This is a genomic window from Oleiagrimonas citrea, from assembly GCF_012395255.1.
Lineage (GTDB): Bacteria > Pseudomonadota > Gammaproteobacteria > Xanthomonadales > Rhodanobacteraceae > Oleiagrimonas > Oleiagrimonas citrea.
In genome coordinates, this window is sequence record NZ_JAAZQD010000001.1 from 461372 (window position 1) to 516183 (window position 54812).

The following is a 54812-nucleotide window of genomic DNA, read 5'->3' on the forward strand; positions in this document are numbered from 1 at the left end:
CGGCTATGACAGCTTCGACGAAGTCGAGGGGCTGACGCTGCTGGACATGGTCGCCAGCGAGAACGCCGACGACTTCAAGGCTCTGCTGAAGCGCCTCTCACGCGGAGAGAAGCCACCCAAGCGCGTGGAACTGAAGGCTGTCAACGGCAAGGGTGAAACCTTCGACGCCTCGGCCGAGTTCGCCCAGGCCACCTTCGAAGGCGAGCCGTGCCTGCAGATCATCTTCCGCCGCAAGGCGGTCAGCCCGGAGTTGATCGAGCAGTTGCAGCGCGACAGTGTCACCGGTATGTACAACCGCTCGCGCATGCTGGAAATGATCGAGGACGCCGTGGGCGACGCCGCCAAGGGCACGGGAAATCAGGCGCTGCTGCTGATCGAGCCGGACAACTGGAAATCGATCGTCGAAGGCATCGGACTGGCCAATACCGACGCGCTGATCGCCGGCCTCGCCGAGCGCATCGAGAAGCGCCTTGCCGACAACCAGATCGCCGGACGCCTCGGCGACCACACCCTTGGCATTCTTCTCCGCGAGCACAGCGACAGCGACGTGCAGGCTCTGGTCGACGCGCTGCTCTCCGTGGGCGACGACGGCATCATCGAGGCGGGGCAGAACTCCATCACACTGAACCTGAGCGTCGGCGGCGCCCTTCTCGGTGAAAAGAACGCCAACACACGCGAACTGCTGGAGCAGGCCAGCAACGCGCTGCACAGCGCGCAAACCCAGGGTGGGCACCGTAGCGAGATTCACGACCCCGCCGCCAGCGAAAAAGAAGAAGCCGCCCGCGAACAGCATTGGCTGGAGTTGGTGCGGGAAGCGCTCGAGACCGACGGCTTCATTCTCTACCAGCAGCAGATCATCAGTCTGCAGGACGCAGAGGGCGAGTTCTCGGAGATCCTGCTGCGCATGAACGGCCCCAATGGAGAGGTCCTGCCACGCTACTTCCTGCCGGTCGCCGAGCATGCAGGGCTGATGCCGAAAATCGACCGCTGGGTGCTGGGCCAGGTGATCGACATGCTGGTGGAGTGCGCCCGCGAGAAGCGGATCGCAACCTACTTCGTCAAGCTCTCGCCGCAGTCGCTGCAGGACCCATCCCTGATGCCCTGGCTGTCCAAGCGTATCGCCGACGCAAACATCCGTCCCGGCTCACTGGTGATCGAGATGCCCGAGAGCAAAGTGCTGACCACGCTGAAACCGGCGCAGGATTTCGTCAACGCGCTGAAGGAAACGGGTGCCCAGTTCGCCATGGAGCAATTCGGCTCGGGCCTCAATTCCTTCCAGGTTCTGCAGCACGTCGACGCGGACTACCTGAAGATCGATCGCAGCTTCATGAGCAAGCTGACGCAGAATCCAGAGAACCGCGACAAGATCGCCGAAATCTGCATCAAGGCGCAGAAAGCCGGCAAGCTGACCGTGGCCGAATGGGTCGAGGACGCCGCCAGCACACCGCTGCTGTTCGCCTGTGGCGTGGATTTCGTGCAAGGCAACTTCCTGCAGGAACCGGAAAAGATCATCGCCTACGACATGGCCTGATCCCAGGACGACCCCTCACTTCGTCATCCCATGCAGAAAATCTGCTCCGCGCCCTTGGGGCGGATGCCAGTGCTGGCCACCCAGTACTGGGCTCGCGTCGCCACGAGCGACGACGGCTCGACATCGATTCCTCGGATAGACTGATCCAGTCTGGCGCCAAAACGGTGCAGATCAATCAGGGGGTCATGATGAGACATCGTCTTGCATCACCGAAGACCTGGTGCAGCCGGGGAACGTTATTTCTTGGAATATGGCTCGCGGGAAGCCTTTTCCTGGCACGGGCCCAGAACTCGAGCCCGGAACGAACTGTTTCCAACCCAACTTCCACCCAACCTGTTCTTCAGCGCAGAACGCCGCCTGTCTACCCGATCCATGCGCTCAGGCATCACATTGAGGGGACCGTGGTCGTACTGGCCAGAATCGGCGCCGATGGTGCGGTAACGGCCGTGCGCGCAGAGCCAACCCGAACCGACCCATCCCTGGTCGAATCGGCACTGCAGGCAGTCAAGCGCTGGCATTACGCACCAGCTACCGACGACAAAGGTCGCCCCATAACCGTCTGGATCAAGGTTCCCATCCGCTTTTACTTCGACAAGCACCAGCACTCAGGGAACTAGACGGAATCTCCCGACAAATACGAAAAGGCCGCGCAGCGATGCTGCGCGGCCTTTTCCGCACAAATGCGGACAATCGTTTACTCGGAAGCGGCAGCGTTTGCGGCAGCTTCGGCCTTGGCCGCAGCCTTGGCAGCCTGGGCGGCAGCGATGTCTTCCTTGATGCGTGCGGCCTTACCTTCCAGACCACGCAGGTGGTACAGCTTGGCGCCGCGCACCTTGCCCTTGCGCTTGACCTGCACGGAGTCGATCTGCGCGCTGTGCGACTGGAACACGCGCTCGACGCCGGTGCCGTGCGACATCTTGCGCACAGTGAAGGCCGAATGCAGGCCGCGGTTGCGCTTGGCGATGACGACGCCCTCGAACGCCTGCACGCGCTCGCGGTTGCCTTCCTTCACCTTCACGTTGACCACGACGGTGTCGCCGGGGCCGAAGTCCGGCAGCTTGCGGGTCATCTGCTCGGATTCGAACTGTTCAATGATCTTGTTCATGGCATACCACCGATGTTTTCAGTCCTGGGGCCCGGTCCCGGCCTCAAGTTGTTGTGTCGCGAAATACTCACGACGGAATTCGTCCAGCAATGCGCGGGACTCCTCATCCAGCACGCACTGCGCCAGCAGGTCGGGCCGACGCAGCCAGGTCCGACCCAGTGACTGCTTGCGGCGCCAACGGCGAATGGCCGCGTGATCCCCGCCCAGCAGCACCGGCGGCACCGTCCCCAACGCATCCGTCTCCGGCCGCGTGTAATGGGGGCAGTCCAGCAGACCGTCCGAGAACGAGTCCTGCTGCGCCGACTGCGCATCGTTCAATGCGCCGTCCTGCAACCGACCCACGGCATCGATCACCACCGCCGCGGCCAGCTCGCCGCCGGACAACACGTAGTCGCCGACGGAAATCTCCTCATCCACCTCGTGCGCCAGCAGGCGTTCGTCCACGCCCTCGTAGCGCCCGCAGAGCAGTGCCACGCGCGGCCTGGCGGCCAGCTTGCACACCCTGTCCTGCGTCAGCCGCGCTCCCTGCGGGCTGAGGTAGACCACATGCGCCGGTTCATCCGACGCTTCCCGCAACGCGCCGAACAGCGCGCGCAACGGTTCGATCATCATCACCATGCCCGGACCGCCACCAAAGGTGCGTCCGTCCACGGTACGGTAGTTGTCGGTGGCGAAATCGCGCGGATTCCAGGTTTCCACCTGAAGCAGGCCCCGCTGCTGCGCCCGCCCGACCACGCCGACTCCGCTGCACTGCCGGACGAAATCGGGAAACAGTGTGATGACGTCGATCCGCATGTCGTCCCACCGCCCCGGCAGCCACGTGCCGCCTTCTACCGTCTGCTGCGGCGCATGCGCCGCGTCGTTCCATCCCGCTCGTCAGAAATCGGGGTCCCAGTCGACTTCGATGCGCTTGGCTTCGAGGTCGACGGAAACCACGTAGGTTTCCTGCACGAACGGAACCAGATGTTCCTTGCCGCCACCGCGCACCACCATGACATCGTTGGCACCAGTCGCGAAAAGATGTTGCACACGCCCCAGCGGGACGCCTTGCACGGTCACGACCTCGAGTCCCTCCAGGTCGCACCAGTAGTACGCGCCATCCTCCGGTTCCGGCAGCGCCTCGCGTGGAACGAGGATGTCGCTGCCGATCCATTCGGCGGCCTGCTCACGGCCTTCAACGCCAGGCAAGACGGCGACAATGCCCTTGCCCTGCTCGCGTCCCGTGACGCCTTCCACCTCCGTTTCCTCACCCGGCGCTTTCACAAGCAGCCAGGGCTGGTAATCGAAGATGCGCGTGCGCGGATCGGTCCAGGATTCCAGCTTGACCGCGCCGCGTACGCCCGACAGCCCGACGATGCGCCCCACAGGGACGCGTCGACCGGCACCGGTCATGCTCAGGCAGCAGCCTGCTGCTTACCGGCTTCCTTCAGCAGAGCGCGAACCTTGTCCGACATCTGCGCGCCCTTGGACACCCAGGTGTTGACCTTGTCCACGTCCAGCTCCAGACGCTTGTCGGCGCCGGAAGCCACCGGATTGTAGTAGCCCAGACGCTCAATGTTGCGGCCGTCACGCTTGTTGCGCTGATCGGTCACGACGATGTGATAGAACGGACGGCCCTTGGCGCCGCCGCGCGCAAGACGAATCTTAACCATTGATTTCAACTCCGAAGTTGCCGGACACCCGGCAGCCGCACGCGACGGTGCGTAGTAAACGCGACATTTTAGCGGAAAAACTCGAAAAAGAAAGACCTTAGGGGCAAGAAAAGACACATGCAGAAAAGGTGAAAGGCGTAAGCCGGATGTCTCGCCCGGCCCGGCCCGCCCATTCCGCTCTTTTCTTGTACGCCTCAGCGCATGGGTGGCATGCCGCCGCCCCCGCCCATGCCCTTCATGGCGCCGCGCATCTGGCGCATCAGGCCCTTGCCTTTGCCCTTGCCGAACTTGGACATCATCTTCGACATCTGCATGTACTGCTTCAACAGGCGATTGACATCGGCCGGCTGCGTACCGGAACCACGCGCCACACGCGCCTTGCGCGAACCCTTGAGCAGGTCCGGATGACGGCGTTCCTTCTGCGTCATCGAATTGATGATCGCGATCATGCGCTTGATCTCGCCGTCGTTGGCCTTCTGCTTCACCGCCTCGGGAAGCTGACCCATGCCCGGCATCTTGTCCATGAGTCCGGCCAGGCCACCCATGTTCATCATCTGCTCGAGCTGATCGCGCATGTCGACCAGATCGAAGCGCTTGCCCTTGATGACCTTCTTGGCGAGCTTCTGTGCTTTCTCGTGGTCGACCTTGCGCTCGACTTCCTCGACCAGACTGAGCACGTCGCCCATGCCGAGAATACGCTGCGCCACACGATCCGGATGGAAGGGCTCCAGCGCATCGGTCTTCTCGCCGGCGCCGAGGAATTTGATCGGCTTGCCGGTGATGTAGCGCACCGACAGCGCCGCACCGCCGCGGGCATCGCCGTCGGTCTTGGTCAGCACCACGCCGGTCAGCGGCAGCGCGTCGGCGAAGGCCTTGGCGGTGTTGGCCGCGTCCTGACCGGTCATGGCGTCGACCGTGAACAGGGTCTCGACCGGATCCAGCGCGGCATGCAGGCGCTGGATCTCCTCCATCATCTTCTCGTCGACGTGCAGACGGCCGGCGGTATCGACGATCAGCACGTCGGCCAACTCGCGCCTGGCGGCTGCCACGGCGTCGTTGGCGATATCGACCGGATTCTGCCCCGCCTCGGACGGGAAGAAGCTCACGCCGACCTGACCGGCCAGCGTCTTCAGCTGCTCGATGGCAGCCGGACGATAGACGTCGCAGCTGACCACCATGACTTTCTTCTTCTGACGCTCGCTCAGCAGGCGCGCCAGCTTGGCCACCGTGGTGGTCTTGCCCGCGCCCTGCAGACCCGCCATCAATACGACGGCCGGCGGCTGCGCAGCCAGGTCCAGCGCCTCGTTGTTCTGCCCCATCAGCGCGGTCAGTTCGTCGCTGACCACCTTCACCAAGGCCTGGCCTGGAGTCAGGCTTTTGAGGACTTCCTGGCCAACGGCGCGCATTTTCACGCGGTCGATCAGGGCCTGCACCACCGGCAGGGCCACATCGGCCTCCAGCAACGCGATGCGCACCTCGCGCAGGCTCTCCTGGATATTTTCCTCGGTCAGGCGACCGCGTCCGCGCAAGCGCTGGACGGTGGAAGAAAGGCGTTGACTAAGCGATTCGAACATGGGACGGACTTGCGTGCCGGAAACGCCCAGTATAACGGACTAAAGCCGAAGTACGCCGCACGCCTGCATCACACCCGAACGCCCGTTCAGACGCGCGGCGCTTCGTCGCGCATCCCGCCATCCACGCCACCCACATCTTCCGGATCGGGCATCGCCACATCGGGGATGGCGGCCATCTCCTCTTCCGACATGCTCGATACGGCCGCCGCGCTGACGCTTTCCTGCCGCGCGACCATGCGTCCGGATTCGACCAGTCGACGAATGCGATCGAACACCTCGGCACGACCGAATGGCTTCTTCATGAAATCGTCGGCGCCGAAGCGCTGCACATAGAACTGCTCGGTGGCCTGTGCGTTGCCGCTGATCATGACGATGGGAATGTCGCGGGTGCGTTCGTCGTGGCGCAGCGTGCGCAGCACCATGAAACCATTCATGCCCGGCAGCACGATGTCGAGGAAGATCAGCGCCGGACGCTCGCTGCGCGCCAGTTCCAGCGCCTGCTCGCCACTCTCAACCGGCAACACGGCATAGCCGTCCTGGATGAGCAACTTGGCCAGTACCGCGCGAATGGTCGAAGAGTCATCGACCACCATCACGCACGCGCCTGCCTCGGCCTGCACCCGTGATTCCTGACGGCGCTCGGCTTGGCCACCCAACAGGCGTCGGAACATATTCATCGCTGTCATGTTCCTGCCTCCCATCCGGATTCCTAGGTTCAGTGTGCGTGCCTGTGCAACAAGGCGCAATCGGACATGCGAACGAGGCCGTCAGCCCTGTTCCTTGATGCGGCGCAATTGCCGCCGGGCCTGCTTGTCGGGCTTCCCCTGTGGTGCAACCGGGCGCGAGAAACGACGCAATTCCCGCTGTTCTTCGCGCGCCTCGCGGCTCTCCTCAGTTTCGCGGTACAGCGTCTGCGCCACCCGCGCCGGCCCTCGGACGGCCGAGAGTCCCAGCACCTCGACATCGAACCGCTCCTCTCCGCGCGTCACACGCAGGCGGTCGCCGACCTTGATCGAGCGCGAGGGCTTGCACGGCCCGCCATTGTGCTCGATCTTGCCGCCATCAATGGCCTCCCGGCTCAGACGTCGGGTCTTGAAGAAGCGCGCCGCCCACAACCACTGGTCCGCACGCACCGATTCACTGTTCGCTTCGGTCATGTCTCGATTATGCTGGATCGCGACTCGGATACCAGGAGGCGACGATGGACCTCGGTTTCGATCTCAAATGGCTGATCGTGGCCCTGCCGCTGGCCGGTGCCATACTGAAATGGCTGCGCAGCCACAACGACAGGACGCTCTCGCCACCGACATCGCCGATGACCGACACGGACATCGAGCAGCTGGTGCGCGAGGGCAAGACTATCGAAGCGATCAAAGCGATCCGCAAGAAGTACGCGTGCGGCCTGCAACAGGCCAAGGCACATTTCGAAGCGATCCGGGATCGGCAACGCGACGACTGACTCAGCCTGTCAGCAACCAGTCTCCGAGGGGCACGGTCAACAGCGACAACACAATGCCGAGTCCCAGAATGCTGTTGGCCAGATCGGTGTCCAGTTCGTACTCGCTGACCAGGATCGCCGCCGAAATCATCGGCGCCATCGCCGCCTCCAGCACACCCACGGTCAACACCAGACCATGCAGACCGGTGGCCAGCCCCAGTGCCAGGCAGAGCAACGGCCCCGCCAGCAGCTTCCAGCCCAGCCCTCCTGCCATCACGCCCGCCTGACCGCGCACACCGCCCAGATGAAACTGCATGCCGACGGCGAACAGCGCCAACGGCGTCAGCGTCGCGCCGATGGGCGATAGCATTTCATCGACGACCGACGGCCAACCGCCCAGCTGCCCCACGACCATGCCCGCCAACAGGGCCAGAAATGCGGGAAAGGTGAAGATCTTGCGCAGCACGTGGTGCGCTCTGGGCTTGCGGCCCGCATAGAGTGAAGCCACCACGATGGCTGCCGAGGCCAACAAGGGAAACGTGCCCAACTGATCGGCGACGATCGCCAGCTTCAGCCCTTCCTCGCCGTGCAGCGCATGCAACAGCGGATAGCCCATGAAGCTGGTGTTGCCCAGCCCGCAGACCAGCACCAGCGTGCCGATGCGCGCACGCGACCAGCCGCGCCAGCGGCCGATGCCTTCGAACAGCGCCCAGGCGCCGAAAAACACCAGCCAGGAAGCCGCGACCGGAAACCACAGCGCGGCCTGGAAGTGCAGCTTCGGAATCAGTTCGAGGACAATCGCCGGCAGCGCCACGTACAGCACCCACCAGTTCAGCGCGCGCGCCATGCCCTCGGGCGGATGCGCCCAGCGCGCGATCGCCACGCCGAGCAGCAGACATGCAAACAGGAGAAGCAACGCGCCCATGGCCCATCCATCTCAACAAAGCCCGACATTGAACATCATGGCCGAACTCACGCCAAACTGAAAAAATGCCCTCGCCAACCGGCAGACTGCCGATTCGCGAGATAGCCCCCCGCGCCGCCCCTGAACCCGTCATGACGGATGAGCAGCGCGCCCTCCCCAGCGGATGATGTATCCGGGATAATCATCGCTTGCACTGAACGCCTCCGATTCCATGAGCCACCTAGTCCATGGCCTGGCCAACGACGATGTCGCGCCCGACTGGCCCGCACTGACGCACGACGAGATCGTCCGCGTCCTGTCGGCCTATGGATTCGAAGGCGTAGGCGATGCGACCTGGCGCAGCCCGCGCCCGCTGTCGGCTGCGGCATTGGTGCCAACAGCCGACGGAACGGTTTTCGTCAAGCGCCATCACCGCAGCGTGCGCACGCCGACGACGCTGGGCGAAGAGCATCATTTCATTGCGCACCTGCGCGCACGCGAAGTGCCGATTCCCCGCATTTTCGAAGACAGCGCCGGGCGCAGCGTCCATGTCCACGGCGACTGGGTGTACGAAGTGCACGCCCGCGCGGAGGGCAAGGATCGATACCGCGAGGCGATTTCATGGTCGCCGCTGCATCGGCTCGATCATGCCCGTGCGGCCGGCGCCATGCTCGCGCAAGTGCATCGCGCCGCCATGGACTATCACGCGCAGCAACGCAGCACCCACATCCTGGTGGCGCGCGACGACCTGCTACGCACCGACGATCCGGTGGCCGCGCTGGCACGTCAGTTCGATGACCGCCCGGGTCTGGCCGGGTATCTGCGCCCACGCCCCTGGCGCGACGATTTCGCGCGCTGGATCATGCCGCGCCACGCGCGCCTGCAGCCACTGCTCCGCGATGTGCCGCGCCTGTGGACACACAACGACTGGCACGCGTCCAATCTGTGCTGGCGCGAGGACGACTCCGTCGCCTCGGTACTCGATTTCGGCCTGTGCTCGCCGACCAGCGCCTTGTTCGATCTCGCCACGGCCATCGAGCGCAACGCCATTGCCTGGCTGGAACTGGAGCACGGCCACGATGCCGTCTTCATCGACACCGCCCGCGCGCTCATCGAAGGCTACGCGCAAGTCGCTCGACTGGACCACCGTGACCTGCACATCCTGGCCGAAATGCTGCCACTGGTGCACCTCGACTTCGCCCTGTCGGAAGTCGAATACTTCCACACCATCACCGGCTCGACGTCCGATGCCGATGTGGCCTACGAGACCTTTTTGCTGGGGCACGCGCGCTGGTTCGACAGCCCTCCGGCGCAGGCGCTTCTGGACGCCATCCGCCATGCCGGATAGGCCGCGCGCTTTGCCTGTCGATCGATCCATGTTCCAATACGCGTCTTCGTGAAGCGGGGGTGCCTGGCGTTCGGCCGGGCTGAGAGAGTCCCTTGGAACCTGATCCGGTTGGTACCGGCGTAGGGAGCTTCGACAGGCGCAGTCCGTCCGGACTGCGCGGTCGCCGTCGCTTCGTGTCCACAGAACCGACGAGCCGACCATGTCCCGAAACGCTTCCCGCACCGCCCTCTTCCTCGCCCTGCTCGCTGCCGGCGTCACCGCCCACGCGCAGGATCCGGCCTCCGCGCAATCTTCGGCCACACCGCTGGCTCCGGTCAGCGTGAGCGCCGCGCCGGAGCAGCACGGTGCCAGCGTGGGAAGCCTCGACGGCGCGTCGCTGCACGACACCCCGGCCAGCGTCGCCACCATCGACCGCCGTCAGCTCGACGACCGCCAGCCACGCAGCATCAGCGACCTGGCCAAGCTCGACGCCTCGATGGGCGACAGCTATGCGTCGGTCGGCTACTACCAGGACACCACCATCCGCGGCTACGCGCTCGACCTGGCCACCGGCTTCCGCATCAACGACCTGACCGTCGCCGGCGCGCAGCGCTTCGGCTTGGAGAACAAGCAGAGTGTGCAGGTACTGAAAGGCCTGGCCGGCCTCGACGCCGGCGTGGTCGCGCCGGGCGGCGTGGTCAACTTCGTCACCAAGCGCCCGGCGAACGTTCGCAGCGTGACGCTGGGCACCGACTCGCACGGCTCCCGCTACACCGCCGTCGACCTGGGAGGCTGGCTGACGCCGACCTTCGGACTGCGCTTCAACGGCGCCTGGGAAGGCATCCACAGCTACGTCGACCATGCCGACGGCCGCCGCAACTTCTACGCGCTGGCCGCGGACTGGAAGATCAGCGACCGCGTCGTGCTGCGCCTGGACAGCGACTACCAGACCGTCGCGCAGCGCTCGGTCTCCGGTTACCAGTTGCTCGGCGGCACCATGCTTCCGCCCCACCCCAGTCGCACCCAGATGCTGGGCTACGAACCATGGCAGCAGCCGGTCGGCATCCAATCCAGCAACACCAGCGCACGACTGGACTACCACTTCAGCGATCAATGGAAGCTGCGCCTGGCCGCCGGCCATAGCCGCAGCGTGATCCAGGACAACGTCGCCTTCGCCTACGGCTGCTTCTACACCGCCGCCTGCGCCAGCGGCGCCACGCCCGGCAACTACTTCGCGCCGAACGGCGACTACGACATCTACGACTACCGCAGCCCGGACGACACCCGCAACAACGACGAGGCCAAGGCGACCCTGATCGGCCACGTCGAGACCGGTGCCCTGCGCCACACCCTGAGCCTGGGCGTGGACGCCTTCCGCCGCACCGTCGATCAGCGGCCGGACGTGTACGACTACGTCGGCAGCGCCAACATCGATCAGCGCAATCCGCCGGTGTATGCACCGTCGCCGAATCAGCCCGGCCCGTCCGCGCGCCGCCTGACCAGCTGGCAGCGTTCCGCGCTGGCGCAGGACCGCGTGCAGTTCGGTGACCACTGGCAGGTGCTGGCCGGCGCGCGCTTCCTGCGCCTGGACGAGCGCGCCTACGACAGTGCCGGCGCGCCCGAGCGCCACACGCGCCTCAACCAGACCCTGCCGCAAGCCGCCGTGCTGTGGCAGCCGACCGATGCCCTGACCGGCTACGTCAGCTACAGCGAGAGCCTCTCGCTGGGCCAGGAAGCCCCCTACTGGACTAGCAATGACGGCGAGATCCTGCCACCCCTGTTGTCGCGCCAGATTGAAACGGGCGTGAAGATCGACACCGACGAAGGCGTGTCGCTGAGCGCCGCGCTGTTCCGTATCCGCCGCCCCTACCAGTTCGCGCAGCCGGACACCTCTGCCGCCGGCTATACCTTCGTGCAGCGCGGCCAGGCCGTGCACAGCGGTCTCGAACTGGGCGCGCACGGCCAGGTGACCGACCACCTGCGCATCGATGCCAGCGCCGCCTGGCTGCGCGCCCGCGCGCAGAACACCGGCACGCCATCGTACGAAGGCCACCAGGTCGTCAACGTGCCGGCGCTGCGCACCTCGGTGTTCGCGGAATACACGCTGCCGGCACTGCCGAAGCTGACTCTGCTCGGCGGCTGGCGATACAGCGGAGCCAAGGCCGCCACCGCCGACGACCGCACTCGCGTCAGCGCCTACAACGTGTTCGATGCCGGCCTGCGCTACCGTGGCCGCTTCATGGACCACGCGCTGACCTGGCGACTGATCGTGAACAACGTGTTCGACCGCTTCTACTGGCGCGACACCGGCAGCGCCTTCGGCGACTACTACCTGTTCCCGAGCGCGCCGCGCCGGGCACGGTTGTCGGTCACCTGGGATTTCTGAGGTGATCCGCTCGACACAGCCACGGACACCAGCGGCTTCGCGACATGCCGGGGCCGAGTGGTGGAACGTCATGCACGAAACCCGTGGCGCGTTGTCCGCAACGCGCCCGTCCCGACAGTCCGCGCGGCGCTCCAGCCGAGCGCGCGGACTGCGCCCTCTGCCTGATGCCGCGCGTGCGCAGGTGAAACGGAAGCGCTGCCGATGACCATGACCTGGATGGAACTGCTCGGCTCGGCCCTCAGCATCTGGGCCGTCTGGCTGACCGCACGACGACGCATGCTGAGCTTCCCGATCGGCATGCTGTCGGTGATCGTCTATGCCTGGATCTTCGTGCGGGCGCAGCTGTATTCGGACACGCTGCTGCAGATCCTCTTCGCCGGCTTCATCCTGTACGGCTGGGTGCGCTGGATCCGCAATCTGGACGACGATGGCCGCGTGCGTATCGCGCCGCTGCCATCGCGGCGCGCATGGATCAGCGCGTTGGTTGGCGCGGTCGGCGCCGTGCTTCTGGGCTGGACCATGCATCGCTACACCGATGCCTCCCTGCCCTGGCTGGACGCCGCCCTGACCGCTTTCAGCCTGGTCGCGCAGTACTGGCAGGACCGCCGCCACACGGCGGCCTGGTGGTTGTGGATCGTCGTCGACACCATCTACATCGGCGAATACATCTACAAGGATCTGTACATCACCTCGGCGCTGTATGCGGTTTTCGTCGGCCTGGCCGTGATAGGCCTGCGCGCCTGGCAACAAGTCGAACAGGCTTCGGCGCCGCAATCGGTCTGCGCGCCCGACGTTCCGTAGTTCAGCCGCTCAATGTTCTCCGGACGCGCTCGCGTCCGGGCGCTGCAGCCAGCGCTTCGCCATCCGACGCAGGGAGTCGTCCAGCGAAACGTCGGCGGCGATCTCGATGACGTCGCGCCAGGCCAGCGCGTGCGACTCCTCATTGAGCGTGAATCGCTCGTCGTCGCCGGCCCGAACCACATAGCGCACGTCGTAGTGCCAGTGCTCGGGCTCGGTGCCGCGCGCAGGAATGCGATGGCGATCGAGATCGTAGATGCCGCCCTCCACGGCGAGACCCGGCACGCCGGTTTCCTCTTCCGCCTCGCGCAGCGCCACGCGCGCCAGATCGACGTCGCCGTCGGCGTGGCCACCCGGCTGCAACCAGCGATCGAGCTTGCGGTGATGCATCAGCAGCGCACGACGACCGTCTCGGCTGACCAGCCAGCACGACGCCGTGAAATGCCCTTGCAGGCGCGTCCGCTCGAAAGCATGCACGCCGTCTTCGACCAGGGTCAGGAACAGCGCAGCCGTGTCGTGATCGGCCTGTTCATCGGCATGGGCGCGCAGGGCCGCGCGCAGATCGTCGAGGTCGTGAGGCATGAGGTCCGCCTGGCAAATCGGGCAGCCTGCCCGTTCCATTCGCCGCCGGCAAGCGCGGGGCAGGCATGACTTCTGTCCTTGTACGGGTATCGGGAGTTTGGCATGGTACGTCGGCTTTGCTGCGCAACGTGTCAGTATGCGCAGACAAGAATGAAGCAGGCGCAGCCTGGCTTGCGTCGTCGTGCTTACCCGGGGAGACCACCATCCAATGAAGAACCTGTTCATCACCAAGCCGGTGCATGCCGAGCCGCACGTCGTCGCCGGCGAAGAAGTCGAGCTGGCCCGCACGCTCAACTGGCGACACCTCATCATGCTGGGCATCGGCGCCGTGATCGGCGCAGGTATCTTCGTCATCACCGGCACGGCGGCCGCCGAGCATGCCGGCCCGGCGATCATCCTCAGCTTCGTGTTCGCCGGCATCGCCTGCGCCTTCGCCGCCCTGTGCTACGCCGAATTCTCGGCGATGATTCCGGTCTCCGGCAGCGCCTACAGCTACACCTATTCCACGCTGGGCGAGGCCGTCGCCTGGTTCGTCGGCTGGAGCCTGGTGCTGGAATACCTGTTCGCCGCCTCCACGGTGGCGGTCGGCTGGGCTGGCTACACATTGAGTTTCCTCGACGATCATGGCCTGCATCTCCCGGCAGTACTGCGCTCGGCTCCTTTCACGTTCAAGCAAGAGCAGTTCGTCTGGACCGGCGCTTGGTTCAACCTGCCGGCGGTGCTGATCATCGGCGCCATCGCCATGCTGTGCTACCGCGGCATCAAGGAGTCGGCCACGGTCAACGCCGTCATCGTGGCGCTGAAGGTCGGCGTGGTGCTGCTGGTGGTGATCTTCGGCGCGCACTACGTTCACCCGGACAACTGGCATCCGTTCATCCCGCCCAACCAGGGTCCGGGCATCTACGGCTGGTCGGGCGTGTTCCGCGGCGCCTCGATCGTGTTCTTCGCCTACATCGGTTTCGACGCGGTCTCCACCGCGGCGCAGGAAGTGAAGAACCCGCAGCGCGACATGCCGATCGGCATCATGGGCTCGTTGTTCATCTGCACGCTGCTGTACATCGCCATGGCCGCGGTGCTGACCGGCATGCTGCCCTACACCAAGCTCGGCACCGCCGAGCCGGTCGCCACCGCGCTGGCCGCGGTCCCGCAGCTGGCCTGGCTGAAGACCGCTGCCGAACTGGCCGCCATCGCCGGTCTGAGCACGGTGATCCTGGTGATGATGATGGGCCAGCCGCGCATCTTCTACGCCATGGCCAACGACGGCCTGCTGCCGAAGACCTTCGGCAAGGTGCATCCTAAGTTCCGCACCCCGCATCGCGCCACGGTGATCGTCGCCGTGATCGCCGCCGTCATGGCCGCGTTCCTGCCGATCAGCCTGCTCGGCGACGTGGTGTCGATGGGTACCCTGGTGGCCTTCGCCACGGTGTCGGCCGGCGTGCTGATCCTGCGCTACACCCAGCCGGAACTGAAGCGCTCGTTCCGCGTGCCGCTGGCGATCGTCGTGTGCCCGCTGGGCGTGCTCGCCTGTCTGGCGCTGATCTGGATCATGCCGCTTCGCAACTGGCTGATTCTTCTGGTCTGGACCGTCATCGGCTTCGTGGTCTACTTCAGCTACGGTTACAAGCACAGCAAGTTGCGCAACGCGCAATCGTCCTGATGTCCGTCACGACGCCGGCCTTTGCGCCGGCGTCGTGATTTGACGCTTCCGCACATTTGCCCGACCCGGTATCGCCATGTCCGTACTGCACCAGCTGTTCGCCCGCAAGACCTCGTTCCGCGACGACGACGACACGCACGGTCCGGGACTCCGGCGCACGCTGGGACCGTGGGGCATCACCGCCCTGGGTATCGGCGCCGTGATCGGCACAGGCATCTTCGTGGTCACCGGCACCGCGGCGGCCGAACACGCCGGACCGGCCGTGCTGATCTCGTTCATCCTGGCCGCGATCTGCAGCGGCTTCTCGGCGCTTTGCTACGCCGAGTTCGCCACCCTGATCCCGATCTCGGGCAGCTCCTACTCCTACGCCTACGCCACGCTGGGCGAGATCGTGGCCTGGTTCATCGGCTGGAACATGGTGCTGGAATACGGCATCTCGGCCTCCGCGGTCGCCACCAGCTGGACCGGCTACTTCAGCAGCATGCTGCACGACTTCTTCGGCATCCAGCTGCCCGCGGCGCTGACCAACGCGCCGCTGGCCTTCACCGACGGCCATCTGGTGAGCACCGGCGCACTGTTCAACCTGCCCGCCGTGGCCATCGTGCTGGCGCTGACCTGGCTGTGCTACATCGGCATCCGCGAATCCTCGGGGCTCAACGCGTTCATGGTGGTGCTCAAGGTCGGCCTGATCCTGGCCATCATTGTCGCCGGCGCGCGCTACGTCGACACATCCCACTGGCACCCGTTCATTCCGGAATCGCAAGGCCACGACAAATACGGCTGGTCCGGCATCTTCCGCGGCGCGGCGATGGTGTTCTTCGCCTATATCGGCTTCGAGGCCACCTCGACGGCGGCGCAGGAATGCAAGAATCCACAGCGCGACCTGCCTTTCGGCATCATCGTCTCGCTGGTGCTGTGCACGCTGCTCTATCTGGGTATGGCCGCCGTCATGACGGGCCTGGTGCCGTACTCGGTGCTCGATACGGCCGATCCGGTCATCACCGCGATTCGCGGCCACTCCGAACTGAACTGGCTGCGTCCGCTGGTCGAAGTCGGCGCGCTGATCGGCCTGTCCTCGGTGATCCTGGTGATGATCATCGCGCAACCGCGCATTTTCATGATCATGGCGCGCGACGGCATGCTGCCGAAGGTGTTCGCCAAGGTGCACCCGCGCTACCGCACGCCACACATCAACACCCTGATCACCGGCTTCGGCATCGCCGCGCTGGCGGCGATCTTCCCGCTGGACCTGCTGGCCGATCTGACCTCAATGGGCACGCTGATCGCCTTCACTGCCGTCTGCGCGGGCGTGCTGATCCTGCGCTACACCGCGCCGGACCTGAAGCGCACTTTCCGCGTCCCGTGGGCGCACGTGATGTGCTCGGCCGGCGTGCTCAGCTGCCTGTTCCTGCTGTCGCAGATGAACTGGTTCAACTGGACCCTTATGGGCGTGTGGACCATGATCGGCCTGGCGATCTATTTCGGCTTCGGCTACCGCCACAGCCGGCTTCGGCGGCCTGTGGGAGCACCGGAGCGCCCCTGAACATACGCATGCGCACGGAACGATCAAAGTTAGAAAAACTCTCATGAATCATGCGCAAAGATATGATTTAAAAGCGGAATAAAAATTCAGGCCCGATTTAACACAACGATAACTGGCTGCGGCCACTACTGGGGAGTATCATCCCCAGTCCGCGGGTTATTCACTTGGCAGTGGGCCCCGGAATGCCGCTCGGGCGCGTCTGGCGGGTCAGCTCCTCAGCCAGGCGCGCTCGGGCAGCAACTTACCTTTCGGATTCGCCACCCCCTTCTTGTCTGTTCCTGCATCGCACTTCGATGCGAACACGCCTGCGTGCGAGGAACTCCACGACGGCGACCTACACCCCGATCGCAGACACGACGAAGGCCGGACAAGCCGGCCTTCGCGAGTAACCATGAGTGACGCGCGAGGAGCGCGTCGGCCGTCAGGCCTTCGGTTGATGCGACACGCACCAGCCCTTGGCGTTGACGTCCTTGCCCGGGAACAGTTGGCACGGCCCCCAAGCGGCGCCCGCCTTGCCCTGGTAGAACTGGCAGTTGGTGCAGTCGTCGCCGGCCTTGTGCTTCGGGTTCGTGGTCTTGGTGTTGTCCTCGACGTACCCCAGTGCCTGCGCGGTGGGATCGGACGGCGACAGATGCGGAAGATCGGCAGCGCGCGCAAGACGCGGCATGATGCCGGCCACGGCGGCCACGGCTGCGGTTCCCGCCGCGGCCTTCAGGAAACGGCGCCGGGATTCGATCATGGAGTCCTTGCTAGTCATCGTTACACCTCGCTGGGATAAAGACGTGAACGGCAGTCGTCACACCGTGAACAAGCCGATAGTACACCGAGTTTTCACGCGTGTCCTGAACGGTGAGAATGGCTTGCATTCCGCCTTTCCGCACCGAATGCGCATGCTATGATCGCCGCCTGTTTGGACGGCCAAATTGCCTACATGAACGCTCTCCCCGCCTACGATCCCGAGCAATTTTCCGCCTGCGCCGCGGCCATTGCCGATGCTGCGCGCGAGTTCGCCGCCATGGGCTGGACACCGGCCACCAGCAGTAACTTCTCGATGCGCATGGACGACGGCGACCACGTCGCCATCACGGTGTCGGGCCGCGACAAGGGACGCCTGGGCAGCGACGACATCATGGTCGTGGACCTGCACGACCATCCGGTCGCCACCGAACGGCGTCCGTCCGCCGAAACCGCGCTGCACACGCAGATCTACCGCCGATTCCCGGATACACGCGCCGTGTTGCACACGCATTCGCGCACGCAGAGCGTGGCCTCGCGCCTGTTCGGCCGCGAGGGCCGCGTGCGCCTGCAGGGCTGGGAACTGCAGAAAGCCATCAGCGGCCACACCACACACGAAAGCACACTGGATATCCCGGTGTTCCCGAACACCCAGCACATGCCCGAACTGACGGCGCGCATCGATGCCTGGCTGGACACCGGCCGGCCGCTGCACGCCTACCTGATCGACGGCCACGGCCTGTACACCTGGGGGCGCAGCATGGACGAAGCGCGCCGTCATCTGGAAGCACTGGAATTCCTGCTCGGCTGCGAGCTGGACCTGAGGAGACTGTCTTCATGAGCCGTCTGCGCATCTACGACGAGAACCGTGGCGAGACCGCGCTCTCCGAGTATCTCGACCATGCCGGGATCGCCCGCGAACTGGGCAACGTCGGCGTCCGTTTCGAGCAATGGGAAGCCGCGCACCCAATCGCGCCGGGCGCAGCGCCCGACGACGTCATCGCCGCCTACCGCGACGACATCGACCGCCTGATGACCAGCGAGGGCTATCGCGCCGTCGACGTCATCAGCCTGCATCCGGACCATCCCGATCGCGCCACGCTGCGCAAGAAGTTCCTGGACGAGCACACGCACAGCGAGGACGAGGTGCGCTTCTTCGTCGCCGGCGCGGGCCAGTTCACCCTGCACATCGAGGGCAAGGTGTACGAGGTGCTGTGCGAAGCCGGCGACCTGATCGGCGTGCCCGACGGCACCCGGCACTGGTTCGACATGAGCGAGGCGCCGTACTTCGTCGCCATCCGCCTGTTCACCAACCCGGAAGGCTGGGTCGCGAACTTCACCGGCGAGGACATCGCCGAGCGCTTCCCGCGCATGACCCCGCACGCATCGGCGACCGGCTGACCGCCCTCGCGCGAGACGCCGAGGGCGGCGAAGCGCTATGCTCGCCGCACATTCCTCTACGCGCACACCATGTCCGACACACGCGTCATCGTCACCGACATCGAAGGCACCACCAGTTCGATCCGCTTCGTGCACGAGGTGCTGTTTCCCTATGCGCGCAAGCGTCTTCCGGCCTTCGTCGAAACACATGCCGACAAGCCCGAAGTCCAGCACTGGCTCAGCGAGGCCGCGCGCGAAGCCGGCTTCATCGAGGCCTCGCGCAACGAAGTCATCGATCTGCTGATCGGCTGGATCGACAGCGACCGCAAGGCCACGTCGCTGAAGGCACTGCAGGGACTGATCTGGGCCGAAGGCTACGCCAGCGGCGACTACCTTGGCCACGTCTATCCCGAAGTCGCCGATCGCCTGCGCGCCTGGCACAAGGCCGGCATCCGCCTGTACGTGTACTCGTCCGGCTCGGTCGACGCACAGAAGCTGCTGTTCGGCCACAGCGAAGCCGGCGATCTGACGCCGCTGTTCAGCGGCTACTTCGATACCCGCACCGGCCCCAAGCGCGAAACGGAATCCTATGTCCGCATTCTCGAAGCGGTCGGAGAAACGGGGGAACACGTCCTGTTCCTGTCCGACGTGACGGCCGAACTCGACGCCGCGCGCGCCGCCGGCATGCGCACCACGCAGCTGTGCCGCCCACCCGAGACTTGTTCCGCGTCGGCGACGCATCCGTGCGTGGCCGACTTCGACGCCGTCGAGGTGTGACATGCGCATGCGTCTGCGCGGACTGCTGATCGGCGCCGTCGGCGCGCTGCTCGCCGTCGGCGCATCGCATCTCATCACCCGTGCTCTGGCGCAGACGCCAGCACCACCGAAACCCGCGCAGACGGCACCGGCCAGCGCGCCCGATCCGTGGGCACACTGGCCCGAGAATGGCCCCACGCCGGAACAGGTGATGTACGCGCAGCCACGCCTGATGCGCCAGGCCATCGCACGACTGAAACCGCAGGATCCGCACAAAATCGACCTGTACCTGATCGCCTTCGCCGGCGACGGCAGCGAGAACGTGTTCCGCAACGAAGCCGAATACGCGGCCCGGCTGTTCGCCCAGCGCTTCGACGCGGACGGCCACACGCTGGTGCTGGAGAACAACCCGGCCACGCTGCAACGCGCGCCGCTGGCGACCTGGAGCAACCTGGAACAGGCCCTGGCCGCCGTGCACCGGGTCATGGATCCGAAACAGGACATTCTGGTTCTGTACCTGACCAGCCACGGCAGCGCCGATCACTATCTGCTGGTCGACATGGACCCGATGCCGCTGGATCAGATCGGCACGAAGGACCTGGCCGGCATCCTCGCCGAGCACCCCTTCCGCTGGAAGGTGGTGGTCGTCAACGCCTGCTACTCCGGCGGCTTCGTGCCGCCGCTGAAGGGACCGGGCACGCTGGTCATGACCGCCGCGCGCAAAGACCGCAGCTCGTTCGGCTGCGGCAGCGAATCGGACATCACCTATTTCGGCGACGCCTTCCTAGCGCACGCACTGAACCGCACCGACAACCTGATCGCCGCCTTCGGCATGGCGCGCAAGCGCATCGCCGGCTGGGAAAAGCGCGACGGACTGACGCCCTCGGCCCCGCAGATCGAGGCCGACGCCGGCATCCGCGCACGACTCGCGGCGTGGCGCTCGCAGATTCGCGTTGGAAAACCGCTCGCATTCGCTCCGGCGGGAAGCGCCCGCGCCACGTGCGACCATCACGACGCTTGCCGCACTGCGGAACCCGGCCTACGGTAGACAGTCCTGCCCAGGCGCGGAGCACGCCATGTCCGACGAACACCAAGAGACGTCCCTCGAACTGTCGCGCAAGCTGGTGGTCCTGGCCGCCGAACGCACGCTGTCCGCCTGGATCCGCACGGCGCTATCCCTGATGGCGCTGGGTTTCGTCATCGACCGCTTCGGCCTGATCCTGCATCGCCTCCCGACCTCGGGCGCGCATTCGCCGCTGTATCCACGCATGCTGTCGACCTGGGGCGGCTCGATCCTGGTCGGCATGGGCGTGCTGATGACGCTGGCGGCAGGCATCCGTTACCTGCATTTCGCTCGCGGTTATCGAAACCAGCGCAGCACCACGCTGGGTCCCAGCCTGCACATGGGCGCGCTGTTCGCGCTGTTGCTGGCCGCGTTCGGCACTGCGCTGATCGTGCTGCTGACTGCCGTTCTGCCCTGAGGCCACCATGAAACTCTATGTCAGTCTGACCTCTCCCTTCGCACGCAAGGTCCGCATCGGCCTGGCCGAGAAAGGACTTGCCCAGCGGATCGAACAGATCGTGGTCGACCCGTGGAACGATGACGGCACGCTCACCGCCACCAACCCGCTGTCGCAGGTGCCTGCGCTGCAACTGGACGACGGCCTGGCGCTGACCGACAGCGACACCATCCTCGGCTGGCTCGACCGCGCCTTCCCGCAGCCGCCGCTGTGGCCGCACGACCCGCAGGCGCGCACCCACGCCGAAGCCATCGCCGCCCTGGCGCAGACCCTGCTCGAATACACGGTGTTTCTGGTGCTCGAAGACCGCCGTCCGCCGGCGATGCGCAGCGCGCCCATGATCGAGCGACGCACGCAATCCCTGATGCGAGGCATCGAAGCGCTGAACAGCCGTTTCCATGCCAGCACCGTCCACTTCCACTTGGACAGCATCGGTGTGGCCTGCGCACTCGGCTATCTGGATTTTCGCCAGCCCGAGCTGGACTGGCGCAGGCACGCGCCGAAACTCGCTACGTGGATGGAATGGGCTGCACAGCGACCGTCGGTCCGCGACACGGCACCGCCTCCGGCGTGACACGACAGCGACGCGCACGATCAGCCGCGTCGCCACTCCGTGACCAGGCGCTGCACCAGATCCGCGGCGGGCATCGCCCGCGCACGAGCGGCACCCTGACCGGCCCAGCGCACGACAAAATCATCGATGCCTCGGGCACGCGCGGCCGCGTTGAGTCGCTTGGTGCCATCGTACGTGACCGGATAATCGGGGACCGTCGCATGGCCCGACGCCTCGCCGTGCCGCACCAGCCGATTGACGAAACCACGCGCGGGCCGGCCGGACAGGACCGAAGTCATGCGCGTCTCGCGCCCTTGTGCATCCAGCAGCGCAGAGCGATACGCCGCGTCGGCGGCCGACTCCGGACACGCGACGAATGCCGTACCCAACTGCACGCCCGAAGCACCTTTCTCCAGCATCGCCCGGATATCGTGACCGTCCATGAGACCACCGGCGGCGATCACCGGAATCTTAAGCTCACGCACCAGAAGTTCCACCAGTTCGGCCGTGGACTGCTCCATATCCCGTGCCTGCAGATCGAACACGCCGCGGTGACCACCCGCCTCGAAGCCCTGCGCCACCACGGCGTCGATACCGGCCTGTTCGATCCGATGCGCTTCGTCGAGACAGGTCGCCGTTGCCAGTGTGCGGACGCCAGCCCGGCGCAGAGACGCCAGGAAGGCGTCATCGGGCAATCCGAAATGGAAGCTGACCACGGCGGGTCGCTGTTCCAGCAGCAGGGCCTGCACATCCTGTGCCTGCAGGAACGTCGTGTAGATTTCCTCCAGCGCGGCCGGCGGTTCGGCATCGGCCTCGGCGAACAGCGGCGCGAGATACGCCAGCCACGCCCGTTCAATCTCGGGATCGCGCCGCGCCGGAGCATGGCAGAACACATTGATGTTGAACGGTCGACTCGTGAGCGCGCGCACTGCCTCGATCTGCGCCTGCGCCTTCACACACGAACTGGCGCCGATGCCCAATGAACCCAGTGCCCCGGCATCGCTCACGGCTGCGGCCAGTTGCGGCGTCGTCACGCCCGCCATCGGCGCCTGGATGATGGGGTATTCGATCCCCAGCAGGCGCGTCACGCGCTCGTAGGCATGCATCGTCATTCCTTCTTCGACAAACGATTGCGTCGTGCGCGTCGGCCCGGGCGTCGCGTCACGAACGTGCCGGATGCCTTCGTCCCCACATCCACGGCGCATCATTCCAGCGCGCACGTCGAACGGCTCTCAGAACACGAACGGCACCAACGTATAGGTGCGCCGACGATAATCGCGATAGTCGTCGCCAAACGTCTCGATCATCCAGCGCTCTTCCAGACGCAGTTTGTACACGAAGCCCGCGAGCACGATGACGACCGCTACGACGCCGCGCCACTGATCCATCGCCAGCGCCGATCCCAGAAATGCGAACAGAAGACCCGTGTAGATCGGATGCCGCACGAAACGGTACGGACCGCTGCGCACCAGTTCGTGACCAACCTTGACCTGCACCGACGCGCTCCAGTTGCGCCCGATGTACAGGCGCGCCCAGACCGCGAAAGCCAGACCGGCCCAGGTCAGCGCCAGTCCCACCGTATAGAACAGGTGCCGATACGGCACGACTGCACCTTCGAGCACATGGCCGACGAGGTGATGCGCGCTCAACAGCACCGCAGCAATCATCAGCGGCAACATGTGCAGCGACCAGGAACCCGAGCTCTCGTGGCGGCGGGTGCGCTTGGACCAGGCCCACAGCAGCAGCCAGATCAACAACCAGGCAATCCAGGACAAAATGAAGGGATTCATGACGAGCCTCCTGCAATGAATGCAGGAAGTGTCACACCCGCCGCCGCACGCCCCCAGTGACGCCTGTCATCCATCGCGCATGCGCGAGGCTAGTCCGCGTGTCGTTCGCGCAATCGATCGATGACATCGGCCAGCCCCAGATTGCGTGCCCGCAACAGCACCAGCAGGTGATACACCAGATCCGCGGCCTCGCCGACCAGGGCATCATCATCTTCGGCCACGGCGGCCAGTGCGGTCTCGACGCCTTCCTCGCCGACCTTCTGCGCAATGCGACGCGTCCCGGCGTCGAACAGTCGCGTGGTGTAGCTGTCCGCGGGCAGCTCCGCATGACGACGACGCACCAGATTGTCGAGCCGACCCAGAAAAGCCAATTCGGGATCACTGGCGTCGCCGAAGCAGCTCTCGGTTCCCTGATGGCAGGTCGGTCCATGCGGAGTCGCGCGCACCAGCAACGTGTCGTGGTCGCAATCGGCGTCGACGGCCTTCAGTTCGAGCACATTCCCCGAACTCTCGCCCTTGGTCCACAAACGCTGCTTGCTGCGGCTGTAGAACGTCACGCGACCGGTCTTCAGCGTGGCCTCGAGCGCCTCGCGATTCATGTAGCCGAGCATCAGCACACGACCGTCACGCCAATGCTGCACGATGGCCGGAAGCAGGCCATCGCCTTTGTTCCAGTCCAGCTGATCGGGGTCGAACGGAATGGGGGCGGCTGCATTCATCGGCATGTACCGGGCTGTCGCGTTGCTTGGAGTGTAATCGGGTTGCGCACTGTCGCCATCCTGCCATCGCTCGATGCGCCAGGAAATGGAAGGATCGGGCGGTGTGAACCGGCCTCTGCAGATCGAGTCATCCTCGTCTCCCGGATTCGCGCACCGGCACGCCCTGCTCGGCCAGCTGACGCTTGAGGTCGGGAATGGCGATGTCGCCGGCGTGGAAGACGCTGGCCGCCAAGGCCGCATCGACGCCTGCCTCGCGGAAGACCTCGACGAAGTGCCGCACTGCCCCCGCGCCGCCCGACGCCACCAGCGGCACCGAGCAGATCTCGCGCACACGCGCCAGCTGCTCGATGTCGTAGCCGTCACGCACGCCATCGCTGCCCATGCAGTTCAGGACAATCTCGCCCGCGCCGCGCTGCTGTGCCTCGCGCACCCAGTCCAGCGTGTCGCGCGGCAGGGCGCGCGTGCGATCGGGATCGCCGCTGTACTGCCGCACACGCCAGCAGCCGTCCTCGTCGCGCAGACTGTCAATGCCGACCACCACGCACTGCACGCCGAAGGCCACGGACAGCTCGTCGATCAGGTCCGGCCGTTCCAGCGCTGGAGAGTTCACCGACACTTTGTCGGCGCCGGCGTAGAGCACTTCGCGTGCGTCGCCCACGCTGCGAATGCCTCCGGCGACGCAGAACGGGATGTCCAGTACGCGCGCCACGCGTTCGACCCAGTCACGGTCCACACGGCGCCCCTCGGGACTGGCGGTGATGTCGTAGAACACCAGCTCGTCGGCGCCCGCATCGCGATAGCGCAGCGCGAGTTCGACGATGCCGCCCATCACCACGTGATCGCGAAAACGCACGCCCTTGACCACCTGGCCATCACGCACGTCGAGACAGGGAATGATGCGACGGGTCAGCACAACAGCGCCTCGCCCAACGTGAAACGGCCTTCGAGCAGCGCGCGACCGAGCACGATGCCGGCCGCGCCCGCTTCGCGCGCCGCGCGCACGTCGTCGATGGCGCGCGCACCGCCGGACACCTGTGTCTGCAGGGTCGGCGCGATGTGGCGAAGATGCTTGAACAGCGAAAGGTTGGGACCGGACATCGTGCCATCGCGATCGATGTCCGTGCACAGCAGATGCCGCGCCCCGGCCGCTGCAAAATGCGGAGCCAGCTCGTCCAGTGTCGCGTCCTCGTCCTTCTCCCAGCCGGCGCTGGGCAGACGCCAGGAGCCGTCGCGCCAGCGCGTATCCAGGGCCAGCGTCAAGCGCTCGCTGCCGAAGCGCTCCAGCCAGCCGATCACGCGTTGCGGATCGCGCACTGCCACACTTCCGACCACCACGCGCGTGACGCCGGCGTCGAACAGGCGCCGCACGTCGTCCTCGCCGCGCACGCCGCCACCGGCCTGCACCTTCAGGCCCGCATGCGCCAGTGCGGTCAGCGTCGAAAGGTTCGTGGGCTGTCCGTTGCGCGCGCCGTCCAAGTCGACTACGTGCAGCCACTTGGCACCCTCCCCGGCGTATTCATGCGCCAGTTGCAGCGGCTCGATGGCGTACTCCGTCTGCCGCGCGTAATCGCCCTGATACAGACGCACCACACGGCCCTCACGAAGATCAATGGCGGGATAGACTGTGAAGTTCATAGCGAAAGAAAATTCTCCAGCAAGCGTGCGCCGACGTCCGCCGAGCGCTCGGGATGGAATTGCATGCCACAGAAATTGTTCTTGCGGACCACCGCCGCGAACGGCGAACCATGTTCGCTCGACGCCAGTACGTGCGGGCCCGTTGCTGCTGCATAACTATGCACGAAGTAGGCGAAGTCGCCTTCCTCGACGCCGCGCAACAACACATCATCGCGTTCGAGATGCAGTCGGTTCCAGCCCATGTGCGGAACGCGAAGATCGGCATCGCGCGGAAAGTGCCGCACCACGCCCGGCACCACCCCCAGACACGCCGTGTCGCCTTCCTCGGAATGCTCGAACAGCAGCTGCATACCCAGACAGACACCGAGCACGGGCTGCTCGAGTTCGCGGACGACCCGATCCAGGCCGTTCATGCGCAGCCGTGCCATGCCCGGCGCCGCCGCGCCGACACCCGGCAAGATCACATGACTGGCAGCTCGGATGCGCATGGGATCGCCGCTCATCGCCGCATCCACCCCAAGGCGCTGCAGGGCATACTGCACCGAACCGATATTGGTGCCGCCGGCATCGATCAGGACCACGTCGGCCATCACAGCGCTCCCTTGGTGCTGGGCAATGCATCGCCCTCGCGACGCACCGCCTGACGCAGGGTACGCGCCACGGCCTTGAAGCAGCCTTCGACCATGTGGTGCGCGTTCTCGCCGCGCACGTTCAAATGCAGGTTCGCGCCGAGGGTCTCGCAGAATGAGCGGAAGAAGTGCGGGACCATCTCGGTCGACAATTCACCGACCTTCTCGCGCGGGAAGCAGCCATCGAATTCGAACCATGGCCGACCGGACAGGTCCAGCGCGGCGCTGGCCAGCGTCTCGTCCATCGGCAGCGTGAAGCCGTAGCGGCCGATGCCCCGCTTGTCGCCCAGCGCTTCGCGTAGTGCCTGCCCCAGCGCCAGTGCGCTGTCTTCGACGGTGTGGTGCTCGTCGACGTGCAGGTCGCCTTCACAGGTCAGTGTCAGCGCGAAACCGCCATGCTTGCCGATCTGCTCGAGCATGTGGTCGAAATAGCCGATGCCGGTGGCAATCTTCGGCTCGGCTACCTCATCCAGATCGACGCGCACGCGAATGCGCGTCTCGCGCGTGTTGCGCGCCACCTCCGCCATGCGCGGCGCATCGCACAACGCATGCGCGACCGCCATCCAGTCCATGCCCTCGGGACCGACGCGGAACCCCTTCACGCCCAGGTTGGCGGCAAACTGCAGATCGGTTTCGCGGTCGCCGACCATCGCCGAAACACGCCGGCTCCAGCTGTCGTCAGCCAGGTAGTGGCGCACCATGCCGGTACCCGGCTTGCGCGTGTCCAGACCGTCCTGCGGGAAGCTGCGATCGACCAGCACTTCGCGGAAGCGGATGCCCTGCGAAGCGAGCAACCGCATCAGCAGATCGTGCGGCCCGTCGAAATCGGCCTGGGGAAAGCTCGCTGTGCCGAGTCCGTCCTGATTGGTGACCATGACCAGCTCGTAGCCCGCCGACACGCAACGGCGCAACGCCGGAATCACGTCGGGCAGCAGCGCCAGCTTCTCGAAGCGGTCGATCTGTTCGTCGGCCGGCTCCTCGATCAGACAGCCATCGCGATCGACGAAGAGGATCTTGCGGCTCATGCGGCCTCCGCGCAGCGGTTGAGGGCATCAAGCAGGCGGGCGTTCTCCTCCGGCGTGCCGATGGAGAAACGCAGACAGCCGGCCAGACCCGGATAGCGACCAACGTCGCGGACCACGATCCCCTGCGCCAACAGTGCGCGGTACACGCCCTGCGCGTCGTCCAGGGACACGGTGAGGAAATTGGCGCGCGAAGGATGTACCGCGCGCACGCCGGGTACCTTCAGCAGGATCGTCGCCATGCGCTCGCGCTCGGCAATGGTGGTCGCGATGCGTTCGCGCGTCTGTATCCGCCCGGCCTCGTCCAGTGCCGCCATCGCCGCCTGCACACACGGCGTGGGCAACGGATACGGCGGCATGATCCGGCGCAGCAACGCGATCACCTCTGCGTCGGCCAGCAGCGCGCCGATGCGCGCGCCAGCCAGCGCCCAGGCTTTCGACAGCGTGCGCAGCACACCCAGATTGGCATGCTGTGCGAGCAGCGCCGAAGTGCTCTCGGCCTCGGCGAATTCGATGTAGGCCTCGTCGACGATGACCAGCGCGCGACCGTCCAGCGCCGACGCCAGCCGCGCGATATCCACCTGCGGTACCAGGCCGCCGGTCGGATTGTTCGGCGAACACACGAACAGCAGCTTCACCGCCGGCGAGAGTCCGGCCAGCACGGCATCGACGTCGAGTCCGAAGTCCGTATCGAGCGGCAGGGTCTCCACCGCCGCGCCCTGCACGCCGGCGCACACCGCGTACATGCCGAACGTCGGCGGACTGACCGCGATGGCGTCCACGCCTGGTCGGCAGAACGCGCGCACCAGCAGGTCGATGGCCTCGTCGCTGCCGCGGCCGACCAGCAGCTGATCCGGACGCACGCCGTACAGCTCCGCCAGGCGCTCGCGCAGCGCCACGGGCTGCGGATCGGGATAACGGTTCAGGCCCTGCCCGTCGTCGCCCGCCGGCGGCCACGGCGATTCGTTGGCGTTGAGCATGATGGACGCGCCTTGCGCCTCCATCCGCGCCGAGGAATACGGGGTCAGCGCGCGCACTTCCGGTCGCGCCAAATCGAGCACGCTCATGCCGTCGCCTCCAGTTCGGCCAGCCGCAAGCGCACGGCCTGCGCGTGGGCCTCCAGGCCTTCGGCCTCGGCCAGCGTCAGCGCGCACGCGCCGATGCCGCGCAAGCCGTCGCCGGACAACTCCTGCACCGTGATCTGCTTCTGGAAACTGGCCACCGACACGCCGCTCCAGGCACGCGCATGACCGTAGGTCGGCAGCACGTGATTGGTGCCGCTGCAGTAGTCGCCGACCGACTCCGGCGACCACGCGCCGAGGAAGATCGAACCGGCGCTGTCGATCTGTGTGAGCAGCGCACGCGGGTCGGACACATTGAGAATGAGATGTTCCGGCGCGTAGGCGTTACTGACCTTGGCTGCCTGCGCCAGAGACTCGACGCGGATGACACGACTGGCGGACAGCGCCTTGCGCGCGGTGTCCGCACGCGGCAACTGCGCCACCTGGCGTTCGACCTCGGCCACCACGGCGTCGGCCTGTTCGCGAGCATCGGTCAGCAGCAGGACCTGCGAATCCGGTCCGTGTTCGGCCTGCGACAGCAGGTCCGCCGCGACGAAGCGCGGATCGGCCTTGGCGTCAGCAATCACCAGCACTTCGGACGGCCCCGCCGGCATGTCGATGGCCGGCCCGCCGGGCGCAGCGCTGACCTGCTGCTTGGCTTCGGTCACCCAGCCGTTGCCGGGGCCGAACAGCTTGTCGCAGCGCGGCACGCTCTCGGTGCCCAGCGCCATCGCCGCGACCGCCTGCGCGCCGCCGAGACGGAACACGCGTTCGATGCCGCACAGCCGCGCCGCGTACAGCACGGCCGGGTCGACGCTGCCGTCGGCACGCGGCGGCGTACACAGCACGACCTCGCGGCAACCGGCCAGCTGCGCCGGCACGCCCAGCATCAACGCTGTCGAAGGCAGCGGTGCCGTGCCGGCCGGCACGTACAGGCCGACCCGCGTCACCGGTCGCAGCACCCGCTCGCAGAGCACACCGGGCGCCGTCTCGACACGCACCGGCTGCGGTGCGGCGGCGCGGTGAAAGGTCTCGATGCGCGTACGCGCGTCGGCGATGGCCTTTTTCAGCGTCGCATCGAGCAACGCTTCCGCGGCATCGAATGCTTCGCCCGGCACGGCCAGGGCATCCAACTCGCAGCCGTCCAGCTGCGCGGTCAGCCGTTTCAGCGCCGCATCGCCCTCCTGTCCGACCTGCGCGATGATCCGCGCCACGGCCTGCGCGCGCTCGACGTTCTGCGTCTGCGCCGGGCGTTCCAGCAGCGCGTTGCGGGTCGCTGCGTCGAGTGCGTTCCAGTCGACGATGTTCATGCCAGCATCATCTCCACCGGCAGCACCAGCATGCCCTGCGCGCCGGCGCGCTTCATGGCTTCCAGATCCTGCCAGCTGACGTTGCCGCTGCACACACACTGCAGGGCGATGTCGTCCGGGCGGCCCTCGATCGGGGTCACCGTCGGCAACGGCCGGCCCGGCAGCAAATCCACGATGGCGGATAAGGCGGCGCGCGGCGCCTTCAGCATCAGAAGGCGCGACTCGCGCACGTTGAGCACACCATCCAGACGGCGCAGCAGCAGTTCGATCAGATCGCCGCGCTCGTCGCGCGGCATCTCCGCGGCACCGGCCAGCACGGCCTCGCTCTGCATGATGACAGCGGTCTCGCGCAGCTGATTGGCCGCCAGTGTCGCGCCGCTGGAAACCAGATCGCAGATCAGGTCAGCGGTGCCCAGCCGCGGCGCGATCTCGACCGAACCGGACAGCGTGACGATCTGCGCATCGACTTCGTTGCGGCGTAGCCAGTCGGCGAGCTGGTTCGGATAGGTGGTGGCGATGCGCTTTCCGGCCAGCTGCTGCGGACCCGTCCACGCCTCGTCCTGCGGCAGCGCGATGGACAGGCGGCAACCACCGAAGCCCAGTGCACGCAGTTCGCGGTACGACCGCTCCCCCGGCGTCGCCAGTGCGGCTTCGTCGAGCACATTGCGGCCGACCACGCCGAGATCGCACACGCCGTCGGCGATCAGGCCGGGGATGTCGTCGTCACGGACCAGCAGCAGATCCACGGCCATGTTCTCGCCGAAGCAGAACAGCTTGTCGCGACTGCTGCGGAACTTCAGCCCGCAGCGGCTCAGCAGGTCACGGGACGGATCGCCGAGGCGACCGGATTTCTGCACGGCGATGCGCAGTCGATCTCGCGGCATCATGCGCGAACTCCTTGGGAAGACGAGGCGCGCTTGGTGCTGCGCGCCGAGGCGGCGGCGAGGTAGCCGCCATTGCCCTGATTGATGAAACGCGCAACGCGGCCAATGGTGGTGATGCTCACCGCCGTGCGTTCGTGGATGTCGCGGTAGGTGCGCCCTTCCAGCACCAGCGGCACCACACTCCAGCGATCGGTCAGCGCCTCCAGCTCGGCCGGCGTGCACAGATCGCGCAGGAAGGCGCGCATCTCTTCCACCGTCTCCAGCGACAGCAGCGCCTTGCACAGGCCGGTCTCGACCTTCTTGCGCGACAGCTTCGGTTCCAGGTTGCGACGTTTCATAATGTATTAACGCGTTATCACATTGTGTGATGCGCATTCTAGAGACGACCGATAAGCAACGCAAGCACTCGTCTGAACGGTATCGCAAGGTCCGTTCATCCACAGCGGATGTGGACAGCGGTGTACAGGGCTGTGGACAAGTGCCCCGATGCGCTTTGCGAACAAGCACATGCACCTCGTTGCTCAATTCGTGACCAACGGCATCCGTGCCACGCGCGTTTCATGGTGAACACTTCGCGGGTCAAAAAAGCACTGCCCGCGCCATTCATCCACAGTCGATGTGGACAGGGCTGTATAAGGCTGTGGACAACTGCACCGATGCGCTTTTCGAACAGGCACATACACCTCGCTGATCAATCCGTAACCAGCAACATGCATGACATCCGCTCCCTACCATGATCCTCGAAATGCGCCCGGACGATGGCGCATGACGCGTTCATCCACAGCCGGTGTGGACAGCGATGTACAGGGCTGTGGACAAGTGGTCCGATGCGCTTTGCGAACAAGCACATGCACCTCGCTGATCAATCCATGACCAGACGCGCCATCGCGGTGCTCGGCTACACTCGGAGCATTCCGACTGACTGCCCACGCATGCACCGTCATCGCCTGACCGGCTTCCTTGCACGCAGCTTTGGCCTGCTCGCCACCGAGTTGCGCGCGCTGCATTGGCGCGGTCCGCGCGCCCTGCTCGCGGCGCAGACGGTCGCCTCGGTCCTGCTCGCCGTCACGCTGGCGGACGGACTCCGCCTGACCGATCGCTGGTGGGTCGCGATCAGCGCCTACGTGGTGATGCGCGCCGACTGGACGACCTCCTGGCGGCGCGGCGTGCAGCGCATGGTCGGCACCGTTGGCGGTGCGGCCGCCTGCCTGCTGCTTGTCCATGCCTCACGCGGATCGGTGTCCGGCACGGCGCTCCTGCTCGCCCTGATCACCGGCGTCGGTGTCTACATGGCGCTGGGAAGCACGCGCAGCTACGGCTGGCTGCTGGCCACGATTACGGCGTGCCTGATCCTGGCCGAGGCGACTTCGACACAGACGTTATGGGGCGCGGCCCTGCTGCGCGTGGCCGATGTCGCCGTCGGCACGGCGGCCTGCATCCTGATCGCCGGACTGGTGCACCTGCTTCGTCCGTACTGGAACCTGCCCCGACTGGATGCAGCGCAGGAGGAGTCTCCGCCTCTCGACCCACGCACGCGAAAAGCGCGACTGCGGCGCATATGGCAGGCGCTTCCGGCGGCGCTCAGCATTGGCATGCTGACCGCGGTGCATGCGCTGTATCCGATGCCGGCCTTCCCGCAGATGCTGGTGACCATCGTGGTGCTGCCGATGATCCCGCTACGCACGCTGCTGCAGCGTGACTTCGGCGAGGCCGCCGTTGGTCTGCGCATGGCCAACCGACTGCTGGGCTGCCTGCTCGCCGCCGTGCTCGCCTTCGCACTGCTGCCCTGGGCGGGCGGTCATCCGGCGCTGTTCCTGCCCGCACTGGCGGTCGGTGTCTGGTTGGCTTCGCACATTCACAGCGGGCACGAAGACACCCGCTACGTCGGCCTGCAATTCGGCATCGCCTTTCTGATGGTATTCGTGCAGGACCATGCCTGGACCGGCGAACTGCGCCCCGCACTCATGCGTCTGGCCGGCATTCTCGGCGGCGTGCTGATGCTCGCCGTGCTACGGCTCGCGCTGGCACGGCTGCGCAGACTGTGGCTGACGCATCGCTGATACGTTTTCCACAGTGCTTGTGCGCAGCCCTGGGAAAAGCCTGTGGACAACCCGCATTTTCCCTTTGCGATCAGGGCGCCGCAGCACCCTGCGCAAAGTTTGACCAGGCGGCGTCAGTCCAGCAGTTCACCCGACGCGACCAGAGCGCACACGCGTTGCACGTCGCCGTCCATGGGACGGTCGCTGCGCAGGAAATCGATCTTGCGGCGCAGGCGTTCCAGCACGCGACGCACCGCCACACCGGCATGGAATTCGCCGGCTTCGGCCAGCGCCTTCATCAGACCACGCACTTCCTCGACGAACTGCGCGTGCTGCGGATGATCCTCGCGCGGCGCGCCGGCGATCTTGGCCGCAAGCAGTTCCCAGTCGCCCTGCCCAGCCAACTCACGCGCGGCGTTGAGCATGTCCTGGCGGTACTCCAGCGCCTGTGCGGCGGTGTACAGCTCCAGCGCCAGGGCATGACCAAGGTCCTCGGTCATCTCCAGCACGTGCCGCGCCTCGTTGGCACCCATCGACACATGGTCCTCGGCGTTGGCGCTGGTCGGCACCGAATACACCGACGCCGGATGCGCGCGCGTGGCGAGATCGTTGACCAGCGCGGCGGCGGTGTACTGCACGATCATGAAACCGGAATCGGTGGCGTCCTCGTTGCCGGTCAGGAACGCCGGCAGGCCGTCGTTGTTGGCCGGGTCGACCAGCTTGTTCAGACGCCGCTCGGAGATCGACGCCAGCACCGGAATCGCCGCCTTCACGTAACTCATGGCCAGCGCCAGCGGCATGCCGTGGAAGTGGCCGGCGGAGATCACCTGATCCTCGATGTAGCGCGGGTTCTCGGCATCCGGGAACACCAGCGGATTGTCGGTGACGGCGTTGAGTTCGATGTCGATCACGCGGCAGGCCTGATCCACGGCATCACGCACCGCGCCGTGCACCTGCGGGATGCAGCGCAGGCAGTAGGCGTCCTGCGGCTGATGCTTCTTGCCGCCCTTGAACGGCAGGAAGCGGTTGTAGAAGGCCTCGCGTCCGTGACGCTGGTTGGCCGGCACCCAATCCCAGTACAGGTCGAAACGATGCGCCTGCGCCTCGTGCGTGTTCCAAGCGTCCACCGTCCAGGCCCGGAACTTCGGCACCAGGTGATAGGGAATGTCGACCAGCGTCGACTCGGCCAGCAGCGCGCGCATGCGCTGCGCGGTCTCGACCTGCCCCGGATGCGGACGCAGCGCGTGCACTTCCTCGCGCAGCGCGCCGCTGCGGCCGGCGAAGGCGTCCAGCGACATCGCCGCGGCCACGTCGGCGGTTTCCAGCAACTGCTGCATCTTCTCCAGCGCCAGCACGGCGGTGGCCAGCATCTGCGTGGTGCCGTTGTTCAGCGCCAGGCCTTCCTTGAAGGACAGACGAATCGGCTCCAGTCCGACCTTCGCCAGCGCCTCGGCGCCGGGCATGCGCTCGCCGTCGACGAAGGCCTCGCCGCCGCCCAGCAGCACGATGGCGAGGTGCGAGAGCGGCGCCAGATCGCCGGACGCGCCGACCGACCCCTTCTGCGGAATCACCGGAATCACGCCGCGATTGAGCAGCGCCGCCAGCGCCTGCAGCGTCTGCACGCGGATGCCCGAGTGACCGCGCATCAGTGTGTTGATGCGGATCACCAGCATCGCCCGCACCACCTCGACCGCGAATGGCGCGCCCACGCAGACCGCGTGGGTGACGATGAGGTTGTGCTGCAACTCCTCCATCAACGTGCCTTCCGGCGCGTCGGGATGGCCGCCGGGCAGCTCGTCACGGGCACGGTGCGCGCCCAGCAGGCGGTCGGCGTTGCTGCCGAAGCCGGTGGTGACGCCGTAGATCGGCTCGCCGCAATCCACCTTCTCGGCAAGGAAGTCGGCGGTGCGCTGCACGCGCTGCAGCTGGGTTTCGTCGAGGGTGACGCCCGCGCCCGCCGCGACCTGCGCGACCTGTGCGCGGGTCAGGCTGACGCCATCGAGATGAATCGTGTTCGCGCTCATGTCCGCACTCCGTCGCCGATGCTCAGTCGCGCGCCACCGGCATCACCGCGGCCTGTTCCAGCTCCACGCGCAGCGCCTTGATCAGCTCCTCGCGCGGGACCTCGAACTGGTCGTTGCGGCGCATGTCCTTGACCGTGACGGTGCCCTTGGTCAGCTCCTCGTCGCCCAGCACCAGCACGAAGCGGATGCCGGCGCGGTCGGCGTACTTGAACTGTTTGCCGAGCTTGCCGCCTTCCATCACCGTCTCGGTGGCGATACCGCCGGCGCGCAGTTCACCGGCCAGCGCCAGGTACTCGGGCAGGTGCGCCTCGTCCATCTGCGTGACCAGCGCCTGCACCGTGCTGTCGGCGGTGGCAATCAGGCCGGCTTCGCGCAACTGCCAGAACAGGCGCGTGGCGCCGATGGAAATGCCCACGCCCGGCAGGTGCGACTTGGTGTATTGGCCGGCCAGATTGTCGTAACGCCCGCCCGAGCAGATCGAACCGATCTCCGGGTGCTCGTCCAGCGTGGTCTCGTAGACCATGCCGGTGTAATAGTCGAGACCGCGCGCGATCGACAGGTTCAGCGCGAAGCGGTTCTCCGGCACGCCGAGATCGCGCACCATGGTCAGCACCTGCTTCAGCTCGTCGCGGCCCTGCTCGAAGGTCTCGCTGCCCGAACCCAACGCGTCCAGCTTGGCCACCGCATCGGCCAGCGAGGTCGAGCGCACCTGCACGAATTCAAGAATCTTCGCGACCACGTCCTCGGCCAGACCGAAGCCTTCGCCGGTCAGGGTCGCGCGCACGGCCTCGGCGCCGCGCTTGTCCAGCTTGTCGACCTCGCGCAGCACCAGCATCTGCTGCTCGCCATCGGCGATGCCCAGCCCCTCGAAGAAGCCGCGCATCAGCTTGCGGTGGTTGAGCTGGATGGTGAACGGACCGATCGCCAGCTCGCGGAACACGCTATGGATAACGGCCGGAATCTCGGCATCGTAGCGGATCGACAGGTGATCCTTGCCGATCACGTCGATGTCGCACTGGTAGAACTCGCGGAAACGACCACGCTGGGCGCGCTCGCCGCGGTATACGCGCTGGATCTGGTAGCGGCGGAACGGGAAGCTCAGCTCGCGCTCGTGTTCGGCGACGTAGCGCGCCAGCGGCACGGTGAGATCGAAGCGCAGCGCCAGTTCGGGCTGACCATCTTTCTCCAGCGCGCCGGTGGACTGCACGAAGTAGACTTGTCGCTCGGTCTCGCCGCCGGACTTGGTCAGCAGCACCTTGCTGAACTCCATCACCGGCGTCTCGATGGGCAGGAAGCCGAAGAGTCGATAGTTGCGGGCGATGACGTCCAGCATGCGCTGGAAGGCGATCTGTTCGCGCGGCAGCAATTCGAGCACGCCGGGCATGGTTCGGGCCTGGGTCTGCGCCATGGAATCCTCTTTTCTCGAGCAACGGAGACGGTTGGGCAAACCAGCGCGCAGGCGTGCGGACACACCCGGTTTGCCAGCCGTCTAGCCTAGCAGATTCCCATGGCCGATTCGGCATGCGAGGCGCGCCGGGGACGGTCCTCGCCCGCCCCGCCCGGGGAGGTCCATCACCTACCAGGGGACGGTTCGGCCCCGATAGTCCAGATACTGCAATCCCGGGGTGCCCCGCATGGAAAGCAGCACGTTCACCAGACTCGGAATGCTTTCCTCGATCTCCAGCCGCGCCTCGGGTCCACCCAGGGCGGTGCGGACCCATCCGGGCGCCATCAGCGCCATCGCTCGGGACGAGCCGGCATGGCGAGCGGCAAAACTCCGCATGAACATGTTCAGCGCCGCCTTGCTGCCGCGGTACAGCTCGCGCTGACCGTTCTCATTGTTGGCGATGCTGCCCTGTCCCGACGACATGATGCCGATGATCCCGTCGGGCGAAACCAGGGACTCCAGGGTTTCGACCACACGCATCGGACTGAGCGCATTCGTCAGCATGATGTGCATGAACTCCTCGGCCGACACCTCGCCGATGGTCTGCGTCGGGTCCCGGTTGGTGGTGCCCGCGTTGACGAACAGGATGTCGAAGATACGCCCGCGCAGATGCCGGTTCAGGGATACGAGCTGGTCCGGCTCGCAGATGTCGAGAACCTCGATCTCGACCCGGCCCGCGTGCGCATCGGCCAGATCGTGCAGCGGTGTGCGAGTGTGGCCGCCACGAACCGTGCCGACCACACGCCAGCCCTTGTGCAGAAATTCGGCAGCCATCGCATGGCCGAGTCCACGCGATGCGCCGATGATGAGGATCGTGCGATCCGAAGATGCTTGCGACATGACGTCTTCCATTGCGTGAACAGAACGGCACGAAGCGTGGCATCCCGGAATGCAATGCACCAGACGCACAGAATACAAACAATGATTGCATAAAACGCCATACATCATCATGAAACGCGTATGCTCAGCGCATGGACAATGTGGACCTGAATCTGATCATCGCGCTCGATGCGCTGCTGACCGAGAACAGCGTCACCGCCGCCGCCCGTCGGCTGGGGCTGAGTCCGTCGGCAATGAGCCGGACGCTGAAGCGACTCCGTTCGACCACCGGCGATCCGTTGCTGGTGCGCGCCGGCCGCGGCCTGACGCCCACGCCGTACGCAGCATCGCTTCGCGCTCGGGTCCATGACCTGGCGCAGAACGCGCAAGCGGTGCTCCGTCCGCGAAGCGACGCCTTCGACATCACGCGCCTGGAAAGAACGTTCACCATCCGCGCGAATGAAGCCTTCATCGCGTTCTTCTCTGTCCCGTTGCTGACTATCGTGACCGCGACTGCCCCCGGCGTGCGGCTGCATTTCGCGCCCAAACCGAACAAGGATCCCGCCCCTCTGCGGCTTGGACCGGTGGACCTGGAAATCGGCGTGGTCGAGACATCGGCCTCGGACATGCACGCCCGCCCCCTCTTCCGCGACCGGATGGTCGGCGTGGCCCGCATGGGTCATCCGCTTCTGACCGAGGCCGACATCACGCCGCAACGCTATGCCGCGTGCGAGCACGTCGTGGCCACGCCCAAGGGCGATGTCACCAGCCCCGTCGACGATGCCCTGGACGCACTCGGACTGAGACGAAAGATTCGCGTGATCGTGCCCGGGTTTCCGGATGCCGTGCGCATCGCGCGTCATTCGGACCTGATTGCGCTGGTGCCGCGCTCCTGCCTGGGCAATGCATGCGCGGGCGAAGGGTCCGCCGCCGCGGGGCTCGAGGAATTCGAGTTGCCGGTGCAGATTCCCCAGCTGACGATCAGCGCCATCTGGCACCCACGCATGCACAACGACCCCGCGCACCGCTGGCTACGCGACTGCGTCGCGTCGCTGTGTGCCGAAGCCTACCCGACGGCCCGTCACCGCCCCGTTTCGGCTCCACCACCCGAGCGCTAGCCTCCGGCCGCGCTCCTGGCCGAAGAGAACGACAAATCACGACGGGTGTTGCCAGCCGCGTTGCAGGTCGTTATCATGCGCGGCTCCCGTCGGGGTGTAGCTCAGCCTGGTAGAGCGCTACGTTCGGGACGTAGAAGTCGCAGGTTCAAATCCTGTCTCCCCGACCAAAGAAATTCACGAAAAAGCCCGGCTTCGCGCCGGGCTTTTTCGTATCCGGATTCCGCACGCCGCGCTTACATCGTCTGCGTGGCGCGATCGGCGCTGAGCATGCCGCCGAGAATGGATTCGATCTTGGTGCGCGCGGTCTCGCCGTCGGCGCTGTCGTTGAACTGAATACCGATGCCGGCGGTACGGTTGCCCTGTGCACCGACCGGGGTGATCCACACCACCTTTCCGGCCACCGACAGACGCTCGTTGATCTCGGCCAGACTCAGCAGCAGCACCACCTCGTCGCCGAGGTCGTAGCGCTGCGCAGTGGGCACGAACAGGCCGCCGCCCTTCAGAAAGGGCATGTAAGCGTTGTACAACGCCCCGCGGTCCTTGATCTTCAGCGACAGGATGCCCTGCCGCGCTGCGCCTGCCACACTCATCGGTTCTCTCCTGTTGCGCGACAAGCTTCTGTCATCGCCGCGCCGGGGTCAACTGCGGGCATGCCGGCAGTTGAAGCCGATCACGTCGCATCGCACGACGTCCGCACATGCCGGATGACGCGACGATCAGGCCAACGAAGCCCAGCCCCAACGGTCGAAAATCCACAGACCGCGTCGCGCCGTATCCAGACGCGCGAAAACCGGCCCTCCCGATCGCGCCGCGGGCGGCAGTGTCAGCATCGTTCCGTGTGATGTGCGCATCAGGGGTGCATCGCGCAGACTCCAGCGCTGCACACCGTCGCACCATGCCAGCGTCAGCCGGCAATCGGACAGACCACTCCGCGGCACGCGCCACGGAAGCAGCGCGACATCGGGCGCATCACCCGGCGGCTTGCTGCAGACGAAGGTTTCCGGCGCATTGACGCAGGCCAGCATGCGTCCACGACTCAAGGCCGTCTGGCTGCGATGCTCGAGAATCGCCGCCCGTTTGACGGCGCGTTCCTCCGCATCCAGATCGAGCCGCACGTCGGGCTTGCCAGGCACGGATCCGTGGAACACATATTCGAGGGCCAGTGGCTGCAGGCCCGCTCGATACAATGCCAGCCGCAGGAGCACGTGCGCCGTGCCGTGATCGGGATGGCGGTCGGCGATCGAGGGCAGCACCAGCACATCGGGCCGCAGTGCGTGCAACGCCTCAGTCAACGGTTCGATCCACCGCTCTGGCGCCGTCGCCAGCCCTTCGCTGAAGCCAAGATCCGGCCAATGCCAGCGCTCCACCACGGAAGCCGGCAGACCGAGTCGGGCCAGCCCCGCGCGCGACTCCTCGCAGCGCCGTGCGCCCCAACGGGAACGGCATGCCGCATCGATGCGCACGCGACGCTCCAGCCAGCGTTGCGGCCAGGGATTGTTCTCGCCATCGCTGAGTTGCCAGATACGGATGCGCCCGCCGTGCCGCGCCGCGCGCTGCAACAGGCCGCCAGCCGCCAGCACTTCGTCATCGGGATGCGGCGCGACCAGCAGCCACTGCGTACCGGGTCGCAGACAGGCCTCAAGAGCCGGGCATGGGGCGGACATCGACGCGGCCCGGCTGAATCAGCGCCAGGCGCCGAGCAGCTCCAGCAGAATCAGGTCCTTGCGCAACGGGCCGCGTAGTGCATCGCGAGCGCGATTGGCCTGCGCATACCACTCGGCCAGCTCCAGCGTGGACAATTGCGAGCCCAGCGGCGCACGCCGCCCCGTCGCACGCTCCCGCAACTCGTCGACGGCGGCCTGCGCCGCGAACCACAGGCGTTGTTCGAGTGCATCGTCCAGCCAGCGCGAGGCCAGCGCGCCAGGCTCGCCGCGCCCTTCGGCCAGCGCGCGCAGATCGGCCCGCACCTGCTGACGTTGCGACAAGGCGTCCTGCTCCGCCCAGCGGCGAGCGAGCCCCGGATTGCCGCCAGCCGCCTCCAGCGCCACCTGCGGATCGGCCACGCCTTCCCGCTGCAACCAGGCCTGCGCCGCGTCGGCTTCCGGCAAGCGGAATTCCGTCTGCTGGCAGCGACTGCGGATCGTGGCCGGCAGTCGCCAGGGTTCATCGGCCACCAGAATCAAAATGCTCGACGCGCTGGGTTCTTCCAGCGTCTTCAGCAAGGCATTGGCGGCGGCCGCATTCATGGCGTCAGCCGGGTCGATGCAGGCGACCTGCCAACCGCCGAACTGGCTGGACTTGCTCAGGCGTTCGGAAAGCGCACGGATCTGGCGCACCACGATGTCCTTGCGCGGCGTGCCGTCCGGGCGCTCTTCGAGCCTCACCGCGATGCGGTCCGGATGCGTACCGGCGTCCAGCAGCAGGCAGGCGCGGCACGTCCCGCAGGCATCGCCGTCGACGGGCTGCGTGCACAGCAGTCCGCGCTGCAGACGCTCGCTGAAGGCACGCTTGCCCAGCCCGGACGGGCCGCTCAGCAGCAGGGCATGTGGCAACGCGTCCCGCTGCCGCCGCTGCAACAGCCGCTGCCAGGGTTCGTCGTGCCATGGCGGCGCTTCGGTCATTCCGCGCCTCCGGCCAGCAGCGGTTCGAGTGCTTCGGTGGCGGCAGCGAGGACCTCCTGCGCCGACCGGGTCGCATCGAGAATGCGGAACCGCTCCGGCTGCTCGGCGGCGCGCTGCAGATAGGCCGCGCGGATGCGTTCGAAGAAACCGTCGCCCTCGCGCTCGATGCGGTCGCTTTCCTCGCCGCGACCGGCAGCGCGCGCGCGCCCCGTGTCGACCGGCAGATCCAGCAACAGCGTCAGATCGGGCCGCAGATCGGCGGCGGCCCAGCGCTCCAGATCGGCGATACGTTCGCGCGGCTGTCCGCGTCCGCCGCCCTGATAGGCGAAGCTGGCGTCGGTGAAGCGGTCGCAGACCACCCATTGCCCGGCCTCCAGCGCAGGCCGGATGGATTCGCGCACCAATTGCGCGCGCGCCGCGAACATCAACAGCAATTCGGATTCCGCGCACATGCCGCGCAGCGCCGGATCCAGCACCAACGCGCGCACGCCCTCGCCCAGCGCAGTGCCGCCGGGCTCGCGCGTGAACAGCGGCTCGATGCCGCGCTCGGCGAGATAGGCGCGCAGCCCCTGCAACAGCGTGCTCTTGCCGGCACCCTCGCCGCCTTCCAGGGTGATGAAGCGTCCGCTCATCGCTTGCCTCCCGAGCACCGCTTCAACTGGTAGCAGCGCACGGCGCGGTCGTGCTGCGCCAGCGTGTCGGAAAACACGTGCGAACCGTCGCCCTTGGCCACGAAATACAGGGACTTGCCTGCAGCCGGATGCAGCGCGGCCTCGATGGCCGGCTTGCCCGGCAGCGCGATCGGCGTTGGCGGCAAGCCCGGATGCACATAGGTGTTGTACGGCGTGTCGGTTTCCAGATCCCGCTTGCGAATGTTGCCGTGGTAGGCTGCGCCCATGCCGTAGATCACGGTCGGGTCGGTCTGCAGCAGCATGCCGCGACGCAGACGGCGCACGAACACGCCGGCGATGCGCGGACGTTCATCGGCGCGACCGGTCTCCTTCTCCACGATGGAGGCCAGGATCAGTGCCTGATACGGCGTCTTCAGCGGCAGATCGTCGGCACGATTCGCCCACGCCTTCTTCAACAGCACATTCATCGCCCGGTAGGAGCGCTTGAGAATGTCCAGATCGCTGTCGCCGCGCACGAAAGCGTAGGTCTCCGGCAGGAAGCGGCCTTCCGCTTTCTCGTCGCCCGCGCCCACGCGCTGCATGATCTGCGCGTCGGTCATCGCGGCCGTTTCGTGCTTGAGCACCGGCGCTTTGTCCAGCGCCTCGCGCAACTCCTTGAAGCTCCAGCCGTCGACGATGGTGAAACGATGCTGCACCACGCGCGCATGCGCCATGTCGTCCAGCAGCTGGCGCGGCGTCATGCCGGGGCGCAGTGCGTACTCGCCAGCATGCAGATCGCGCGTGACATGCATGCGCTCGGCCTGCAGCCGCCAGAACCAGTGCGGCGCCGCGCTGAGCTTGCGCGCCTGCAGTTCGTCGACGATGCGATTGAAGCCCGCGCCATGCGGAATGACGACGCTGGGCGCATCCGGGTGGATCGCCATCGGCGCGTCGGCGAAGCGGTTCAGCTCCTGCCAGAGCACGCCCGCCGCGGCGATCGCGGCCACCGCCAGCACAATGAAAAAGACCCACAATTTCGCACCGCCGCGCATATGCCGCCTCATGCGCCCAGCTCCAGCAACTGCGCGAAATGCGCCTGCATCGTGCGCGTGTCGGCGCCCACCTGCAGGCGTCGCCCGGCCAGATCACCAACGGCCAGAATGCCGCGCACGCTGGAACTGAGGAAAACTTCTTCGGCTTGCATCAACGCTCCCATCTCGATCGTTCCCACCCGGCACTGCGGCCATTGCGCCAGCACTTCCGCGCGCGCCACGCCGGCCACGCCGCAGTTCTCGACGGACGGGGTGACCCAGACGCCGTCGATGCGCGCGAACAGGTTTGCCGCGGTCGCGCAGACCACCGCTCCATCCATGCTGCGCATCAGTCCCTCGACGATGTCCGGGTCGCGCCATTCCGCGCGCGCCAGCACCTGTTCCAGCCGGTTCAGGTGTTTCAGTCCGGCCAGCGCAGGCTGCACCGCCAGACGCGTATCGCAGAAGCGTACCCGGATTCCGGCGGCGCTCCAATCCGGATCCAGCACCGGCGCGGGCGAAGCCGTGACCACGCGCATGCACTGCGGCGATGCGGGCGGTCCGTAGCCACGCGCACCGCGTCCCCGCGTCCAGGTGATGCGCACCACGCTGGGACCCTCGTCACGGGTCAGCGCAGAAACTTCTTCGCGCAGCGTATCCGTATCCGGCGCAGGCATGCCCAAACGCTCGCAACCTCGGCTCAAGCGGTGCATGTGACCGGCCCAGAGCGGCGCGCGACCGTCGATCACGCGCAAGGTCTCGAAGAGACCGTCGCCGTATAGCAGACCGCGATCGTCGGCGGCGACCTGCGACGATGCACGACCATTGACCAGGCAGCGCGTACTCATGCCTCGACGCCCAATGCACGCAACAGCCCGCGCGCCTTGTGCCGCGTTTCTTCCAGTTCGGCCTCGGCCTGCGAGTCGACAACGATACCGGCGCCGGCGCGCAGTTCGATATGCCCCTCGAACAGGCTGAGCGTGCGGATCAGAATGTTCAGATCCATGTCGCCATTGCGATCCAGGTATCCCATCGCGCCGGTGTAGGCGCCACGACCGACGCCTTCCAGCTCGGCGATGATCTCCATGCAGCGCACCTTCGGACAGCCGGTGATGGTGCCGCCCGGAAACGTGGCTGCGATCACCTGCCCCGGCGTCACCTCCGCACGCAGCCGGCCGCGCACGTTGGACACGATGTGATGCACGTGCGCATAGCTTTCCACTGTCATCAATTCGTCGACCTCGACGCTACCCGGTGCGCAGACGCGACCGAGGTCGTTGCGCTCCAGGTCGATCAGCATGATGTGCTCGGCACGCTCCTTGGGATGCCCGACCAGTTCGTCGATGCGCGCGCGCTCGTCGTCGCCGGCAAAGCGCGGCCGCGTGCCGGCGATGGGGCGCGTCTGGACCGCTTCGCCACGCACCTCGACCAGACGTTCCGGCGAGGAACTGACAACCGCCCAGCCGGGGTCCTGCCACAAACCGGCGAACGGCGCGGGATTGGCCTCCCGCAGGGCGGCGTAGACCTGTGCCGGTGCGGCGGGAACCTCCGGACACGACCGCCAGCAGCGGGAGAGATTGACCTGGAAGACATCGCCGCTGCGCAGATACTCGTGCACGCGCGCCACGCCGTCGAGGAACACGGACGGCGCATCCTCATCGACCTTTGCCCGCAGCGCCAGCGGTGGAAGCGGCGACGATGCCCGCATGTCCGACTGCATGGCCTCGATCAGCTCCGCGTGCCCGGCCTCGGCCACCAGCAAGGTCCGGTCGGCGGCATGATCGACCAGCACGGCGGCCGGCGTACGCAGGGCCAGCGCCACCGGCTGCGGTCCCGGCGCGGACGGAAGCGTCAAACGCGACTCGACCTCCGCGATCAGCTCATAGGCCAGCAACAGCGCCCAGCCGCCATGGAACGGAAGCCCGTCCTCGTCGCGCGGCGTGCGCTCGGCCGACCACGCGGCGTCCAGCGCATCCAGAAATCGCCCCTCGAAGCGCTCGTCGTCGATCTGCGTGCACCCATCAGCATCCAGCTGGATACGCGACTGCGGAAATGCCAGCAGCAGATCCCAGCGCGCCTGCGCGGGCCCTGACGCAACGCTTTCCAGCAGGCACGGATACCGTGCGGGGAACGCCGCAGCCAGGGACAACAGGTCACAGGCACCGGGCAATTCGCGCACATGCATGGCGGACGAACGAACTTGATCGGCGTGAAGCGTTGCGGGCATGGGATTCGACGAAGAACACAGGTGGCAAGCGTAACCCGCCACGGCTTCGGAGCGGCGAAAATCGCGCGGAAATCGCTCGCCCGGGTTAAAAAAAACCGCTCGTCCGTGTAGGCACGGGCGAGCGGTCATGATGCGCATGGAGCCCTCCGAAGACGGCTGCCATCGCGTACTCAGGCGCGCTTGAACACCAGCGAACCGTTGGTACCGCCGAATCCGAAGGAATTCGATACCACCACGTCGACCTTGGCCTCGCGCGCGGTGTGCGGCACGAAGTCCAGGTCGCAGCCCTCTCCCGGATTGTCCAGGTTGATGGTCGGCGGAATGATCTTGTCGCGCAACGCCAGCACCGAGAAGATCGCCTCGACGCCACCGGCCGCACCCAGCAGATGACCGGTCATCGACTTGGTCGAGCTCATCATCAGCTTGTAGGCGTGATCGCCGAACACGGTCTTGGCCGCCATGACCTCGGCCACGTCGCCCTGCGGCGTCGAGGTGCCATGGGCATTGATGTACTCGACCTGCTCCGGATTCAGACCGGCATCGTCGATGGCGTGCTTCATGCAACGCGCCGCGCCTTCGCCGCCCTCGCTCGGTGCGGTCATGTGGTAGGCGTCGCCGCTCATGCCGAAACCGACCAGCTCGCAGTAGATGTTCGCGCCGCGCGCCTTGGCCGATTCGTACTCTTCCAGCATCAGCACACCGGCGCCGTCAGCCAGGACGAAGCCGTCACGCTCGGCATCCCACGGACGGCTCGCCTTCTGCGGCGCGTCGTTGCGCGTGGACATCGCGCGCGCCGAGCAGAAGCCGCCGACTGCGGTACCGGTGGTGGCGAATTCCGCGCCACCGGCGAGCATGGCGTCGGCTTCGCCGTACTGGATCATGCGCATGGCCAGACCGATGTTGTGCGTGGCCGTGGTGCAGGCGGTGACGCAGGCGATATTCGGCCCCTTCAGGCCGAGCATGATCGACAGCTGGCCCGAAACCATGTTGATGATCGAGCTGGGCACGAAGAACGGCGAGATCTTGCGCACGCCGCGCTCGTGATAATCGATGGCGGTTTTCTCGATCGTGTGCAGGCCACCGATGCCGGCACCCACGGCCGCACCGACGCGGTCGGAGTTGGCGTCCGTGACCTCGTAGCCGGCGTCCTTCAACGCCTGGATGCCCGCCGCCACGCCGTAGTGGATGAACGGGTCCATCTTCTTGATGTCCTTGGGCGCGATGTACTGCGCCGGATCGAAGTCGCGGACCTCGCCCGAGATGCGGGTGGGAAACGTGCTGGCGTCGAAATGGGTGATCTCGCCAATGCCACTGTTGCCGGCGGTGATGTTGGCCCAGGAGGTGGCCACGTCGTTGCCGACGGGACTGACCATGCCCAGACCGGTGACTACCACGCGTCGCTTGCTCATGCTTGTTTTCCGTCGATAGCAGATCGGCTAAACCATACGCCGAAGAACGTTACCGGATGCGCAAACACAAACTGCGCCGTGTGGCGCAGTTTGTGTCTGTGTTTCGGCTCGATGTCGAGCCGTGCGCAGTGTTGCGCAGCCAGCCCGAACTCGGCTGCATCAGGACTTGACGTGCGCCTGGATGTAGTCGACTGCCTGCTGCACCGTGGTGATCTTTTCGGCTTCCTCGTCGGGAATTTCCGTCTCGAACTCTTCCTCGAGCGCCATGACCAGCTCGACGGTGTCCAGGGAATCGGCACCCAGGTCGTCGACGAACGATGCGTTCGTGGTGACCTCGTCTTCCTTCACGCCAAGCTGTTCAACAACGATCTTCTTGACGCGCTCTTCAATGGTGCTCATGTGTACTTGCCTCCCGAGGGAATGAATCCGGCGCATTGTAGTGGCAAAGATCACTGCTCGCCAGCGTGACCGGACTTTAACGAAACCCGCCATACGGCGGTGATGGACGAAAGAGGGTATTGTCGCGCAAAACGACGCCGCTGGCGACTGCCTTGCCATGCGGCGGCGTACGATGCGGTATCAGCGCAATCCGGTCTCGTTGCGGGCGATGACCATGCGCTGGATCTCGCTGGTGCCTTCGTAGATCTCGGTGATCTTGGCGTCGCGGAAGTAGCGCTCCAGCGGCATCTCCTTGGAGTAGCCCATGCCGCCGTGGATCTGGATCGCCTGGTGGGTGATCCACATCGCCGCTTCCGAGGCCATCAGCTTGGCCATCGAGGCCTCGTTGCCGAAGCGACCGCCGGTCTTGGAGACCTGCTGCTTGGTCCACGCCGCACGCAACGTCATCAGCGTGGCCGCGTCCAGCTTGCACTTCATGTCGGCAATCTTCGACTGCGTCATCTGGAAGCTGCCGATGGGCTGGCCGAACGCCTTGCGCTCGCGCGACCATTCCAGCGTCGCCTCGTAGGCAGCGCGGGCGACGCCCAGCGCCTGCGAAGCGATGCCGATACGGCCGGCGTCGAGCACGCCCATGGCGATCTTGAAGCCCTGCCCTTCCTCGCCGAGCAGGTTCTCGACCGGGCACTTGTAGTCGACGAACTCGATCTCGCAGGTGGCCGACGCGCGGATACCCAGCTTCGGCTCGGTCTTGCCGCGATGGAAGCCCTCGACTTCGGTGTCGATGATGAAGGCGCTGACGCCCTTGGCGCCAATGCCCGGCTTGGTGATGGCGAACAGCACGATGTACTTGGCCACCGGGCCGGAGGTGATCCAGCTCTTCTTGCCGTTGATGACGAAGTGCTTGCCGTCCTCGCTCTTTACCGCGCGAGTGTGCATGTTCGAAGCGTCCGAACCGGACTGCGGCTCGGTCAGCGCATAGGCGCCGATGGCCTCGCCGGTGGCGATGGCCTTGACGTACTTCTGCTTCTGCTCCTCGGTGCCGTGCGTGAGGATGCCGTTGCAGAACAGCGAATTGTTCACCGACATGATGGTCGAATGCGCGGCATCGGCCGCGGCGATCTCGATCATCGCCAGCACGTAGGAGATCGGGTCCATGCCCGCGCCGCCGTACTCGCTGGGCACCTCGATGCCCATCAGGCCCATCTGGCCCATCTCGCGAATGTTGTCGAGCGGGAACTCGCCCGAGGCGTCGAACTCGGCCGCGACCGGCGCGATGCGCTTCTGCGCGAATTCGCGTGCGATGGACTGAATCGAGAGCTGATCGTCGTTGAAGCTGAAATCCATGAATCCTCCTGCGTCGCCCGAAAGCGGCGTGGTGTGGCAAGAAAACGGTGACGCGCAAGTCCGGCGAAGGACTGCGCCGTAGCAGGACATTATACCGTGTCCGCCGCCTTGCTTGCCCGCGCAGCTGTCTTCCGGGTTGACGCCCCGGCGAGGGCCGCATACGCTTGCATTATCTTTGCATCGCGATAAAAGGATGTAACACCATGGATCTGTCCTCGGCCTCGAGCCTTCTGCGCCTGCTGGCCGATCCGACGCGCGTACGCCTGCTGGCCCTGCTCGAACGCGAGGAGCTGACCGTCGCCGAACTGGCTGCCGTGCTGCAACTGGCGCAGCCACGCGTCTCCACGCACCTGGCCAAGCTGAAAGAAGCCGGCCTGGTGCGCGATCGTCGCGCTGGGGTGTCGGCCTATTATCGCGCAAGTACCGAGTTCGATGCGGGCGAACAGGGACTGCTGGGCGCGCTGCGAGAAGGCGTCGACGACGCGTTGCTCGATACCGACGCCCGCAACCTGCCCGTGGTGCTGGCGCAGCGCGCCCGCGAACAAGGCTGGGCCGACACGGTGGCAGGCGACATGGAACGCCACTACTCGCCCGGCCGCACCTGGGAAACCCTGGCTCGTGCCCTGCTGCAACTGCTGGAAACCGGCGACGTGCTCGATATCGCCTCCGGTGATGGGGTGACCGCCGAACTGCTGGCGCCGCACGCACGCTCGATCACCTGCATCGACGCCAGCGAACGCGTCACGGCGGCCGCGCGCAAGCGTCTGAAGCCCTTCGCCAACGTCGAGGTGCGCCACGGCGACATGCACAACCTGGGCATGACCGAACAGTTCGACCTGGTCCTGATGCTGCACGCACTGACCTACGCCGAGCGACCGGCTGTCGCCGTGGCTGAGGCCGCCAAGGCGCTGCGTCCCGGCGGTCGCCTGCTCGCGGTCACACTGGCCCGCCACGGCCACCAGGCCACGGTCGATCCGTTCGGACACCGCAACTCGGGCTTCAAGCGCGAGGAGCTGTCAAAGCTGGCCGCCCGTGCCGGCCTCGACGTCGCACAGTGCGAGCGCATTTCGCGCGAACGCAAACCGCCCTATTTCGAGGTCCTGTGCCTGCTGGCGCGAAAGCCGGGATAACCAAGCACACGACACTCGCCGAACCGTTGATTACCCCCATACAGAGCTGGCTCCACGCCTCCCCGACGCCCTACCGATCATGACCGACCACGCACTCCCCTGGCTCCACCCTGACCGCGCCGAAAAGCTCGAAACGGCACTCGACACACGCATCCTGCTACTCGATGGCGCCATGGGCACGATGCTGCAGGGTCACACGCTGGATGAATCCGGCTATCGCGGAGCGCGTTTCGCGCACGGCTGCGACGGTCACCACGACCATGCGCACGACGAAAGCTGCACGCGCGAACTGAAGGGCAACAACGACCTGCTCAGCCTGTCGCAACCGGACATCATCCGTGACATCCATGCCGCCTACCTGGACGCCGGCGCGGACCTGGTCGAGACCAACACCTTCAACGCCACGCGCATCAGCCAGTCCGACTACCGCATGGAAGCGCTGGTGCACGAATTGAACGCCGAGGGTGCCCGACTGGCGCGCGCCGCCTGCGCGGCCGCCGAGCGCAAAGATCCGTCGCGGCCGCGCTTCGCCGTCGGCGTGCTCGGGCCGACCAGCCGCACGGCGTCGATCTCGCCCGACGTTAACGACCCGGGTTTCCGCAATGTCAGCTTCGAGGAACTGGTGGACAACTACACCGAGGCCGTAGACGGCCTGATCGAGGGCGGTGCCGACCTCATCATGGTCGAGACCGTATTCGACACGCTCAACGCCAAGGCCGCGCTATTCGCCATCGATGCGGAATTCCGCCGCCGCGGCGGTCGCCTGCCGCTGATGATCTCCGGCACCATCACCGACAAGTCCGGCCGCACGCTGTCGGGTCAGACGCCGGAGGCCTTCTACATCGCCCTGGCCCACGCGCGACCGCTGTCGATCGGCTTCAACTGCGCACTTGGCGCGGACGAACTGCGCCCGCATGTGCAGTCGCTCGCCTCGCTGGCCGACTGCCGCATCAGCGCACACCCCAACGCGGGCCTGCCCAACGCTTTCGGCGAGTACGACGAAACACCGGAGCAGATGGCGCGCACACTGGGCGGCTTCGCCGCGGACGGACTGCTGGACATTGTCGGCGGCTGCTGCGGCACATCGCCGGAACACATCGCGGCCATCGCCGCTGCCGTGCGCGGACACGCGCCGCGCAGCCGCGCGCGGGAGGCAGCATGAGCCGCCGCCTCACCCGACTGTCGGGCCTGGAGCCACTGGTCCTCACGCCCGACCTGAACTTCGTCAACGTCGGCGAGCGCACCAACGTCACCGGCTCGGCGCGCTTCCGCAACCTCATCAAGGAAGAGCGCTTCGAGGAAGCCGTCGAGGTCGCGCGCCAGCAGGTCGAGAACGGCGCGCAGATCATCGACGTCAACATGGACGAGGGCCTGATCGACTCGGAAGCCGCGATGGTGCGCTTCCTCAATCTGATCGCCTCCGAACCGGACATCGCCCGCGTGCCCGTGATGATCGACTCCTCCAAGTGGAGCGTGATCGAGGCCGGCCTGCGCTGCCTGCAGGGCAAGGGCGTGGTCAACTCGATCTCGCTGAAGGAAGGCGAGGAAGCCTTCCTCGAACATGCACGCACGATCCAGCGCTATGGCGCAGCCGCGGTGGTCATGGCCTTCGACGAGGACGGTCAGGCCGACACGCTGGAGCGCAAAGTGGCGATCTGCTCACGCGCCCATGCGCTGCTGACGCAACAGGTCGGCTTCCCGCCCGAGGACATCATCTTCGATCCCAATATCTTCGCCATCGCCACCGGCATCGAGGAGCACGACAATTACGCCGTCGACTTCATCGAGGCCGCGCGCGAGCTGAAGAAGCGCTTCCCGGAAAGCCATGTCTCCGGCGGCCTGTCCAACGTGTCGTTCTCGTTCCGCGGCAACAACACCGTGCGCGAGGCGATCCACTCGGTGTTCCTGTACCACGCCATCGCCGCCGGCATGGACATGGGCATCGTCAATGCCGGTTCGCTGGCGATCTACGACGACCTTGATTCCGAGCTGCGCGAAGCCGTCGAGGACGTGGTGCTGAACCGCCGCAAGGACGCCACCGAGCGATTGCTGGCTCTCGCCGAACGCTTCAAGGACAACAAGGGCGAGACCAAGGTCGAAAACAAGGCCTGGCGCGAGAAGCCCGTCGCCGAACGCCTGTCGCATGCACTCGTGCATGGCATCGACCAGTACGTCGTCGAAGACACCGAGGAAGCACGCCAGCAGTCCGCCCGCCCGCTGGACGTGATCGAAGGCCCGCTGATGAGCGGCATGAACGTGGTCGGCGACCTGTTCGGCGCCGGCAAGATGTTCCTGCCGCAGGTCGTGAAGTCCGCGCGCGTGATGAAAAAGGCCGTGGCACACCTGATTCCCTACATCGAGGAAGAAAAGGCGCGCACCGGCGACGCCGGCAAGTCCAACGGCAAGATCGTGCTGGCCACGGTCAAGGGCGATGTGCACGACATCGGCAAGAACATCGTCGGCGTGGTCCTGCGCTGCAACAACTTCGAGGTGATCGACCTCGGTGTGATGGTGCCGGCGCAGAAGATCCTGGAGACCGCACGCGCCGAGAACGCCGACCTCATCGGCCTCTCCGGTCTCATCACGCCGTCGCTGGAAGAGATGAGCCAAGTCGCCCGCGAGATGCAGCGTCAGGACTTCCGCACCCCGCTGCTGATCGGCGGCGCGACGACCTCGCGCGCGCACACCGCGCTGCGCATCGAACCGCACTACGAAGCCGGCACTGTGTGGGTGAAGGACGCTTCACGCGCGGTCGGCGTGGCACAGTCGCTGGTCAGCCAGGAGGCCGTCGCGGATTTCCTGGACAAGATCCGCAGCGAGTACGCTGACGTTCGCGAACGCCACCGCAGCCGTGGCGCGGGCAAAAAACTGGTCACGCTGCAGCAGGCGCGCGACAACGCCTGGACGCGCGACTGGACCGCATACGATCCGCCCGCGCCGAAACAGCCCGGCGTGCATGTGTTCGACGACTACGACCTGACCGAGCTGCGTCCGTACATCGACTGGACGCCGTTCTTCCAGGCCTGGGAATTGGCCGGACGCTTCCCCGCCATCCTCGACGACGAGATCGTCGGCGCGCAGGCGCGTGAGCTCTACGACGACGCCCAGGCCATGCTGGACCGCCTGATCGCCGAGAAATGGCTGCGTGCTCGTGCGGTGATCGGCTTCTGGCCCGCACAGCGCATCGGCGACGATGTCGAGGTCGACACCGGCGCAGACATCCCGACCACCCTGCACTTCCTGCGCCAGCAGGCTGATAAACCGGTCGAGCGCCCGAATCTGTGCCTCGCCGACTTCGTCGCGCCCGCCGACGCCGGCAAGCAGGACTGGATCGGCGCCTTTGCGGTCACGGCCGGCCTCGGCATCGAGGAACACGTCGCCCGCTTCGAGGCCGCCCACGACGACTATTCATCGATCCTGCTCAAGGCCCTCGCTGACCGTCTGGCCGAGGCCTTCGCCGAACGCATGCATCAACGCGTGCGCACCGAGTTCTGGGGTCACGCTGCGAACGAGCAACTCGACAACGAAGCACTGATCGCCGAGAACTACCACGGCATTCGTCCCGCCCCCGGCTATCCTGCCTGCCCGGATCACACCGAGAAGACCACGTTGTTCGAGCTGCTGGACGTCACCGCCCGTACCGGCATCGAACTGACCGAGGGCTTTGCCATGTATCCGGCCGCCGCCGTCTCCGGCTGGTACTTCGCGCACCCGGACAGCCAGTACTTCGTAGTCGGCAATCTCACCCGCGAACAGGTCGCCGACTACGCGCGACGCAAGGGTTGGAACCAGGCAGAGGCCGAACGCTGGCTGGCTGCGAACCTCGCCTATGAGCCGGACTGAACCGGATCGGCCGCCTTGGCGGCCTTGCGCGAGCGCAAGTCGCGCGAGTGCACGATCAGGTTGTAGACCGACACCACCACGGGGAACGTGTTGGAGAGGATACCGACCGAGTCGTTCTTGCCGAAGATGAAATACGCCAGCAGCAGCGCACTGCCGCACACCGACAGCCACCAGAACGCCAACGGCATGACCACGCGCTTGTACTTGCGCGTGTAGTACATCTGCACGAACCAGCGGCTGGTGAACATCGCCATGCCGAGAAAGCCGATGGCCTTCCAGGGCGTGACTTCGAAGCTCTGCAGGGCCTCGAGAATCTGCTGCAGATGTTGGTGGAGATAATCCATGGCGACGCGGCTCAGGGTAAGAATCCGCGCAAGTGTACCAACGCAGGCCCGCGCATGACTCGATTCCTTTGCCGCGTACACACAGACCCATTGACCTCGGGCGCATGTCTGCGTAGACTTGCGCGCTCTCTATCGGGCGGTTAGCTCAGCGGTAGAGCACTGCCTTCACACGGCAGGTGTCACAAGTTCGATCCTTGTACCGCCCACCATATTCAGCAACGAAAAGGCCACCCGTCGCGGGTGGCCTTTTCGTTTGCGGACAAACCCGGGGTTACTGCAGCTCCCCGGCACCCGGCGCGCGCTCGACCTTGAACACGCGCTGATGCGGCGCGGGACCACGCAGCATCGTCTTCTTCAGCTTGGCCGCCTTCTGGCAGGCATTGCCGCCATCGACAAACACGCCGCCCTGGTTGCACTTCCAGTCGTAGAAGTTGGCCATCGCACCAGCCAGCTGCAGGCTGTAGTCGGTGCTCTGCGCACCCTTGTCGAACGGCACGCCCGCTTCCTCGTTCTGGAACCAGCGCATCCACGCCTTGGAACCGACCGGCGGAATCTTGCTCTGTTCCTGGAAGGTCGGATTCATCGGCGACAGCTGCGGATACTCGGCCGTCATGTGGCAGCTCATGCACGAGCTCAGCGGGTTGTCGACGGGACCGTCCACGCGGCCGTTCCAGCCCAGATGGGTCGGCGGCAGCTCCTTGCCTGGATTGATCGCCGCTTCCTTGAGGTTGGGATTGATGCGGGTTTCGGTCGGCGTCGGATTATCGTACTCGCTGCTGGTCAGTTCGGGATCGTTGCCCCACATCACGCCCAGCGGCACCAGGTTCTCCCAACTCGGCTTGTCACCGACCGCGCCGTTGTACTGGAAGGTGCCGAACAGCCAGCCGGTGCCGGGCACGCGCGAATCACGCACCGCGAAATCCATCTGGATCAGCGCCAGCTTCTTCACCGAACGATCGGCGGAATCGAAGGTGTTGGTGACATAGGCCTGCCACAGCAACGGGTTCTTCAGGAACGGGACGTTCTGGTAGTTGATGTCGGCGAACAGCGCCTTGCAGACCACGGTGCCGTCATGGAAGCTGTTCGGTTCGGACGTGTACGAGGCATCCGGCTTCTGCGGATTCTTCCAGACCTCGCCAATGGTGTACGCGCCGATGTCGTTGTAGATGCCGACGGCATAGGTCTGGCCGGAATCGGTCTGCGTCGAAGCCAGCTGTTTGGGCTGGATCGGCGCTTCCTTGGTCAGGCCGTGAATGCCTTCGCGTCCCAGCGCGCCGTAGTGCTGCCAAGGCATGTGGTACCAGTGGCGCACGGGATTCTTCTGCACATCCCAGTTGGTCTCGGCGTTACCAGCCAGGCAGTATTTCTTCACCGCTGCCAGATACGGCTTCCAGCTGTCGTAGTTGTTGGTCAGTTTGGACGGCAACAGCTTGAAGAACGCCGGCGTGCCGCTCGGCAGTGTCTGCGGATAGTTCTGACTCAGTTGAAACAGCGGCCCGCTGTACTCGCTGGACGGCGGCTGATACCCGAAGTCCGGAAACGTGCCCGCGCTGGCCACGCCGGCGACCAGCAATGCGACCAGTCCGATACGGGCTATTTTTCTGCGTTGTGCAGTGTGCATGTCTTACCTCCCATGTAAGAAATTCCAGAAACGACCGTCCCAGGTCGGGAAACGCACATGCCTGACGCAGCACAGCGGACGGAAGTCATGCACGACTCCAGCGATGTCCGATGCGAAGCGAACGGATACGCGACTCCGAAGCCGCGGACCACGACGTGATGCGATTCCGTTCCCGACTTCCCCTCCCTGGGCATGGCCCGGCGGCGGACCGCCTTCCTTGCGAAGGCGGAACGCGCGCGTCTTTGTCGCACGGACACCTTCTACGCGCAAGTTGCCTCGCGCGCAGAAAGTACC

At 65.9% G+C, this 54812-nt stretch carries 55 protein-coding genes, 2 tRNA genes and 1 riboswitch (1 of these 58 cut by a window edge); of the genes, 21 read left to right on the forward strand and 36 right to left on the reverse strand.

Annotated elements, in window-relative coordinates; genetic code table 11:
• Positions 1–1531 carry the 3' portion of a GGDEF/EAL domain-containing response regulator gene (locus HF690_RS01930; RefSeq protein ID WP_113065873.1) on the forward strand. 527 nt of this gene lie to the left of the window's left edge, so the window shows 1531 of its 2058 coding nt (coding positions 528–2058); its start codon lies beyond the left edge, outside the window; its stop codon occupies positions 1529–1531.
• A 188-nt stretch (positions 1532–1719) separates the two neighbouring features.
• Positions 1720–2148, forward strand: coding sequence for an energy transducer TonB (locus tag HF690_RS15255; protein WP_425495896.1), 429 nt, complete (start codon positions 1720–1722; stop codon positions 2146–2148).
• 77 nt (positions 2149–2225) lie between these two features.
• Here HF690_RS15255 and rplS read toward each other — a convergent pair whose 3' ends face one another.
• The 7 genes from rplS to HF690_RS01970 all read right to left on the reverse strand — a co-directional run bounded on the left by rplS (position 2226) and on the right by HF690_RS01970 (position 7019).
• Positions 2226–2636 carry a 50S ribosomal protein L19 gene (gene rplS, locus HF690_RS01940; protein WP_113065871.1) on the reverse strand — a complete coding sequence of 137 codons (411 nt, stop codon included), beginning with the start codon at positions 2634–2636 and terminating at the stop codon, positions 2226–2228.
• 18 nt (positions 2637–2654) lie between these two features.
• Positions 2655–3431, reverse strand: a complete 777-nt coding sequence (gene trmD / locus HF690_RS01945; RefSeq protein WP_168608261.1) for a tRNA (guanosine(37)-N1)-methyltransferase TrmD — start codon at positions 3429–3431, stop codon at positions 2655–2657.
• An 81-nt stretch (positions 3432–3512) separates the two neighbouring features.
• Positions 3513–4028, reverse strand: coding sequence for a ribosome maturation factor RimM (rimM, locus tag HF690_RS01950; protein WP_168608262.1), 516 nt, complete (start codon positions 4026–4028; stop codon positions 3513–3515).
• A 2-nt stretch (positions 4029–4030) separates the two neighbouring features.
• A complete protein-coding gene (rpsP, locus tag HF690_RS01955; protein ID WP_113065869.1) occupies positions 4031–4288 on the reverse strand; it encodes a 30S ribosomal protein S16 in 258 nt (85 codons plus the stop codon).
• Between the two features lie 194 nt (positions 4289–4482).
• A complete protein-coding gene (ffh, locus tag HF690_RS01960; RefSeq protein ID WP_168608263.1) occupies positions 4483–5862 on the reverse strand; it encodes a signal recognition particle protein in 1380 nt (459 codons plus the stop codon).
• 86 nt (positions 5863–5948) lie between these two features.
• Positions 5949–6548 carry a response regulator gene (locus tag HF690_RS01965; RefSeq protein WP_113065867.1) on the reverse strand — a complete coding sequence of 200 codons (600 nt, stop codon included), beginning with the start codon at positions 6546–6548 and terminating at the stop codon, positions 5949–5951.
• Between the two features lie 81 nt (positions 6549–6629).
• Positions 6630–7019 (reverse strand): RNA-binding S4 domain-containing protein, encoded by a 390-nt coding sequence (locus tag HF690_RS01970; protein WP_113065866.1) that lies wholly within the window; start codon positions 7017–7019, stop codon positions 6630–6632.
• Positions 7020–7063: 44 nt separating this feature from the next.
• Between HF690_RS01970 and HF690_RS01975 the strand changes: the two genes are divergently transcribed.
• Positions 7064–7321 (forward strand): hypothetical protein, encoded by a 258-nt coding sequence (locus tag HF690_RS01975; RefSeq protein ID WP_168608264.1) that lies wholly within the window; start codon positions 7064–7066, stop codon positions 7319–7321.
• 1 nt (position 7322) lies between these two features.
• On the opposite strand, the gene HF690_RS01980 is transcribed toward HF690_RS01975, so the two are convergent.
• On the reverse strand, positions 7323–8225 hold the full coding sequence (locus tag HF690_RS01980; protein ID WP_193568355.1) for an AEC family transporter: 903 nt from the start codon (positions 8223–8225) through the stop codon (positions 7323–7325).
• A gap of 211 nt (positions 8226–8436) precedes the next feature.
• Here HF690_RS01980 and HF690_RS01985 point away from each other — a divergent pair, with 211 nt between their 5' ends.
• From HF690_RS01985 to pnuC, 3 genes are all read left to right on the forward strand, one after another.
• Complete coding sequence (locus HF690_RS01985) at positions 8437–9552, forward strand: phosphotransferase enzyme family protein (RefSeq protein ID WP_168608265.1); 1116 nt, start codon at positions 8437–8439, stop codon at positions 9550–9552.
• 45 nt (positions 9553–9597) lie between these two features.
• Positions 9598–9695, forward strand: a riboswitch (TPP riboswitch).
• A gap of 56 nt (positions 9696–9751) precedes the next feature.
• Complete coding sequence (locus HF690_RS01990) at positions 9752–11917, forward strand: TonB-dependent siderophore receptor (RefSeq protein ID WP_168608266.1); 2166 nt, start codon at positions 9752–9754, stop codon at positions 11915–11917.
• Positions 11918–12124: 207 nt separating this feature from the next.
• Positions 12125–12718: a nicotinamide riboside transporter PnuC gene (pnuC, locus tag HF690_RS01995; RefSeq protein ID WP_168608516.1), complete on the forward strand. Its 594-nt coding sequence runs from the start codon at positions 12125–12127 to the stop codon at positions 12716–12718.
• Positions 12719–12727: 9 nt separating this feature from the next.
• Here pnuC and HF690_RS02000 read toward each other — a convergent pair whose 3' ends face one another.
• Positions 12728–13297, reverse strand: a complete 570-nt coding sequence (locus HF690_RS02000) for an NUDIX hydrolase (protein ID WP_168608267.1) — start codon at positions 13295–13297, stop codon at positions 12728–12730.
• Positions 13298–13505: 208 nt separating this feature from the next.
• On the opposite strand from HF690_RS02000, the gene HF690_RS02005 reads away from it, so the two are divergent.
• Both HF690_RS02005 and HF690_RS02010 read left to right on the forward strand, forming a co-directional pair.
• Positions 13506–14954, forward strand: a complete 1449-nt coding sequence (locus HF690_RS02005) for an amino acid permease (RefSeq protein WP_168608268.1) — start codon at positions 13506–13508, stop codon at positions 14952–14954.
• 76 nt (positions 14955–15030) lie between these two features.
• On the forward strand, positions 15031–16497 hold the full coding sequence (locus HF690_RS02010) for an amino acid permease (RefSeq protein ID WP_168608269.1): 1467 nt from the start codon (positions 15031–15033) through the stop codon (positions 16495–16497).
• Positions 16498–16918: 421 nt separating this feature from the next.
• On the opposite strand, the gene HF690_RS02015 is transcribed toward HF690_RS02010, so the two are convergent.
• Positions 16919–17254 (reverse strand): high-potential iron-sulfur protein, encoded by a 336-nt coding sequence (locus HF690_RS02015; protein ID WP_205300780.1) that lies wholly within the window; start codon positions 17252–17254, stop codon positions 16919–16921.
• 174 nt (positions 17255–17428) lie between these two features.
• On the opposite strand from HF690_RS02015, the gene HF690_RS02020 reads away from it, so the two are divergent.
• From HF690_RS02020 to HF690_RS02045, 6 genes are all read left to right on the forward strand, one after another.
• Positions 17429–18073, forward strand: coding sequence for a methylthioribulose 1-phosphate dehydratase (locus HF690_RS02020; RefSeq protein WP_168608270.1), 645 nt, complete (start codon positions 17429–17431; stop codon positions 18071–18073).
• Complete coding sequence (locus HF690_RS02025; RefSeq protein WP_113065858.1) at positions 18070–18633, forward strand: 1,2-dihydroxy-3-keto-5-methylthiopentene dioxygenase; 564 nt, start codon at positions 18070–18072, stop codon at positions 18631–18633. Before HF690_RS02020 ends, HF690_RS02025 begins: the two co-directional genes overlap by 4 nt.
• Positions 18634–18702: 69 nt before the next feature.
• On the forward strand, positions 18703–19389 hold the full coding sequence (gene mtnC / locus HF690_RS02030) for an acireductone synthase (RefSeq protein ID WP_168608271.1): 687 nt from the start codon (positions 18703–18705) through the stop codon (positions 19387–19389).
• Between the two features lies 1 nt (position 19390).
• Positions 19391–20416: a C13 family peptidase gene (locus tag HF690_RS02035; protein ID WP_168608272.1), complete on the forward strand. Its 1026-nt coding sequence runs from the start codon at positions 19391–19393 to the stop codon at positions 20414–20416.
• Positions 20417–20444: 28 nt separating this feature from the next.
• The gene (locus HF690_RS02040; RefSeq protein WP_113065855.1) at positions 20445–20849 is read left to right on the forward strand and encodes a YidH family protein; all 405 of its coding nucleotides are present in this window, start codon (positions 20445–20447) and stop codon (positions 20847–20849) included.
• Positions 20850–20856: 7 nt separating this feature from the next.
• Positions 20857–21462 (forward strand): glutathione S-transferase N-terminal domain-containing protein, encoded by a 606-nt coding sequence (locus tag HF690_RS02045; RefSeq protein ID WP_168608273.1) that lies wholly within the window; start codon positions 20857–20859, stop codon positions 21460–21462.
• Between the two features lie 20 nt (positions 21463–21482).
• Here HF690_RS02045 and HF690_RS02050 read toward each other — a convergent pair whose 3' ends face one another.
• From HF690_RS02050 to HF690_RS02100, 11 genes are all read right to left on the reverse strand, one after another.
• Positions 21483–22547, reverse strand: a complete 1065-nt coding sequence (locus HF690_RS02050; RefSeq protein WP_168608274.1) for an NAD(P)H-dependent flavin oxidoreductase — start codon at positions 22545–22547, stop codon at positions 21483–21485.
• A 126-nt stretch (positions 22548–22673) separates the two neighbouring features.
• The gene (locus HF690_RS02055) at positions 22674–23231 is read right to left on the reverse strand and encodes a methyltransferase family protein (RefSeq protein WP_168608275.1); all 558 of its coding nucleotides are present in this window, start codon (positions 23229–23231) and stop codon (positions 22674–22676) included.
• Between the two features lie 89 nt (positions 23232–23320).
• On the reverse strand, positions 23321–23950 hold the full coding sequence (gene hisIE, locus HF690_RS02060) for a bifunctional phosphoribosyl-AMP cyclohydrolase/phosphoribosyl-ATP diphosphatase HisIE (protein WP_168608276.1): 630 nt from the start codon (positions 23948–23950) through the stop codon (positions 23321–23323).
• A gap of 127 nt (positions 23951–24077) precedes the next feature.
• Positions 24078–24863 carry an imidazole glycerol phosphate synthase subunit HisF gene (gene hisF, locus HF690_RS02065; protein WP_168608277.1) on the reverse strand — a complete coding sequence of 262 codons (786 nt, stop codon included), beginning with the start codon at positions 24861–24863 and terminating at the stop codon, positions 24078–24080.
• The gene (hisA, locus tag HF690_RS02070) at positions 24857–25585 is read right to left on the reverse strand and encodes a 1-(5-phosphoribosyl)-5-[(5-phosphoribosylamino)methylideneamino]imidazole-4-carboxamide isomerase (protein ID WP_168608278.1); all 729 of its coding nucleotides are present in this window, start codon (positions 25583–25585) and stop codon (positions 24857–24859) included. Before hisA ends, hisF begins: the two co-directional genes overlap by 7 nt.
• The gene (gene hisH / locus HF690_RS02075; RefSeq protein WP_168608279.1) at positions 25582–26175 is read right to left on the reverse strand and encodes an imidazole glycerol phosphate synthase subunit HisH; all 594 of its coding nucleotides are present in this window, start codon (positions 26173–26175) and stop codon (positions 25582–25584) included. The genes hisA and hisH overlap by 4 nt, the downstream gene beginning before the upstream one ends.
• Positions 26175–27239, reverse strand: a complete 1065-nt coding sequence (hisB, locus tag HF690_RS02080; RefSeq protein ID WP_168608280.1) for a bifunctional histidinol-phosphatase/imidazoleglycerol-phosphate dehydratase HisB — start codon at positions 27237–27239, stop codon at positions 26175–26177. Before hisB ends, hisH begins: the two co-directional genes overlap by 1 nt.
• On the reverse strand, positions 27236–28303 hold the full coding sequence (hisC, locus tag HF690_RS02085; RefSeq protein ID WP_168608281.1) for a histidinol-phosphate transaminase: 1068 nt from the start codon (positions 28301–28303) through the stop codon (positions 27236–27238). Before hisC ends, hisB begins: the two co-directional genes overlap by 4 nt.
• Positions 28300–29607: a histidinol dehydrogenase gene (gene hisD, locus HF690_RS02090; protein WP_168608282.1), complete on the reverse strand. Its 1308-nt coding sequence runs from the start codon at positions 29605–29607 to the stop codon at positions 28300–28302. Before hisD ends, hisC begins: the two co-directional genes overlap by 4 nt.
• Positions 29604–30494, reverse strand: coding sequence for an ATP phosphoribosyltransferase (gene hisG / locus HF690_RS02095; protein ID WP_113065845.1), 891 nt, complete (start codon positions 30492–30494; stop codon positions 29604–29606). The genes hisD and hisG overlap by 4 nt, the downstream gene beginning before the upstream one ends.
• Positions 30491–30829, reverse strand: a complete 339-nt coding sequence (locus tag HF690_RS02100) for a YerC/YecD family TrpR-related protein (protein ID WP_113065844.1) — start codon at positions 30827–30829, stop codon at positions 30491–30493. The genes hisG and HF690_RS02100 overlap by 4 nt, the downstream gene beginning before the upstream one ends.
• Before the next feature lie 531 nt (positions 30830–31360).
• Here HF690_RS02100 and HF690_RS02105 point away from each other — a divergent pair.
• Positions 31361–32551, forward strand: a complete 1191-nt coding sequence (locus HF690_RS02105; protein WP_168608283.1) for an FUSC family protein — start codon at positions 31361–31363, stop codon at positions 32549–32551.
• A 113-nt stretch (positions 32552–32664) separates the two neighbouring features.
• On the opposite strand, the gene HF690_RS02110 is transcribed toward HF690_RS02105, so the two are convergent.
• The 3 genes from HF690_RS02110 to HF690_RS02120 form a co-directional block, all read right to left on the reverse strand.
• Positions 32665–34554 (reverse strand): HAL/PAL/TAL family ammonia-lyase, encoded by a 1890-nt coding sequence (locus tag HF690_RS02110; RefSeq protein WP_168608284.1) that lies wholly within the window; start codon positions 34552–34554, stop codon positions 32665–32667.
• Between the two features lie 22 nt (positions 34555–34576).
• The gene (hisS, locus tag HF690_RS02115) at positions 34577–35962 is read right to left on the reverse strand and encodes a histidine--tRNA ligase (RefSeq protein WP_168608285.1); all 1386 of its coding nucleotides are present in this window, start codon (positions 35960–35962) and stop codon (positions 34577–34579) included.
• A 168-nt stretch (positions 35963–36130) separates the two neighbouring features.
• Entirely contained in the window at positions 36131–36841 is a 711-nt protein-coding gene (locus tag HF690_RS02120) for an SDR family NAD(P)-dependent oxidoreductase (RefSeq protein ID WP_205300782.1), read from the reverse strand.
• A 131-nt stretch (positions 36842–36972) separates the two neighbouring features.
• On the opposite strand from HF690_RS02120, the gene HF690_RS02125 reads away from it, so the two are divergent.
• Both HF690_RS02125 and HF690_RS02130 read left to right on the forward strand, forming a co-directional pair.
• Positions 36973–37938 (forward strand): LysR family transcriptional regulator, encoded by a 966-nt coding sequence (locus HF690_RS02125; protein WP_168608287.1) that lies wholly within the window; start codon positions 36973–36975, stop codon positions 37936–37938.
• A 90-nt stretch (positions 37939–38028) separates the two neighbouring features.
• Positions 38029–38105 (forward strand) — tRNA-Pro (locus tag HF690_RS02130).
• 66 nt (positions 38106–38171) lie between these two features.
• On the opposite strand, the gene HF690_RS02135 is transcribed toward HF690_RS02130, so the two are convergent.
• The 10 genes from HF690_RS02135 to HF690_RS02180 form a co-directional block, all read right to left on the reverse strand.
• Complete coding sequence (locus tag HF690_RS02135; protein WP_043100338.1) at positions 38172–38528, reverse strand: PilZ domain-containing protein; 357 nt, start codon at positions 38526–38528, stop codon at positions 38172–38174.
• A gap of 126 nt (positions 38529–38654) precedes the next feature.
• Complete coding sequence (locus HF690_RS02140; protein WP_168608288.1) at positions 38655–39602, reverse strand: PIG-L deacetylase family protein; 948 nt, start codon at positions 39600–39602, stop codon at positions 38655–38657.
• Positions 39603–39620: 18 nt separating this feature from the next.
• Positions 39621–40559, reverse strand: a complete 939-nt coding sequence (gene holB, locus HF690_RS02145; RefSeq protein WP_113065837.1) for a DNA polymerase III subunit delta' — start codon at positions 40557–40559, stop codon at positions 39621–39623.
• On the reverse strand, positions 40556–41191 hold the full coding sequence (gene tmk, locus HF690_RS02150; RefSeq protein WP_168608289.1) for a dTMP kinase: 636 nt from the start codon (positions 41189–41191) through the stop codon (positions 40556–40558). The genes holB and tmk overlap by 4 nt, the downstream gene beginning before the upstream one ends.
• The gene (mltG, locus tag HF690_RS02155) at positions 41188–42234 is read right to left on the reverse strand and encodes an endolytic transglycosylase MltG (RefSeq protein WP_168608290.1); all 1047 of its coding nucleotides are present in this window, start codon (positions 42232–42234) and stop codon (positions 41188–41190) included. Before mltG ends, tmk begins: the two co-directional genes overlap by 4 nt.
• Positions 42231–43049, reverse strand: coding sequence for an aminodeoxychorismate lyase (gene pabC / locus HF690_RS02160; RefSeq protein ID WP_168608291.1), 819 nt, complete (start codon positions 43047–43049; stop codon positions 42231–42233). The genes mltG and pabC overlap by 4 nt, the downstream gene beginning before the upstream one ends.
• Positions 43046–44428 carry an aminodeoxychorismate synthase component I gene (locus tag HF690_RS02165; RefSeq protein ID WP_425495891.1) on the reverse strand — a complete coding sequence of 461 codons (1383 nt, stop codon included), beginning with the start codon at positions 44426–44428 and terminating at the stop codon, positions 43046–43048. The genes pabC and HF690_RS02165 overlap by 4 nt, the downstream gene beginning before the upstream one ends.
• A gap of 170 nt (positions 44429–44598) precedes the next feature.
• On the reverse strand, positions 44599–45837 hold the full coding sequence (gene fabF, locus HF690_RS02170; protein WP_168608292.1) for a beta-ketoacyl-ACP synthase II: 1239 nt from the start codon (positions 45835–45837) through the stop codon (positions 44599–44601).
• A 159-nt stretch (positions 45838–45996) separates the two neighbouring features.
• On the reverse strand, positions 45997–46236 hold the full coding sequence (gene acpP / locus HF690_RS02175; protein WP_113065831.1) for an acyl carrier protein: 240 nt from the start codon (positions 46234–46236) through the stop codon (positions 45997–45999).
• 180 nt (positions 46237–46416) lie between these two features.
• Positions 46417–47580 (reverse strand): acyl-CoA dehydrogenase family protein, encoded by a 1164-nt coding sequence (locus HF690_RS02180; protein WP_113065830.1) that lies wholly within the window; start codon positions 47578–47580, stop codon positions 46417–46419.
• A 203-nt stretch (positions 47581–47783) separates the two neighbouring features.
• On the opposite strand from HF690_RS02180, the gene HF690_RS02185 reads away from it, so the two are divergent.
• The 3 genes from HF690_RS02185 (at position 47784) to metH (ending at position 52553) form a co-directional block, all read left to right on the forward strand.
• Positions 47784–48710, forward strand: a complete 927-nt coding sequence (locus HF690_RS02185) for an ArsR/SmtB family transcription factor (protein ID WP_113065829.1) — start codon at positions 47784–47786, stop codon at positions 48708–48710.
• Positions 48711–48789: 79 nt separating this feature from the next.
• Positions 48790–49872, forward strand: coding sequence for a homocysteine S-methyltransferase family protein (locus tag HF690_RS02190; RefSeq protein ID WP_113065828.1), 1083 nt, complete (start codon positions 48790–48792; stop codon positions 49870–49872).
• Positions 49869–52553, forward strand: a complete 2685-nt coding sequence (gene metH, locus HF690_RS02195; RefSeq protein WP_168608293.1) for a methionine synthase — start codon at positions 49869–49871, stop codon at positions 52551–52553. The genes HF690_RS02190 and metH overlap by 4 nt, the downstream gene beginning before the upstream one ends.
• Here the strand turns inward: metH and HF690_RS02200 are convergent.
• Complete coding sequence (locus HF690_RS02200; RefSeq protein ID WP_168608294.1) at positions 52538–52897, reverse strand: lipid-A-disaccharide synthase N-terminal domain-containing protein; 360 nt, start codon at positions 52895–52897, stop codon at positions 52538–52540. The genes metH and HF690_RS02200 overlap by 16 nt on opposite strands.
• Before the next feature lie 134 nt (positions 52898–53031).
• On the opposite strand from HF690_RS02200, the gene HF690_RS02205 reads away from it, so the two are divergent.
• A tRNA-Val gene (locus HF690_RS02205) sits at positions 53032–53106 on the forward strand.
• A 62-nt stretch (positions 53107–53168) separates the two neighbouring features.
• Here the strand turns inward: HF690_RS02205 and HF690_RS02210 are convergent.
• Positions 53169–54518 carry a hypothetical protein gene (locus HF690_RS02210; protein ID WP_193568356.1) on the reverse strand — a complete coding sequence of 450 codons (1350 nt, stop codon included), beginning with the start codon at positions 54516–54518 and terminating at the stop codon, positions 53169–53171.
• Between the last annotated feature and the right edge of the window lie 294 nt (positions 54519–54812).

What these genes read in the sequence shown, in the direction of transcription:
- HF690_RS02025 (WP_113065858.1), top strand. Translation starts at nt 18,070, where the DNA reads ATGAGCCGTCTGCGCATCTACGACGAGAACCGTGGCGAGACCGCGCTC.
- HF690_RS01985 (WP_168608265.1), top strand. Translation starts at nt 8,437, where the DNA reads ATGAGCCACCTAGTCCATGGCCTGGCCAACGACGATGTCGCGCCCGAC.
- mtnC (WP_168608271.1), top strand. Translation starts at nt 18,703, where the DNA reads ATGTCCGACACACGCGTCATCGTCACCGACATCGAAGGCACCACCAGT.
- HF690_RS02000 (WP_168608267.1), bottom strand. Translation starts at nt 13,297, where the DNA reads ATGCCTCACGACCTCGACGATCTGCGCGCGGCCCTGCGCGCCCATGCC.
- rpsP (WP_113065869.1), bottom strand. Translation starts at nt 4,288, where the DNA reads ATGGTTAAGATTCGTCTTGCGCGCGGCGGCGCCAAGGGCCGTCCGTTC.
- hisB (WP_168608280.1), bottom strand. Translation starts at nt 27,239, where the DNA reads ATGAGCCGCAAGATCCTCTTCGTCGATCGCGATGGCTGTCTGATCGAG.
- HF690_RS02200 (WP_168608294.1), bottom strand. Translation starts at nt 52,897, where the DNA reads ATGGATTATCTCCACCAACATCTGCAGCAGATTCTCGAGGCCCTGCAG.
- metH (WP_168608293.1), top strand. Translation starts at nt 49,869, where the DNA reads ATGAGCCGCCGCCTCACCCGACTGTCGGGCCTGGAGCCACTGGTCCTC.
- acpP (WP_113065831.1), bottom strand. Translation starts at nt 46,236, where the DNA reads ATGAGCACCATTGAAGAGCGCGTCAAGAAGATCGTTGTTGAACAGCTT.
- hisS (WP_168608285.1), bottom strand. Translation starts at nt 35,962, where the DNA reads ATGGCGCAGACCCAGGCCCGAACCATGCCCGGCGTGCTCGAATTGCTG.
- HF690_RS15255 (WP_425495896.1), top strand. Translation starts at nt 1,720, where the DNA reads ATGAGACATCGTCTTGCATCACCGAAGACCTGGTGCAGCCGGGGAACG.
- HF690_RS01965 (WP_113065867.1), bottom strand. Translation starts at nt 6,548, where the DNA reads ATGACAGCGATGAATATGTTCCGACGCCTGTTGGGTGGCCAAGCCGAG.
- HF690_RS02110 (WP_168608284.1), bottom strand. Translation starts at nt 34,554, where the DNA reads ATGAGCGCGAACACGATTCATCTCGATGGCGTCAGCCTGACCCGCGCA.
- HF690_RS02100 (WP_113065844.1), bottom strand. Translation starts at nt 30,829, where the DNA reads ATGAAACGTCGCAACCTGGAACCGAAGCTGTCGCGCAAGAAGGTCGAG.
- hisA (WP_168608278.1), bottom strand. Translation starts at nt 25,585, where the DNA reads ATGAACTTCACAGTCTATCCCGCCATTGATCTTCGTGAGGGCCGTGTG.
- fabF (WP_168608292.1), bottom strand. Translation starts at nt 45,837, where the DNA reads ATGAGCAAGCGACGCGTGGTAGTCACCGGTCTGGGCATGGTCAGTCCC.
- HF690_RS02035 (WP_168608272.1), top strand. Translation starts at nt 19,391, where the DNA reads ATGCGCATGCGTCTGCGCGGACTGCTGATCGGCGCCGTCGGCGCGCTG.
- hisC (WP_168608281.1), bottom strand. Translation starts at nt 28,303, where the DNA reads ATGAGCGTGCTCGATTTGGCGCGACCGGAAGTGCGCGCGCTGACCCCG.
- hisIE (WP_168608276.1), bottom strand. Translation starts at nt 23,950, where the DNA reads ATGAATGCAGCCGCCCCCATTCCGTTCGACCCCGATCAGCTGGACTGG.
- HF690_RS02040 (WP_113065855.1), top strand. Translation starts at nt 20,445, where the DNA reads ATGTCCGACGAACACCAAGAGACGTCCCTCGAACTGTCGCGCAAGCTG.
- HF690_RS02050 (WP_168608274.1), bottom strand. Translation starts at nt 22,547, where the DNA reads ATGCATGCCTACGAGCGCGTGACGCGCCTGCTGGGGATCGAATACCCC.
- HF690_RS02015 (WP_205300780.1), bottom strand. Translation starts at nt 17,254, where the DNA reads ATGACTAGCAAGGACTCCATGATCGAATCCCGGCGCCGTTTCCTGAAG.
- ffh (WP_168608263.1), bottom strand. Translation starts at nt 5,862, where the DNA reads ATGTTCGAATCGCTTAGTCAACGCCTTTCTTCCACCGTCCAGCGCTTG.
- rplS (WP_113065871.1), bottom strand. Translation starts at nt 2,636, where the DNA reads ATGAACAAGATCATTGAACAGTTCGAATCCGAGCAGATGACCCGCAAG.
- rimM (WP_168608262.1), bottom strand. Translation starts at nt 4,028, where the DNA reads ATGACCGGTGCCGGTCGACGCGTCCCTGTGGGGCGCATCGTCGGGCTG.
- pnuC (WP_168608516.1), top strand. Translation starts at nt 12,125, where the DNA reads ATGACCTGGATGGAACTGCTCGGCTCGGCCCTCAGCATCTGGGCCGTC.
- HF690_RS02010 (WP_168608269.1), top strand. Translation starts at nt 15,031, where the DNA reads ATGTCCGTACTGCACCAGCTGTTCGCCCGCAAGACCTCGTTCCGCGAC.
- hisH (WP_168608279.1), bottom strand. Translation starts at nt 26,175, where the DNA reads ATGGCCGACGTGGTCCTGATCGATGCCGGCGGCACCAATATCGGTTCG.
- hisD (WP_168608282.1), bottom strand. Translation starts at nt 29,607, where the DNA reads ATGAACATCGTCGACTGGAACGCACTCGACGCAGCGACCCGCAACGCG.
- HF690_RS02135 (WP_043100338.1), bottom strand. Translation starts at nt 38,528, where the DNA reads ATGAGTGTGGCAGGCGCAGCGCGGCAGGGCATCCTGTCGCTGAAGATC.
- HF690_RS02185 (WP_113065829.1), top strand. Translation starts at nt 47,784, where the DNA reads ATGGATCTGTCCTCGGCCTCGAGCCTTCTGCGCCTGCTGGCCGATCCG.
- HF690_RS02140 (WP_168608288.1), bottom strand. Translation starts at nt 39,602, where the DNA reads ATGTCCGCCCCATGCCCGGCTCTTGAGGCCTGTCTGCGACCCGGTACG.
- tmk (WP_168608289.1), bottom strand. Translation starts at nt 41,191, where the DNA reads ATGAGCGGACGCTTCATCACCCTGGAAGGCGGCGAGGGTGCCGGCAAG.
- holB (WP_113065837.1), bottom strand. Translation starts at nt 40,559, where the DNA reads ATGACCGAAGCGCCGCCATGGCACGACGAACCCTGGCAGCGGCTGTTG.
- HF690_RS02105 (WP_168608283.1), top strand. Translation starts at nt 31,361, where the DNA reads ATGACCAGACGCGCCATCGCGGTGCTCGGCTACACTCGGAGCATTCCG.
- HF690_RS02020 (WP_168608270.1), top strand. Translation starts at nt 17,429, where the DNA reads ATGAACGCTCTCCCCGCCTACGATCCCGAGCAATTTTCCGCCTGCGCC.
- hisG (WP_113065845.1), bottom strand. Translation starts at nt 30,494, where the DNA reads ATGATGCCGCGAGATCGACTGCGCATCGCCGTGCAGAAATCCGGTCGC.
- HF690_RS02005 (WP_168608268.1), top strand. Translation starts at nt 13,506, where the DNA reads ATGAAGAACCTGTTCATCACCAAGCCGGTGCATGCCGAGCCGCACGTC.
- HF690_RS02210 (WP_193568356.1), bottom strand. Translation starts at nt 54,518, where the DNA reads ATGCACACTGCACAACGCAGAAAAATAGCCCGTATCGGACTGGTCGCA.
- HF690_RS02125 (WP_168608287.1), top strand. Translation starts at nt 36,973, where the DNA reads ATGGACAATGTGGACCTGAATCTGATCATCGCGCTCGATGCGCTGCTG.
- HF690_RS02055 (WP_168608275.1), bottom strand. Translation starts at nt 23,231, where the DNA reads ATGAATCCCTTCATTTTGTCCTGGATTGCCTGGTTGTTGATCTGGCTG.
- HF690_RS02165 (WP_425495891.1), bottom strand. Translation starts at nt 44,428, where the DNA reads ATGCCCGCAACGCTTCACGCCGATCAAGTTCGTTCGTCCGCCATGCAT.
- trmD (WP_168608261.1), bottom strand. Translation starts at nt 3,431, where the DNA reads ATGCGGATCGACGTCATCACACTGTTTCCCGATTTCGTCCGGCAGTGC.
- HF690_RS01980 (WP_193568355.1), bottom strand. Translation starts at nt 8,225, where the DNA reads ATGGGCGCGTTGCTTCTCCTGTTTGCATGTCTGCTGCTCGGCGTGGCG.
- HF690_RS02180 (WP_113065830.1), bottom strand. Translation starts at nt 47,580, where the DNA reads ATGGATTTCAGCTTCAACGACGATCAGCTCTCGATTCAGTCCATCGCA.
- HF690_RS02045 (WP_168608273.1), top strand. Translation starts at nt 20,857, where the DNA reads ATGAAACTCTATGTCAGTCTGACCTCTCCCTTCGCACGCAAGGTCCGC.
- HF690_RS02190 (WP_113065828.1), top strand. Translation starts at nt 48,790, where the DNA reads ATGACCGACCACGCACTCCCCTGGCTCCACCCTGACCGCGCCGAAAAG.
- pabC (WP_168608291.1), bottom strand. Translation starts at nt 43,049, where the DNA reads ATGAGTACGCGCTGCCTGGTCAATGGTCGTGCATCGTCGCAGGTCGCC.
- HF690_RS01970 (WP_113065866.1), bottom strand. Translation starts at nt 7,019, where the DNA reads ATGACCGAAGCGAACAGTGAATCGGTGCGTGCGGACCAGTGGTTGTGG.
- HF690_RS02120 (WP_205300782.1), bottom strand. Translation starts at nt 36,841, where the DNA reads ATGTCGCAAGCATCTTCGGATCGCACGATCCTCATCATCGGCGCATCG.
- HF690_RS01990 (WP_168608266.1), top strand. Translation starts at nt 9,752, where the DNA reads ATGTCCCGAAACGCTTCCCGCACCGCCCTCTTCCTCGCCCTGCTCGCT.
- HF690_RS01975 (WP_168608264.1), top strand. Translation starts at nt 7,064, where the DNA reads ATGGACCTCGGTTTCGATCTCAAATGGCTGATCGTGGCCCTGCCGCTG.
- mltG (WP_168608290.1), bottom strand. Translation starts at nt 42,234, where the DNA reads ATGAGGCGGCATATGCGCGGCGGTGCGAAATTGTGGGTCTTTTTCATT.